Annotated in this window: 54 protein-coding genes and 1 tRNA gene (1 of these 55 running past the window's edge); 44 read left to right on the top strand and 11 right to left on the bottom strand. The window is 46.8% G+C overall.

Features of this window, described 5'->3' with window-relative positions; translation table 11 throughout:
* On the bottom strand, positions 1 to 217 hold a 217-nt coding region (locus T408_RS0104215), incomplete at its 3' end, for a helix-turn-helix domain-containing protein (protein ID WP_028118575.1).
* 99 nt (positions 218 to 316) lie between these two features.
* Between T408_RS0104215 and T408_RS0104220 the strand changes: the two genes are divergently transcribed.
* The 5 genes from T408_RS0104220 (at position 317) to smpB (ending at position 6,365) form a co-directional block, all read left to right on the top strand.
* Positions 317 to 1,819 (top strand): hypothetical protein, encoded by a 1,503-nt coding sequence (locus T408_RS0104220; RefSeq protein ID WP_157060756.1) that lies wholly within the window; start codon positions 317 to 319, stop codon positions 1,817 to 1,819.
* 553 nt (positions 1,820 to 2,372) lie between these two features.
* Positions 2,373 to 2,594 carry a preprotein translocase subunit SecG gene (gene secG, locus T408_RS0104225; RefSeq protein WP_028118847.1) on the top strand — a complete coding sequence of 74 codons (222 nt, stop codon included), beginning with the start codon at positions 2,373 to 2,375 and terminating at the stop codon, positions 2,592 to 2,594.
* A gap of 121 nt (positions 2,595 to 2,715) precedes the next feature.
* Complete coding sequence (locus T408_RS0104230; protein ID WP_028118848.1) at positions 2,716 to 3,465, top strand: alpha/beta hydrolase; 750 nt, start codon at positions 2,716 to 2,718, stop codon at positions 3,463 to 3,465.
* A 20-nt stretch (positions 3,466 to 3,485) separates the two neighbouring features.
* Positions 3,486 to 5,873 carry a ribonuclease R gene (rnr, locus tag T408_RS10830; protein WP_035420076.1) on the top strand — a complete coding sequence of 796 codons (2,388 nt, stop codon included), beginning with the start codon at positions 3,486 to 3,488 and terminating at the stop codon, positions 5,871 to 5,873.
* 21 nt (positions 5,874 to 5,894) lie between these two features.
* Entirely contained in the window at positions 5,895 to 6,365 is a 471-nt protein-coding gene (gene smpB, locus T408_RS0104240) for an SsrA-binding protein SmpB (RefSeq protein WP_028118849.1), read from the top strand.
* 442 nt (positions 6,366 to 6,807) lie between these two features.
* Here the strand turns inward: smpB and T408_RS0104250 are convergent, their stop codons facing one another.
* The gene (locus T408_RS0104250; RefSeq protein ID WP_084543901.1) at positions 6,808 to 7,800 is read right to left on the bottom strand and encodes a nuclease-related domain-containing protein; all 993 of its coding nucleotides are present in this window, start codon (positions 7,798 to 7,800) and stop codon (positions 6,808 to 6,810) included.
* An 865-nt stretch (positions 7,801 to 8,665) separates the two neighbouring features.
* Between T408_RS0104250 and T408_RS0104260 the strand changes: the two genes are divergently transcribed.
* Both T408_RS0104260 and T408_RS0104275 read left to right on the top strand, forming a co-directional pair.
* Positions 8,666 to 11,794 carry an LPXTG cell wall anchor domain-containing protein gene (locus tag T408_RS0104260; RefSeq protein ID WP_028118853.1) on the top strand — a complete coding sequence of 1,043 codons (3,129 nt, stop codon included), beginning with the start codon at positions 8,666 to 8,668 and terminating at the stop codon, positions 11,792 to 11,794.
* Positions 11,795 to 12,713: 919 nt separating this feature from the next.
* Positions 12,714 to 14,639 carry a fructose-bisphosphatase class III gene (locus tag T408_RS0104275; RefSeq protein ID WP_028118855.1) on the top strand — a complete coding sequence of 642 codons (1,926 nt, stop codon included), beginning with the start codon at positions 12,714 to 12,716 and terminating at the stop codon, positions 14,637 to 14,639.
* Between the two features lie 258 nt (positions 14,640 to 14,897).
* On the opposite strand, the gene T408_RS0104280 is transcribed toward T408_RS0104275, so the two are convergent.
* Positions 14,898 to 15,320 carry a cupin domain-containing protein gene (locus T408_RS0104280; protein ID WP_028118856.1) on the bottom strand — a complete coding sequence of 141 codons (423 nt, stop codon included), beginning with the start codon at positions 15,318 to 15,320 and terminating at the stop codon, positions 14,898 to 14,900.
* A gap of 532 nt (positions 15,321 to 15,852) precedes the next feature.
* Between T408_RS0104280 and T408_RS0104290 the strand changes: the two genes are divergently transcribed.
* A complete protein-coding gene (locus T408_RS0104290) occupies positions 15,853 to 17,691 on the top strand; it encodes a heavy metal translocating P-type ATPase (RefSeq protein ID WP_028118858.1) in 1,839 nt (612 codons plus the stop codon).
* 403 nt (positions 17,692 to 18,094) lie between these two features.
* Here the strand turns inward: T408_RS0104290 and T408_RS12345 are convergent, their stop codons facing one another.
* The gene (locus T408_RS12345; protein WP_328285592.1) at positions 18,095 to 18,382 is read right to left on the bottom strand and encodes a hypothetical protein; all 288 of its coding nucleotides are present in this window, start codon (positions 18,380 to 18,382) and stop codon (positions 18,095 to 18,097) included.
* On the opposite strand from T408_RS12345, the gene T408_RS12350 reads away from it, so the two are divergent.
* Positions 18,377 to 18,901, top strand: a complete 525-nt coding sequence (locus T408_RS12350) for a hypothetical protein (RefSeq protein WP_328285593.1) — start codon at positions 18,377 to 18,379, stop codon at positions 18,899 to 18,901. The genes T408_RS12345 and T408_RS12350 overlap by 6 nt on opposite strands.
* 775 nt (positions 18,902 to 19,676) lie before the next feature.
* Here the strand turns inward: T408_RS12350 and nusB are convergent.
* From nusB to T408_RS0104310, 3 genes are all read right to left on the bottom strand, one after another.
* A complete protein-coding gene (nusB, locus tag T408_RS0104300) occupies positions 19,677 to 20,123 on the bottom strand; it encodes a transcription antitermination factor NusB (RefSeq protein ID WP_028118860.1) in 447 nt (148 codons plus the stop codon).
* A complete protein-coding gene (locus T408_RS0104305; protein ID WP_028118861.1) occupies positions 20,120 to 20,497 on the bottom strand; it encodes an Asp23/Gls24 family envelope stress response protein in 378 nt (125 codons plus the stop codon). The genes nusB and T408_RS0104305 overlap by 4 nt, the downstream gene beginning before the upstream one ends.
* Positions 20,498 to 20,562: 65 nt before the next feature.
* Complete coding sequence (locus T408_RS0104310; RefSeq protein ID WP_028118862.1) at positions 20,563 to 21,624, bottom strand: M24 family metallopeptidase; 1,062 nt, start codon at positions 21,622 to 21,624, stop codon at positions 20,563 to 20,565.
* A 142-nt stretch (positions 21,625 to 21,766) separates the two neighbouring features.
* Between T408_RS0104310 and comGA the strand changes: the two genes are divergently transcribed.
* The 13 genes from comGA to T408_RS10835 all read left to right on the top strand — a co-directional run bounded on the left by comGA (position 21,767) and on the right by T408_RS10835 (position 32,353).
* Positions 21,767 to 22,771, top strand: coding sequence for a competence type IV pilus ATPase ComGA (gene comGA / locus T408_RS0104315; protein ID WP_028118863.1), 1,005 nt, complete (start codon positions 21,767 to 21,769; stop codon positions 22,769 to 22,771).
* A complete protein-coding gene (gene comGB / locus T408_RS0104320; protein ID WP_028118864.1) occupies positions 22,725 to 23,801 on the top strand; it encodes a competence type IV pilus assembly protein ComGB in 1,077 nt (358 codons plus the stop codon). The genes comGA and comGB overlap by 47 nt, the downstream gene beginning before the upstream one ends.
* Before the next feature lie 4 nt (positions 23,802 to 23,805).
* Positions 23,806 to 24,150: a competence type IV pilus major pilin ComGC gene (comGC, locus tag T408_RS0104325; RefSeq protein WP_035420079.1), complete on the top strand. Its 345-nt coding sequence runs from the start codon at positions 23,806 to 23,808 to the stop codon at positions 24,148 to 24,150.
* Positions 24,143 to 24,583: a competence type IV pilus minor pilin ComGD gene (gene comGD, locus T408_RS0104330; RefSeq protein ID WP_268870434.1), complete on the top strand. Its 441-nt coding sequence runs from the start codon at positions 24,143 to 24,145 to the stop codon at positions 24,581 to 24,583. The genes comGC and comGD overlap by 8 nt, the downstream gene beginning before the upstream one ends.
* Before the next feature lie 11 nt (positions 24,584 to 24,594).
* Positions 24,595 to 24,921 (top strand): type II secretion system protein, encoded by a 327-nt coding sequence (locus T408_RS0104335; protein ID WP_028118867.1) that lies wholly within the window; start codon positions 24,595 to 24,597, stop codon positions 24,919 to 24,921.
* Complete coding sequence (locus tag T408_RS0104340; protein ID WP_028118868.1) at positions 24,908 to 25,339, top strand: competence type IV pilus minor pilin ComGF; 432 nt, start codon at positions 24,908 to 24,910, stop codon at positions 25,337 to 25,339. Before T408_RS0104335 ends, T408_RS0104340 begins: the two co-directional genes overlap by 14 nt.
* Positions 25,336 to 26,019: a hypothetical protein gene (locus T408_RS0104345; RefSeq protein ID WP_028118869.1), complete on the top strand. Its 684-nt coding sequence runs from the start codon at positions 25,336 to 25,338 to the stop codon at positions 26,017 to 26,019. Before T408_RS0104340 ends, T408_RS0104345 begins: the two co-directional genes overlap by 4 nt.
* Positions 26,020 to 26,166: 147 nt before the next feature.
* A complete protein-coding gene (locus tag T408_RS0104350; RefSeq protein ID WP_028118870.1) occupies positions 26,167 to 26,382 on the top strand; it encodes a DNA-directed RNA polymerase subunit epsilon in 216 nt (71 codons plus the stop codon).
* 1 nt (position 26,383) lies between these two features.
* On the top strand, positions 26,384 to 28,093 hold the full coding sequence (gene rnjA / locus T408_RS0104355) for a ribonuclease J1 (RefSeq protein WP_028118871.1): 1,710 nt from the start codon (positions 26,384 to 26,386) through the stop codon (positions 28,091 to 28,093).
* Positions 28,094 to 28,925: 832 nt separating this feature from the next.
* Positions 28,926 to 29,903, top strand: a complete 978-nt coding sequence (locus T408_RS0104360; protein ID WP_028118872.1) for a molybdopterin-binding protein — start codon at positions 28,926 to 28,928, stop codon at positions 29,901 to 29,903.
* A 14-nt stretch (positions 29,904 to 29,917) separates the two neighbouring features.
* Positions 29,918 to 30,700 (top strand): molybdate ABC transporter substrate-binding protein, encoded by a 783-nt coding sequence (modA, locus tag T408_RS0104365; RefSeq protein ID WP_028118873.1) that lies wholly within the window; start codon positions 29,918 to 29,920, stop codon positions 30,698 to 30,700.
* Complete coding sequence (gene modB, locus T408_RS0104370; RefSeq protein ID WP_028118874.1) at positions 30,700 to 31,374, top strand: molybdate ABC transporter permease subunit; 675 nt, start codon at positions 30,700 to 30,702, stop codon at positions 31,372 to 31,374. Before modA ends, modB begins: the two co-directional genes overlap by 1 nt.
* Positions 31,361 to 32,353, top strand: a complete 993-nt coding sequence (locus T408_RS10835) for a sulfate/molybdate ABC transporter ATP-binding protein (protein WP_051444783.1) — start codon at positions 31,361 to 31,363, stop codon at positions 32,351 to 32,353. Before modB ends, T408_RS10835 begins: the two co-directional genes overlap by 14 nt.
* A 73-nt stretch (positions 32,354 to 32,426) precedes the next feature.
* On the opposite strand, the gene pcaG is transcribed toward T408_RS10835, so the two are convergent.
* On the bottom strand, positions 32,427 to 33,113 hold the full coding sequence (gene pcaG, locus T408_RS10840; RefSeq protein ID WP_051444784.1) for a protocatechuate 3,4-dioxygenase subunit alpha: 687 nt from the start codon (positions 33,111 to 33,113) through the stop codon (positions 32,427 to 32,429).
* 9 nt (positions 33,114 to 33,122) lie between these two features.
* The gene (locus T408_RS10845; RefSeq protein ID WP_157060758.1) at positions 33,123 to 33,851 is read right to left on the bottom strand and encodes a dioxygenase family protein; all 729 of its coding nucleotides are present in this window, start codon (positions 33,849 to 33,851) and stop codon (positions 33,123 to 33,125) included.
* Positions 33,852 to 34,242: 391 nt separating this feature from the next.
* Between T408_RS10845 and T408_RS0104390 the strand changes: the two genes are divergently transcribed.
* From T408_RS0104390 to T408_RS0104450, 13 genes are all read left to right on the top strand, one after another.
* Positions 34,243 to 35,187, top strand: coding sequence for a 2-keto-3-deoxygluconate permease (locus T408_RS0104390; RefSeq protein WP_028118875.1), 945 nt, complete (start codon positions 34,243 to 34,245; stop codon positions 35,185 to 35,187).
* Positions 35,188 to 35,856: 669 nt separating this feature from the next.
* Positions 35,857 to 37,233 carry an exodeoxyribonuclease VII large subunit gene (xseA, locus tag T408_RS10850; RefSeq protein WP_051444789.1) on the top strand — a complete coding sequence of 459 codons (1,377 nt, stop codon included), beginning with the start codon at positions 35,857 to 35,859 and terminating at the stop codon, positions 37,231 to 37,233.
* The gene (locus T408_RS0104400; protein ID WP_028118876.1) at positions 37,230 to 37,454 is read left to right on the top strand and encodes an exodeoxyribonuclease VII small subunit; all 225 of its coding nucleotides are present in this window, start codon (positions 37,230 to 37,232) and stop codon (positions 37,452 to 37,454) included. Before xseA ends, T408_RS0104400 begins: the two co-directional genes overlap by 4 nt.
* Positions 37,451 to 38,356: a polyprenyl synthetase family protein gene (locus T408_RS0104405; RefSeq protein WP_028118877.1), complete on the top strand. Its 906-nt coding sequence runs from the start codon at positions 37,451 to 37,453 to the stop codon at positions 38,354 to 38,356. Before T408_RS0104400 ends, T408_RS0104405 begins: the two co-directional genes overlap by 4 nt.
* 2 nt (positions 38,357 to 38,358) lie before the next feature.
* Positions 38,359 to 39,165 carry a TlyA family RNA methyltransferase gene (locus tag T408_RS0104410; RefSeq protein ID WP_028118878.1) on the top strand — a complete coding sequence of 269 codons (807 nt, stop codon included), beginning with the start codon at positions 38,359 to 38,361 and terminating at the stop codon, positions 39,163 to 39,165.
* A gap of 18 nt (positions 39,166 to 39,183) precedes the next feature.
* On the top strand, positions 39,184 to 40,938 hold the full coding sequence (gene recN / locus T408_RS0104415) for a DNA repair protein RecN (RefSeq protein ID WP_028118879.1): 1,755 nt from the start codon (positions 39,184 to 39,186) through the stop codon (positions 40,936 to 40,938).
* Entirely contained in the window at positions 40,931 to 41,881 is a 951-nt protein-coding gene (gene miaA / locus T408_RS0104420; RefSeq protein WP_028118880.1) for a tRNA (adenosine(37)-N6)-dimethylallyltransferase MiaA, read from the top strand. The genes recN and miaA overlap by 8 nt, the downstream gene beginning before the upstream one ends.
* Before the next feature lie 3 nt (positions 41,882 to 41,884).
* Positions 41,885 to 43,126, top strand: a complete 1,242-nt coding sequence (gene hflX, locus T408_RS0104425; protein WP_084543903.1) for a GTPase HflX — start codon at positions 41,885 to 41,887, stop codon at positions 43,124 to 43,126.
* A gap of 12 nt (positions 43,127 to 43,138) precedes the next feature.
* Complete coding sequence (gene def, locus T408_RS0104430; protein WP_028118882.1) at positions 43,139 to 43,705, top strand: peptide deformylase; 567 nt, start codon at positions 43,139 to 43,141, stop codon at positions 43,703 to 43,705.
* Positions 43,706 to 43,971: 266 nt separating this feature from the next.
* Complete coding sequence (locus tag T408_RS0104435; protein WP_028118883.1) at positions 43,972 to 44,940, top strand: ring-cleaving dioxygenase; 969 nt, start codon at positions 43,972 to 43,974, stop codon at positions 44,938 to 44,940.
* On the top strand, positions 44,933 to 45,571 hold the full coding sequence (locus T408_RS0104440; RefSeq protein WP_028118884.1) for an alpha/beta hydrolase: 639 nt from the start codon (positions 44,933 to 44,935) through the stop codon (positions 45,569 to 45,571). The genes T408_RS0104435 and T408_RS0104440 overlap by 8 nt, the downstream gene beginning before the upstream one ends.
* Positions 45,571 to 46,194, top strand: coding sequence for a flavin reductase family protein (locus T408_RS0104445; protein WP_035420081.1), 624 nt, complete (start codon positions 45,571 to 45,573; stop codon positions 46,192 to 46,194). Before T408_RS0104440 ends, T408_RS0104445 begins: the two co-directional genes overlap by 1 nt.
* A 72-nt stretch (positions 46,195 to 46,266) precedes the next feature.
* Positions 46,267 to 46,340, top strand: a tRNA-Arg gene (locus T408_RS0104450).
* A 390-nt stretch (positions 46,341 to 46,730) separates the two neighbouring features.
* Here the strand turns inward: T408_RS0104450 and T408_RS12375 are convergent.
* Both T408_RS12375 and T408_RS11705 read right to left on the bottom strand, forming a co-directional pair.
* Positions 46,731 to 47,159: a hypothetical protein gene (locus tag T408_RS12375; protein WP_051444785.1), complete on the bottom strand. Its 429-nt coding sequence runs from the start codon at positions 47,157 to 47,159 to the stop codon at positions 46,731 to 46,733.
* A 26-nt stretch (positions 47,160 to 47,185) separates the two neighbouring features.
* A complete protein-coding gene (locus T408_RS11705; RefSeq protein ID WP_051444786.1) occupies positions 47,186 to 47,647 on the bottom strand; it encodes an Abi family protein in 462 nt (153 codons plus the stop codon).
* A gap of 507 nt (positions 47,648 to 48,154) precedes the next feature.
* Here T408_RS11705 and T408_RS0104465 point away from each other — a divergent pair.
* From T408_RS0104465 to T408_RS0104505, 9 genes are all read left to right on the top strand, one after another.
* Positions 48,155 to 49,189, top strand: a complete 1,035-nt coding sequence (locus tag T408_RS0104465) for a BMP family lipoprotein (RefSeq protein ID WP_028118886.1) — start codon at positions 48,155 to 48,157, stop codon at positions 49,187 to 49,189.
* The gene (locus tag T408_RS0104470) at positions 49,174 to 50,016 is read left to right on the top strand and encodes a metallophosphoesterase family protein (protein ID WP_028118887.1); all 843 of its coding nucleotides are present in this window, start codon (positions 49,174 to 49,176) and stop codon (positions 50,014 to 50,016) included. Before T408_RS0104465 ends, T408_RS0104470 begins: the two co-directional genes overlap by 16 nt.
* On the top strand, positions 50,013 to 50,894 hold the full coding sequence (locus tag T408_RS0104475; protein ID WP_028118888.1) for a carbohydrate ABC transporter permease: 882 nt from the start codon (positions 50,013 to 50,015) through the stop codon (positions 50,892 to 50,894). Before T408_RS0104470 ends, T408_RS0104475 begins: the two co-directional genes overlap by 4 nt.
* Complete coding sequence (locus tag T408_RS0104480; RefSeq protein ID WP_028118889.1) at positions 50,884 to 51,711, top strand: carbohydrate ABC transporter permease; 828 nt, start codon at positions 50,884 to 50,886, stop codon at positions 51,709 to 51,711. The genes T408_RS0104475 and T408_RS0104480 overlap by 11 nt, the downstream gene beginning before the upstream one ends.
* A gap of 10 nt (positions 51,712 to 51,721) precedes the next feature.
* The gene (locus T408_RS0104485) at positions 51,722 to 52,849 is read left to right on the top strand and encodes an ABC transporter ATP-binding protein (RefSeq protein ID WP_028118890.1); all 1,128 of its coding nucleotides are present in this window, start codon (positions 51,722 to 51,724) and stop codon (positions 52,847 to 52,849) included.
* Positions 52,850 to 52,873: 24 nt separating this feature from the next.
* Entirely contained in the window at positions 52,874 to 53,671 is a 798-nt protein-coding gene (locus T408_RS0104490; protein ID WP_035420084.1) for a sugar phosphate isomerase/epimerase family protein, read from the top strand.
* A 77-nt stretch (positions 53,672 to 53,748) separates the two neighbouring features.
* The gene (locus T408_RS0104495; protein WP_035420086.1) at positions 53,749 to 55,020 is read left to right on the top strand and encodes an ABC transporter substrate-binding protein; all 1,272 of its coding nucleotides are present in this window, start codon (positions 53,749 to 53,751) and stop codon (positions 55,018 to 55,020) included.
* 18 nt (positions 55,021 to 55,038) lie between these two features.
* Complete coding sequence (locus T408_RS0104500; protein WP_028118893.1) at positions 55,039 to 56,316, top strand: extracellular solute-binding protein; 1,278 nt, start codon at positions 55,039 to 55,041, stop codon at positions 56,314 to 56,316.
* A 416-nt stretch (positions 56,317 to 56,732) separates the two neighbouring features.
* A protein-coding gene (locus T408_RS0104505; RefSeq protein WP_028118894.1) for an ABC transporter substrate-binding protein crosses the window boundary here: on the top strand, positions 56,733 to 57,671 show its 5' portion. The gene runs 24 nt beyond the window's last position; the window shows 939 of its 963 coding nt (coding positions 1-939); the start codon lies at positions 56,733 to 56,735; the stop codon falls past the right edge of the window.

Genomic DNA, 57,671 nt, shown 5'->3' on the forward strand with positions numbered 1-57,671 from the left:
GGTGCTTAGGACGACGACCTTTTGAAGCCTTCTTTTTATTCGCATGTTTTTGCGCTGATCTAGCTTGATAGGCTTCTGAGTGACAACGATTCAGCTCTCGATAAATCGTTGAGCGATGGCAGCCAATAATATCAGCTATTCGGCTAACTTTATAGCCTTCTTTATGCAGGACTTCTATTTTTAATCGTTCTTCTATGGTAAGATGTTTGTAGCTCATAACAGGCCTCCGTGTTCATGTTGGTGTGGTAACTTACATTTTACACGAACCTGTTATGGGTTTTTATTATTTGTCGCAATTAATTTTACAATCTATCATATGAAAAAGCATGAACCTATAAAATTGTTTGTTGATAAATATAATGAAGATGCTTCTCGTCATCAAACAGATAATTATTCTTCCCGCTTATATTTTCAGGGAAATAATATTTATTTAAGGTTCAAACCGAATGAATTGAATGAAGAAGAACACGAGATATTAATTAATGGATCAGCAACTGAGATTAACCATTATTTAGGATTTGGTCGCGATTTTTCAGATTCAAACTTTAGTGCCTTATCACAATCAATTGGGCAAGAAGCAGCTTCAAAAACTCCTTTAACAGTTCAATTAGTGGGTGACTTCGACGACGAGGAAGCTAAACCTCATGATTTATACACTTATGTCGATGGTGAAAAAATATCTGACTATACGCTTGATTACCAGAGAGACTATGCTAATGAATTTGTGACGAAGAAATTATCAGAGGAATTCCCAGAAATGAATGTTTGTGTTGATAGCAGTGGGGAAGATTACTTAGTTTCATTGATTAATTCAGAAATAAAAGAGCTTAATGAATCGAGTTTGGATACTTTAAGTCAGTTGGACCTAGCTAGCCATGAATTGAACTTAAAATCAATTTGTAGGCAAATATCAGAGGAGATACCGATTGAGGGACTGAATCCTCGCTTAAAATTTGCATTTCAATTTGAAAATATAGGTAAGCAATATTTGTTTGCAGTTTCAAATTCACATTTTGATGGAGATGTTCTTGATAGAATTAATCAACGAAACAAAATGGTTCGGGAATTAATGGATTATAGTAACCAGTTAAGTGAAGAAAACCTATCGCTTAAGATTAAAAACATTGATAAGGTACTCGTTGATAACTTTATTCCCCAAATCAGTGTAAGGTTGGAACAATTAAACAATTTGGACTACAATAGTAATCCCAAAAATAAATTTATCAAAGAAGATTACATTTATAGTGCAAACGCATTATTTAAGGGAAAATTTGATGAGGCGTATTTAGCGATCACTGAGTTAATTGGAGTATCACCTAGCTCTATTGAAGTTCTTTATAATAATAGCTATATGCCTATTTATCAGATCAATGATAGAGGAGAAATGACTCAGACTGAATCTCTACAGAATGTTAATTCACTACAAGATCCTGAGTATCGAGCAAATAAACTTGTTGAATTGATGAATGGTGCACAGCAACAAGAAGACGTTTCGAATCAATTATTTACTGGCGAAATTGGTGCTGTCTTAGAAAGAATCTTTAATATCCCCGTAAACATTTATTTTGATAGACACGATAAGGAAATACTCCTGTCTGCTGAAGTAGGAGACTCCAGCTTACAACGTTCAGCGAATCGATATTTACCTAAACTATTTTCTGATGGCGATGTGAAATTTGAAGAAGATATTAGTCAGATTCTTGATGAATCCAGCTATTATCGCCTCCAAAACAAAATCAATAAAGCATTTAATGAGCCTAGTCAAATTATAAATGATACGCTAGGCTCAGACTATAGTTTGACTTTCCAAAGTTATTAATAATCATTGTATCCATTTGATTTTTATAGGAATAGATTTAGCCAGTAAAGAAGAACTTGAGTAAAGGTTAGTCTGGTCATTGATATTCAAATGGCATGTCCCAACATCACCTCAGCAAATCTTCTAAATCAAAAGCGATGAGACCTCGTATCTCATCGCTTTTTTGTGGTCAGCAGGGGGAGAAGCGTATGATGAGGGGAGTAATTTCGATACACATTCACCCGCTAAATGAATTTCAAGTGAGATAAGGTGTGCCAATTACCTTCCAAATAAATTACAAGTGTGATAGAGACTGCCCATCGCCCCCCAAATAATTTTCAAGTGTGATAGAGCTTGCCCATCGCCCCCCAAATAAATTTCAAGTGTAATAGAGCGTGTCCATCGCCCCCAAATAAATTTCAAGTGAGATAGAGCTTGCCCATCACCCTCCAAATAAATTTCAAGGTCGATAGGGCCTGCCGATCATCTCCCTTTCCCCCGCGAATTAGGATGGTCTTCTGGCGAAAGGTATGTTAAAATACTTAGGTGGACTTTAACTAAAGGAGGATTCAGCTTGTATAATATATTACTAACCGCCCTGATTGTGGTTGCGGTGATTTTGATTATCTTGGTTATTATGCAGCCTTCCAAGAGTAATGCAGCTAGTATGTTAACCGGTGCCGATGATGGTCAGTCTAAGGCCAAGGCTCGTGGATTTGAAGCGTTCTTGATTCGGGCAACGAGTGTGTTCGGTGTGTTATTCTTTGTCTTGGCGATTGCTCTGGCCATGATCTAACCCATAGATAGGTCAAATTCTCTGGTGCTCGCATCAGGGAATTTTTTTGTGGGTCCAGAGGAGTGAAATCCTTTATGACTGGGGCAAAGTAGGTTATGATAGTCAAAAGAGGAGGGATGTCGTGGAGTCACAATTACCATCAGGAAGTAAGTTCTACCCCCAGGAGGAGCCCAAGGGTGGGGTGATCCTCTTCCATGCTTATACGGGGACGCCCGCGGATGTCAATCTTGTGGGTCGCTTGTTGAACCGTCATGGTTATGAGGTGGCCTTGCCCCAGTTTGCTGGTCACGGAACGGGTCAGTTGGACGATTTGTTTCAAGCGGGGACTCAAGATTGGTTGCAGGATGCCCAGGCGAGTCTGGCCTTTATGAAGGAGCGGTCTTATGACAAGCTCTTTGTCTTTGGTCTGTCCTTGGGTGGACTCTTTGCCACTTGGTGCTTGATCCATGAACCGGCAGTCTATGCTGGCGGTGTCTTCAATTCGCCGGTCGTAACCGAGAAGCCGGTGGATGTCATCGGGAACTTCTTGCCTTATGCCCAATATCTCTACAAGCAGGCTGGTAAGACTCAGGCCGACTTCCTCCAGGATGAAGCAGCCTTGATGCGGGGTTACTACCAGCAGATGCAGGCGATCAACAAGTTCCAGATGAGCCTGCAGGCGGGCTTGGAGATGATTGACAAGCCCTTTTTTATTGCGCAATCAGGAGCGGATGAGATGATTGAAGCTGAAGATGCCAAGCGCTTGCAGCATAGTCTGCCTCAAGCGGATGTTGATTTCAACTGGTATCCGGATAATACCCACGTCATCACGGTTAACCGCGAGCGCGACCAATTCGAACGTGACCTACTGCAATTTATTGATTATTCTTAAGACCTCAAAAGGAGGAAACAATGGCTTTATCTAAATTCGAAGAATCCCTACTGGATTTCTTCCAAGACCACGCGGGAGAAGCCTTCCGCACCAAGGAATTAGCCAACCGCTTTAATTATCGCGGTTCCAAAAACTACAAAAAACTCGTCAAGGCCCTAGCCTACTTAGAGCGCACAGGCCAAATCCAGCTCTTAGCTGGGGGCAAGTTCACCTTCAAGGAGCCTTTGGGCTTAGTGGAGGGAACCTACCGGGCCAATGACCGGGGCTTTGGCTTTATTACTTATGATCCCGACCAACCGGACCTTTTTGTCCCGGCTCGTTATCGGGGCAACGCCATGGATGGCGACTTGGTGGAAGCCAAGGTGATCAAGGAAGTAGACCCTGCCACAGGTAAGGGGTCTGAAGCTGAAATTATTCGGATTGTGGAACGTTCTGCCAGTCAATTGGTGGGAGTCTTCCATGCTTATAACCGTCAAGTAAGAGAAGAGACCGGCTACTTGGGCGAGGTGGAGCCTCAAGGGCAATTTTCTGCTAACCGGATCAAGATTCTAGAAGAAGGGATCCATCCGGCCCATGACTCGATTGTGGTGGTTAAGATCAAGGATTATCCGACCAAGGAAGAACCCAACCTCTTAACCGGTCTGGTGGCCAAGGAGATTGGTCACAAGGATGCACCAGGTGCCGATATTCTGGCGATTCTCTTCCAGTTCGGAATTCCTCATGAATTCCCACAAGAAGTCTTAGACCAAGCAGCTGCCATTGATCAAGAAGTAGGCCCAGAAGACTTGGAAGGTCGGGTCGACTGCCGGTCGGACTTGGTGGTGACCATTGATGGGGCCGACGCCAAGGACTTAGATGATGCGATTGCGATCAGCCGCTATGACAATGGCGACTTCGACGTGTCGATTCATATTGCGGATGTGTCTTATTATGTACCGGCCGGGACCCCGATGGATGCGGAAGCTTTGGACCGGGGGAATTCGGTCTACTTGACGGACCGGGTGGTCCCGATGTTGCCACAACGTTTGTCCAACGGGATCTGTTCGCTTCTACCGGATGAGGACCGCTTGACCTTGAATTGTCAGATGCGGATCAATCACCAAGGCCGGGTCACTAGCTACAAGATCTATCCGGCCGTGATCCGGTCCAGTTACCGGCTGACTTATGATGAAGTCAATGCCATGATTGAAGGCGATGAGGCCGTTCAAGCGCAATACCCTCATATTCAAGACATGGTTCGAGACATGGTGGAACTCCATGAGATTCTTGAAGCCATGCGCGAACGCCGGGGGGCCTTGAACTTTGATGCGCCGGAAGCACAAATTATTGTCGACGAAGAAGGCCATCCCTTGGATATCGTGGTCCGCGAGCGCCACACCGCCGAGCGCCTGATCGAATCCTTCATGCTGGTGGCCAACGAGACCGTAGCCGCTGCCTATACCGATAAGGACCTGCCATTGATCTACCGCATCCACGAACAACCCGACAGCGAAAAAATGGACCGTTTTGCGGAATTCATTACCAGCTTCGGTGTCATCTTACGGGGGTCCACCGATGACATCCGGCCTAAGCAACTGCAGGAAGCCCTCAAGCAAGTTCAAGGCGAGCCTTATGAGCAGGCCGTCTCGACCATGATGCTGCGGTCCATGCAGCAAGCCAAGTATAGCGAGGAACCTAGTGGCCACTACGGTCTAGCGGCCCAAGACTATACCCACTTTACCGCGCCAATCCGGCGTTATTCGGACTTGATGGTCCACCGCTTGATCCACCAATACTTAACGGGTCGGCCTAAAGATAGCCAACTTCATAAGATCGAAAGTCGCCTCCCAGAAATTGCCGACAAGGTCTCCAAAACCGAACGCCGGGCCGTTGAAGCCGAACGCGAGACCGAAGCCTTGAAGAAGGCCGAGTACATGGTCGACAAGGTGGACCAGGAATTTGCTGGGGTTATCTCTTCGATCACCAGCTTTGGTATGTTTATCCAACTGCCTAACACGGTTGAAGGTTTGATCCGCCTAGACCAACTGGACGACTTCTACCAGTTCAACCCAGCCCACCTGATGCTGATTGGCGAGCGGACCGGCAAGGTCTTCCGCATTGGCCAATCCGTCACGGTCAAGGTGACCCGGGTCGACGTAGCCGAGCGCGAGATCGACTTCGAGCTCCTAGACGCCGAGCCCCTTGACGACGTCACCGTCCTCGGTGGCACCGACGTCCCGTCTAAGAAGAAGTCCTCTAAGTCTCGAGGCAAAAAAGGCGGTAAGCGCCGGACCAACTCCAGCAAGCAGAAGTCTGGCAAGTCTTCTAGATCCGGAAAAGCAGACCGGTCCCAAAGCCAATCCAAGCCCAAGCATAAAGGCAAGGGCAAGAAGGGCAAGCACCCTTTTAAAATCAAGAAAAGAAAGTAACACGAGAAAGGAGGGCTTGACATGGCCAAGAAAAAACAAGTCAAAGACAAACCCTTAGCCCAGAACCGGAAAGCCCGCCACGACTACGAAATCCTAGAAACCGTCGAGGCCGGCTTGGCCCTCAAGGGAACAGAAATCAAATCCGTCCGCCAAGGCAAGATGAACATCGCTGACGGCTTCGTCTCCTTTAGAGACGGCGAGGCTTGGTTGAAGAATGTCCACATTAGCCACTACGAACAAGGCAATATCTTCAACCACGACCCCCTCAGAGACCGTAAACTCCTCTTACACAAAAAGGAGATCCGCGACCTCTATAACGAAGTCCGCCAGAACCGCTACACCGTCATCCCCTTGAAGGTCTACTTGAAACGTGGCCGGGCCAAAGTCTTAATCGGCCTAGCCCGCGGTAAAAACAAGATCGACAAGCGCCACGACCTCAAGGCCAAACAAGCCAAACGCGACATCGACCGCGCCATGAAAGAAAGATACTAAAACCAAGCCCCGGTTAGCCAAGCTAGCCGGGGCCTTTACATGGAGCGAGAGGCGGGGTCAAGGTTTAGGCTCCATCGCCCTTGAAAGTTATTTTGGGATGTGATGGGTGTGCCCCATCGCCCATGAAAATAAATTTGGCGTGTGATGGGAGGGCTCCATCACCCATAAAACTTATTTTAGTGTGCGATAGGTGAGTTCCATCGCCCATGAAAATAATTTGGGATGTGATGGGATTGTTCCATCACCCTTGAAATAAATTTGAAGTGTGATTGGAGATTTCAATCGCCCTTGAAATAAATTTGGTGTGCGATGGGTGATTTCCATCACCCTTGAAATAAATTTGGCGTGCGATAGCCCAACCCAATAACCCTTGAACTCCATTTTGTATACGATAGCCACCCTCCCATATTCCCACATGAAGCGGCCCAGAAGCCAGATTGCTTTACCTCCAATATTTTCGGATCAAGTCCAGGTCTTCAACTGAGAAAGAGTGTACCGGACTGGTTCCGGGGGGAAAGCTGTAGTAGCGGTAGCGATTGCAGCCGTGCGCTTGATAGTGACTCGTGAGGTGCTGGTAAATATAGTTGTCGCTAACCCCCGGCCCGACGAGCGCCTTGACTCTTGACCGTGTCAGAATTTTTGGGTCGTCATAAGCGAGCAGGGCCAAGTCAGTGCAAGCCATATCCAAAAGCACCCCCTTGTGGTGGCGTTGGCCACAGCGAGGGCAATGAGTATATATTTTACCAATATTTTCCAACAGAAGGCGACAATGCGGACAAAACAGGCCGACTTGAATTGAATCAAAGGGCAGATCCCTAATGGATTTAGGCAAATAGGAGGCCGAATCTTGAAAATGATCGATGAGAGCCACGATTTTTTCGTAATCATTGCCGGAAACTCTTCGGTGGCCTGCTTGCTGTAGCTCTTGAATCCAGGTCGGAATTTGGCAGCGGGCGAGAATTTCTAGAGCACCCTGGGCATCTGGCATCTCGCCAAGTTGGCAGTAGGGATTGATAAAAATCAGAACTGGTACGACTTTGAACCGGTCCAGTTTTCCCTCCTGAAGAAGCTGGCCCAACTTGTAAGCGCGTCTGCTTACGCCGCTGATGATGTCTTCATCCAGCGCTTGACCGCGCAGCTGGCACTCACCACCGGGCAAATAATCAAAGCGACCAAAGTAATTCTTAACTTCAAGAAGATAAATCACCGAGTCAAAAATTAACAAGAAATCAATCTGAAACTTTCCCCGGTAATCCAAGGCCAAGTCGTGAATCAGCTGGTATTGCCCCAAACGAAATTCCTCCAACAAGCTAACCAACTCCAACTCGCCCTCAAATCCCTGCTTCAGCCACTGATATCTCCTCTGCTTGGCCTCATCCAACAAGTTGCGCCGCGCTAAAATCTCCAAAAACTGCAACGTCAAATTTTCCATCATTGCACCTCCTATCTATTAAATACACGAAAAATCGACAAATCCATTTATTTTGTAGAGATTTGTTTAAATTGACTCATCAAGGAGGGAACTTAAGCATCGACTTTTGATGTGATAGGAGAGTCCTATCGCCCTTGAAATAACTTTTGCGTTTGATGGGCATTCCCAATCATCCCTGAAAATAATTTGACGTGTGATAGGCGTGCTCCATCGCCCATGAAAACAATTTGGGGTGTGATGGGCAGTTCCCATCGCCCATGAAAATAATTTTAGGTGTGATGGGAGTGTTCCATCGCCCTTGAAATAAATTTGGTGTGCGATGGGCGAGTCCCATCGCCCATGAAAATAATTTTGGGTGTGATAGATGAGTTCCATCGCCCTTGAAAATAATTTGGTGTGTGATGGGAGAGCTCCATCACCCATGAAAAAATTTGGGGTGTGATGGGGTCACTTCATCACCCATGAAAAAAATTTGGGATGCGATAGGCTCGTCCAATCGCCCTTGAAAAATATTTGGGATGTGATAGGCAGTCCCCATCGCCCATGAAATAAATTTGAAGTGCGATAGACGTGCCCAATTACCCTTGAAAAATCTTTGGAGTACGATGGGCGGTTTCAATCCCCCTTGAAAATTATTTTGCATGTGATAATGGATCTCAATTCCTCTCCAAATAAATTTGGTATCCAAAAGCACCTTCATAGCCGACCACTTCCACTTTTCACAAGTATAAATCCATATTTTGGCTGAATATTACAAATTAATGTCAAAATAACCACAAAATGGATATATTGCTCACTAAAGTGTTTACAAATTAATTAAATATATTAAAATTAAGATAATAAACTTTTAATTTTGGAGGTAAATTAAGTGGAATCGACTAATCGTTATGCCATTCGTAAAATTGGTAAAGTTGTCACTTCCTTAGCGGTGGCCAGTTCGGTCGCTGTGATTGTTGGAACTGAAGCTCAAGCGCAAGAAGGTCATCCGGTTGACTTAACCCCACAACCGTCTGATAGCCAAGTGGAAGCTGCTACTATTGTCTCACCGGAACAAGCAGCTCTTGATGCCAGTCAAGCGGCAGTGGATACGGAAGTAGCGCATCTAAATGCTGAAGCACAGGCTCAGGTGGACCAGGCGCAAGCAGAGGTTAGCCAGACGGAACGTCAGCTTGAAACGGCTCAAGCGGATCAAGCCTCTGCGGAAACTCGTTTAGGTCAAGCTCAAGACCGTCAAGCGCAAGCTGAAGCGGAACTCAAGGAAACTCAGACTACACCTGCTATCTCTGAGGCCAACCAAGCCGTCCAACAAGCTCAAGCCAATCAAGACCAGGCCCAAGCGGACTTAAAGGAATCACAAAGTCAAGCGCAAACAGCCGACCAAGCGGTGACGGACGCTCAGACCAGAGAAGCGGCCCAAGACCGTCAAGTCAAAGAGGCACAAGCTCAGGTGAGTCAGGCCCAAGCAAACTTAGCTCAAGCTCAACAAGCCGTTCAAGCAGCTGAAGCGCATTTAGCTTCACTTTCCCAAGATTCGCCGGAATACCAGGCAGCCAAAGCTAACCTTGATCAAGCGCAAGCAGATTTAGACCAAGCCAGTCAAGCCCTAGCCCAAGCCAAAGCTGATCAGCAAGCCAAGCAAGCAAAGCTGAATCAAGCACAAGATAAATTAGCGGACCTCAGTGCGCAAAACAAGCAATACCTAGAGGAAAAATCACGCCTAGAATCGAATATTCAGAGCGATCAGGGCCAATTGAATCGCCAAGAATCAGCTGTTCAAGCGATTCAAGACCAAATCAATCAAAACCAAGGCCAACAAGAAACATTAAACCAAGATCTTCTAACTGCTCAAGGTCAAGTTAACCGAGACCAAGCATCTGTTCAAGCAGCCCAAGAGCAAGTCAACCGCGCTCAAGAAACCAAGCGTCTGGCCGACAACAAGGTCCAACAAGCACGTTCGGCTTACAATCAAGCGCAAGCAGCTATCAACAGCGGAGTCAGCGAAGCGGACCGTCGCCGCGCTCAAGAGCAGTGGAACAAGGGATCTATCGGCTTCTTTGAAGAGATGGGGGCGACGGAGGCGTTGAACCAATTCAAGACCAATGCTAGGGGTGCCAACGGTCAGCCTATGCTAAGCTATACAAAGATTGGTGACCCTAAAGATACCACCTCGCTTGATAATATGAAAGCTGCCTTGGAATTTATTAAAATTGGTAATAATTTACGTGTCCGAGGAGACAACAATTTCTCACCGATGGCTGGTCTAAAGGTAACTGATTCATTAATGGCCATAGCTCAAATTAATGGGAATTACTCAGCTATTTTCGCTAATCGTCATTCAAAGAACTGGGGAGCAAAAGGAGAAGCTAACGGAGAAAACTTGTCTTGGGGACACTCTAATCCTTATGATGGATGGTATGATAAAGAAAAACTATTGTATGATCAAGCACCTGTTGGGCCTAAATCTACTCCTGATGGAGCGACGACAGGTCATTATACCAACCATATGAATAATTCTTTTATTTCTACAGGTTTTTCTGTTGGTCAGAAAAATGCTGATTACGGTATTATTCATACTCAAGTCTACGGATCAGCTTTTAATGCAAACCCTAATGAAAAAGCCTATTCTTATAAAGAATATCTGACTCGCTTCAACAATTACTACAATAACCTAAAAAATATCCTTAATGGTCATGCAAGCCCTAGCGCTCAAGACCAGCAAGCCTTAGCCCAAGCGCAAGCAGATTTACAAGCAGCGGAGGCGGAAGCTAGCCAAGCGCACAATCAATTGCAAGCGGCTCAAGCGGACTTATCCGCCAAGAACCAAGCTTTAACCACTAGCCGTCAGGTCCTCGCTGGTAAACAAGCGCAACAACAGGCTAATCAAGCGTCATTGACAACGCTACAAGCTGATTTGGCGTCCAGCCAAGCCAATGTTGCTCAGCTTAATGCAAGTATCAGCAAAAACCAAGCGGACCTAGAACAATTAAAGGCCAACAATCAAAACTTGGAAGCCACTTTGGGTCAAGCCCAAGCGGATCGCGATGCGGCTCAAGCAGCGGTCAATCAAGTGGCGCAAGTTTACGCTCAAGCTCAAAGTAATTATGAAGCGAAACTATCAGCCCGTGACCAAGCTCAAGCCAACTTGGCTACATTTGGTAGTGAAATTGCGGCCGCTAGCCAAGCAGTAACAGAGGCCCAAGCGCAAGCATCCCAAGCTCAAGGTCAAGTAAGCGATGCTCAAACTAGACTGGAACAAGCGCAAGCTGACCTTCAGACTGCTCAAGCTGCAACGATTGCTAGTCAAGAGGCTCAAGCCAATGCTCAGCAACAAGTCCAAGGCCGTCAACAAGCCCTAACCCAAGCCCAACAAGCTTTAGCTACTGCTCTAGACCACCAAAAACAAGTCTACGCTGACCATCCAGAGTATGCTCAAGCTCAAGAAAAAGTAGCAGCGGCGCAAGCAGAAGTTCAAGCGCGTCAAGCTGATTTGAATACGGCCAAGCAAGCAGTCTTAGATGCCCAAGCAGCTTTAGCCCAGGCTCAAGCCAAGTTAGACCAAGCCCGTCACTATCTAGCTCAAGTGCAGGCGATTAATCTATCCCAGCCAAGTAGCTATGAAGCTTTCCCTCGTTTGAAGGAGTTAGTGGCTGCTAGAAACCTTGCCCAAGTCCGCCTAGATGCTACCCAACAGGTTCATGATCTATCTCAACAACCAAGCGGAAGCACTTCTTCAAGCAAGACCTTAGCTTCAGACCCTGTACAAGCGAAGCCTCAAGCCAAACGTCAGGCAGCCGATCCGGCCAATACAAACAGACAGCAATCAGCTCCAGCAGCAAGTGCTGTCGATCCAGCCAGATCGAACGTCCTACCGGCTACCGGTATGACCGATTCCAGCCTGATCTTCACCACTGCCGTCATGTCCATCCTAGCAGGACTTGGCCTCGCGCAAGTTAAACGAAGAAAAGACGAAGCTCTCCCCAACGATCTAATCTTCTAGACCAAACAAACACCAAGGATAAATTCCTTGGTGTTTTTTCAAACCATCTATTAGTTGCGAAGTGAATTTGACCTGCGATGGGCGGGGGCTATCGCCTTGAAAAATATTTGGGGTGTGATAGGTACGCCCAACCACCCATGAAATAACTTTGGAGTGTGATAGTCAGGCTCCATCACCCTTGAAATAACTTTTGCGTGTGATGGGCGGTTCCAATCACCCTTGAAAATAATTTAGAGTGTGATAGGCCCGCCCCATCACCCTTGAAAATAATTTGGAATGTGATAGGCTCGTCCCATCACCCATGAAATAATTTTGGAGTGTGATAGGCCCGCCCCATCACCCTTGAAAATAATTTGGAGTGTGATGGGCTCCTCCCATCGCCCATGAAATAACTTTGGAGTGTGATAGCCAGTCTCCATCGCCCATGAAAATAATTTGGAGTGTGATGGCCAGTCTCCATCACCCTTGAAAAATATTTGGTGTGTGATGGGCATTCCCAATCACCCCTTGAAAATAATTTTACGTGTGATAGGCTCCTCCCATCGCCCATGAAAATAATTTTGGGTGTGATAGGAGAGTTCCATCGCCCATGAAATAAAATTGGAGTGTGATGGGCGGCTCTAATCACCCTTGAAAATAATTTGGAGTGTGATAGGCTCGCCCCATCACCCATGAAATAAATTTGGTGTGTGATGGGGTAGCCCCATCACCCTTGAAATAAATTTGGAGTGTGATAGTCAGGCTCCATCACTCTTGAAATAACTTTGGGATGCGATAGACTCACCCCATCACCCCTGAAATCCATTTTGAGTGTGATAGCCATCCCCCCCTCCAGGGTCTAAAAGCTCAAAACATCATAATGAAACCGATTCCAAACTCGCCTCAAATAAGCTACAATAGAAGAAAGGAGGGCGCGGCCATGAATGATAAGTATTATGCCTTGTTGAAGGAGAAGTTTCCGACCAAGGAGAGTGTTTTAACGGAGATTATTAATTTGGAGGCAATTATGCAGTTGCCTAAGGGGACGGAGCATTTTGTCAGTGACTTGCATGGGGAATTCCTGCCTTTTAATCACGTCTTGCGGAATGGGTCGGGTTCCATCAAGCAGAAGGTGATGGACTGCTTTGAGGGCAGATTGGATGAGATCGATGTAGAGGATCTGTGCGTCTTGATCTATTATCCAACAGATAAGTTGCGGTTGGAAGCGCGTGACCAGAAGCCGGAGGACTTAGAAGCTTGGTATCGCCAGCGCATTCAGTGGTTATTGGAAGTGACTAATTTTGCTGGGACCAAGTATACTCGCTCTAAGGTCCGCAAGAGTTTGCCTCAGCAGTACATGTATATAATAGAAGAACTCTTATCGGAGATTAATCCGACGGTCAATAAGCAGGGTTATTTTCAATCGATTATGGACAAAATTATTGAATACAAACAGGCACCCACCTTGATTCGCTACTTGGCCATCACCATTCAAAAGTTGACTGTTGACCACCTGCATGTAGTGGGGGATATTTATGATCGGGGGCCGGCTCCGGACTTGATTATGGACCGGCTGATGGCGGTGGATTCGGTGGATATTCAATGGGGCAATCATGATATTACTTGGATGGCTTGCTTGGCGGGGTCTAAGGTATCCATGATGAATGTAATCCGGATCTCGGCTCGCTATGCTAACTTGGATACGATTGAGGATGCTTATGGCATCAATATCCGCCCTCTGATTCAGTATGCGCTCAAGTATTATGAGCCGCTAGAGACTTTCCAGCCTCGTTATGATGCCAGCTGTCAGATGTCCCAGCACGAGATTGATATTCTTAACCGAGTGCAACAAGCAACGATGATTCTCCAACTCAAGCTAGAAGGTCAGATCTACCAGCGGCGGCCGGAATTTCGGATGAAGGACCGCGATCTATTAAGTCAGGTTAACTATCAGGACTGGACCATCGAACTCGCTGGCAAGGTTCACCCCTTGGTTGACTTCCAGGCGCCGACTGTGGATCCGGCTGATCCTCTGGCCTTAACCGAGGAAGAAGTGGACCTCTTGGACAAGTTGATGCGAGCCTTTCAAGCCAGTGAGAAGCTGACTCGCCATGTCAACTTTCTCTTGGATAATGGGGCCATGTACTTGGTCTACAACAACAACCTCTTGATCCACGGCTGTATTCCTATGCATGACAATGGGGATTTCAAGTCCTTGCGGATAAATATGGTCTCCTATGCAGGCAAAGACTTGTTAGACTTTTACCAGGATCATATCTTCAAGAGCTTCCAAGACCGAGGTCAGGGCGAGGACTTCTCGACAGACCTCTTGTGGTACTTGTGGTGCGGCGAGACTTCATCCTTGTACGGTAAGGCCGGGATGAAGACCTTTGAACGCTATTATATCGAGGATCTCGCCACCCACCAAGAACCCAAAAACGCCTACTATCACTTACGCAACAATGAGAGCAATTGCTTGGATATTCTCAACGAATTTGGCCTGGATGAAACGGCCCATATCATCAATGGCCATACGCCCGTTAAGGCCAAGGACGGCGAGAGCCCGGTCAAGGCTGGTGGCCGCTTGATTGTTATTGATGGTGGCTTTTCTAAGGCTTATCAATCAACCACTGGAATCGCCGGTTATACCTTGGTCTCCAATAGTCACGGCATGCAGTTGGTGGCCCACCATGATTTCTCGAGCCAGGAAGATGCCGTCGCCAACAAGAAAGACGTGGTCTCCTTGCGCCGTCTGGTGGACCGGGTTGACAACCGGACCTTGGTCAAAGAAACCACTATCGGTGACCGTCTGGCCAAGGAGATTGAAGACTTAAACTTCTTATATATGAATTATGAGAAATATTAATCTAGCGCCCAGCTCTGCCTGGCCTTGAAGAAGAGCGCCAGCAAAGCCAGCTAGCCGAAGCGGACCTAGTCAAGGTCGAAGCCGACTTGAAGGCAGCCCTACTGGGAGCGATTGCTAGGAGAGAGCAAGAAGACCAGGCAAAATAACTCATAAATGACCATGAAAATTTCAGATCCCCTCACTGGTAGAAGGCTGACTAGAATTCTCAAGACAAAATAAACCTCCCGGTCTCAAACCGGGAGGTTTTTACGCATCTACTTAATGTTCATTCGGGTCGTTTTCTGCGTCTTGGTGAGTTTCGTGGATGGTTCCTGGGACATGGTCAGGGCCAGCGTAGATGGTGTAAAGCTTCAAGGGTTCGTCGCCCTTGTTGGTGACATTGTGCCACTTGTCAGCTGGTACAAAGATAGCATCGTCGCCTCTTACTTCTTGTTCAAAGCTGAGATCATCTTCAGCGTCTCCCATCTGGCAGAGGCCGACACCGGATTCAATCCGTAGGAATTGGTCAATGCCGTGGTGGACTTCCAAGCCGATATCATCGCCCGGTTGGATGGACATCACGGTTACTTGTAACTTATCGCCCGTCCAGATGGTCGTGCGGTAGTTGTCGTTGTCTAGCGTATAGTCTTCAATATTTACTACATAAGGTTCCTTGCCATGATCTTTATAGTCAAAAGCCATTGAAATCGCTCCTTCTATTATTTGATATATTAATTATAATGGTTCTAAAAAACACAGGCAAGTTATATGCTCAAAATAAGAATACCTCTAAAGAACCTATCCTATTGGCTATGAAAATAATTTTATCATGCAATAGGCAGCTCCAATTAGGTGTGAAAAATCTTTTCGTATGCAATAGCCCGCTCCAATTAGGTGTGAAAAAATCTTTCGCATATAATAGGACGCTCCAATTAGGTGTGAAAAATCTTTTCGTATGCAATAGGCCGCTCCAATTAGGTGTGAAAAAATCTTTCGCATATAATAGGACGCTCCAATTGGCTGTGAAAAACCTTTCGCATGTAATAGCCCGCTCCAATTAAGTGTGAAAATAATTTTCGTATCCGATAGACTGCTCCTATTAGGTGTGAAACTCCTTTCGTATCCCAAGAGCCCCGCCTAGTAGGCATTCAGATCAGATTAAATGTTTGCTTTTTCGCCTGAATTACTTTATAATTATTATAAATAAAGAATCGATATAAAGAAGGTGAACCATATGTTTAAATTTTTACTACAAAGACGTCAGGGTCGCTTCTTGCTGCTAGGGGTTATTACCTTGGTGATTGCCTTTATGCTGCAGTGGAACGGGAGTCCTTACGCCAATTATTTCTTTTACCTAGCCATGTTTTTCCTTGGATATTATGCGACCAAAAATGCGATTCTGGAGACCATCCAGAACCACCAGCTCAATGTGGACCTCTTGATGGTTCTAGCGGCCGTGGGAGCTTGTCTGATCGATTATGCTTCTGAAGGAGCGATCTTGCTCTTGATTTTCGCTGGGGCGGAGTTGCTGGAAGATTATGCGTCCGGTCGGTCCAGTCGGGCCATTGAAGAGTTGATGGCTCAAGTGCCTGAGACAGCCGACTTAATCCTGGCCAACGGGGAGACCCAAGAGGTGGCCGTTGAAGACTTGAAACCAGGGGACCAAGTCTTGGTAGCCAAGGGGGCACAAGTTCCTATCGACGGTTATACTGACCGCTTGGCTGTGATCAACGAGGCGGCTCTTACAGGTGAATCGGTGCCGGTTAACAAAGAAGCGGGGCAAGAAGTCTTTGCCGGGACCATCAACCAGGGTAATGCCATTCAAGTTAAGGTTTCCAAGGCCAGTTCGGAGACTATTTTCTCCAACATTATCCGCATGGTTGAACAAGCCCAAGGGCGTCCGTCTCGCATTTCCCGCTTTATTGACCGAATTGAGAACCGTTATGTCATGGCGGTCTTGGTCGTTGTTCCGATCTTCATCGCTATCTTGTATTACGGTCAAGGCTTGGACTTCCAAGAAGCCTTCTACCGAGGCATGGTCTTCCTAACCGTAGCCAGTCCCTGTGCCTTAGTGGCTTCTTCCACGCCATCCACCTTGTCAGCTATTTCCAACGGTGCCCGTAATGGGGTTCTCTTTAAGGGCGGGGCGGCCATGGAGGCCTTATCTACCATGGATGTCCTCTACTCAGATAAGACCGGAACCTTAACTGAAGGCGTCTTCGAAGTGGTCCACTATCAAGCCGACCAACGGATCATCGAAGAAGTGGTCTATATGGAACAACAATCCAGCCACCCGATTGCCGAAGCTATCGTTGATCACTTCAAGGGCATCAGTCTAGCTGATATTGACACCAGCCAAGAAGTCCAAGAAATTGCCGGATCCGGCCTGCAAAAAGGAGCCATCCGTCTCGGTAAACCGGCTGACTTTGAAACAGGCTACCAAGACCCACAAGGCTTCTTAAATCAATTGGAAGCCGGTCTCACCACGGTAGTAGTGGCTGAAGGCGACACGCTTGTTGGCTTTTTCCAATTGGCGGACCAAATCAGAACCCAAGCCAAAGCAGCGGTGCAAGACTTTATAGCTGATCAAGTGGACGTCGTCTTAATCACCGGCGACCACCCAAGTGTGGCTGCCAAGGTCGCTTCGCAAGTGGGAATCGACCACTACCAAGCCAGTATGAAGCCAGCCGATAAGATCCAAGTGGTCCAAGAAGGGCAAGGTCAGGGCCACGTGGTAGGAATGATCGGGGACGGGATCAACGATGCGCCTGCCCTAGCGCAAGCCGATATTGGGATTGCCATGGGTAGTGGTTCATCGGTAGCCATGGAATCAGCAGACCTCGTCATCGTCCAAAACGATCTATCTAAGCTGTTCCATAGTTTTGAATTAAGTAAGCATTTGAACACCATCATCAAGCAAAATGTGATCTTCGCAGTGGGCGTGATCATTGCCTTGATAATTATGAACCTCTTTGGCCTTCTACCCCTACCACTTGCCGTGGTTTGCCATGAAGGCTCAACCATCTTAGTCATCTTGAATGGTTTGCGTCTCTTGGCCTACGGGGACCGCTAATCAACTTTTACCTCCTTTCAGTGGAAAGGGGGCTTTTTTGTGGGGAGAATTTTTCGCTAGAAGAAATTATAGCGATCGCTCTTTGCATCCTAGGCGAACATTGGTAAAATAAATAGGACTTAAAGGAGGGATTTATTTGGAAATAATTCAAGATTTTATTGCAGCGGTGGGAGCTTTATTTAATGGTATCCCCCAGGCCTTAATGGCCTTGTCCTTGGGATTTGCCATGGCGCCCACTGCTTTTGGTTTTGTTGTCACGTCAGGGGTCAACTGGCTGACCGGGTCCGTGGCGCCAATCTCTTTTCAGGCGGAATCGGTCTCAATGCTGGGTCGCTTAGGGGATAACCGGTTGGAACGAGTTTCAGTGATGTTCTGGGGATCGATAATTATGCTGGCCATCGCCTTAACTGGGACGGTCAACTTGATTGTCGACTTGCTGGGTCAACAGGTCTTGGCCGGGATGATGGCCGGTGTAGGGATCATGTTGGCTAATATCGCGATTTCCATGGTCAAAGGCGATCCACGTAACGGAGCGCTCTCCATGGTCATCGCTGGCCTGGTCTACTTGTTGACCCATGACCTGGTCTGGACGGTCAGCCTGTCGGTCATCGCGGTCAGTCTGATCGCGCGCTTCTACTTCAAGGAAGAAGGGGCACCAGCCCAAGAAGAATCCAAGCATCTGCAGGTGCATAAACCCCTCCTATCAGGCAAAATCATCCGTGGCGCCTTGAGCCTAGCAGCCTTGAACTTGGCTTCTAATATTTCTTACGGCTTGGTAACCGGCCAACTCACCGGCCAAGCTGTCAACCCCACCAACTTGAAGGCACTAACCCTGGCCCAAGCCGCTTCGGACTTTGGCGCGAGCTTGATGGGAGGTGCGCCCTTGTCAGCTATTATCTCCACCACCGGAAGTGCCCCACACCCAATGCGGTCTGGCGTGATCATGATGATCTTGATGGCCTTGATCTTAGTCAGCGGCTTGCTACCTAAGATCGGCCGCTTTGTCCCAAGCTCTGCCATCGCCGGCTTCCTCTTTGTCCTAGGCGTGGTCATCGTCTTCCCATCCAATGCCATGCTGGCCCTACAAGGACCCGAAGCCCTGATCGCCGCCATCACCATCGCCATCACCGCCTGCAGCGACCCCTTCACCGGTCTGCTATCCGGCGCCGCCCTCAAATACCTACTCCCACTCATCGGACTCAGCTTATAAAAAAATAGCCACCAGGTTGAACCTGGTGGTTTTTGCGTCTTGGGATCAGTGCTATTAGATGTGAAAAGAATTTGGCGTATAAAAGGTGTGCTCAATTAGGTGCGAAAACAATTTGGCATATAAAAGGTGTGCTCAATTAGGTATAAAAATAATTTGGTGTATAAAAGGGTAACTCTTTTAGGTATGAAAATAATTTGGTGTATAAAAGAGTCGCTCAATTAGGTGCGAAAAGCATTTGGCATATAAAAGTCACCCTCAATTAGCTACGAAAAAATTTGGCGTATAAAAGAGATGCTCAATTAGGTGCGAAAAGCATTTGGCATATAAAAGTCACCCTCAATTAGCTACGAAAAAATTTGGCGTATAAAAGAGATGCTCAATTAGGCGCGAAAAAAATTTGGCGTATAAAAGAGATGCTCGATTAGGTGCGAAAAGCATTTGGCATATAAAAGAGCCGCTAAATTAGGTGCGAAAAAATTTGGCGTATAAAAGGTGTGCTCAATTAGCTACGAAAACTATTTGGCATATAAAAGTCGCGCTCAATTAGGTGCGAAAAGAATTTGGCGTATAAAAGTCTTTATCATTTAGGTACGAAAAAAATTTGGCATATAAAAGAGCCGCTCAATTAGCTACGAAAAAAATTTGGCATATAATAGTCTCCCTCCATTAACTACCAAATCCATTTCGTATATAATAGCCAGCCACCACCCCCCTCCATCCCTATCAAAGCAAGCAAAAAACCAGGCCTCACCACTCGATGGGACCTGGTTTTTGCTTATTCTTCAGATTCATTGAGGATCTTGAGTAGGATGCCGGAGACGAACTTGCGTGACTTGTCATCGCTGAAGCTTCGAGCCAAGATGGTTGCTTCGTCGACGGCGACAGTCTTAGGGACGGTCTCGTCGTCAAGGTAGAGCATCTCGTAGATGGCGAGGCGAAGGATGGATAAGTCGATGCGTTGTAGGCGTTCGATGGACCAGTTGGTCAAGTGCTTGCTGATGATCGTGTCGATCTCTTCTAAGTGAGCCACTACGCCTTCAACTAGCTGGTAGAGGTATAAGTCTTCAACATCTTCGTAACCTTCATCTGGGTCCTTGCCCACTTCCAGGGCGTAGCGGATAGCTAGGTCTGGGGTCAAGTAATCTGGGGCATTAATCAATTGAAACAGGGCTTGCAGGGCCACGATACGGGCTTGGCGACGGGTAGTTAAGCTCTGGCTCACTGGTTGTCACCTTCAAGGCTTGCTTCCGGTTCAATGGATTCGACATGGACGTTGACTTGGTTGATCACCAAATCGGTCATGAATAAGATTTGTTCCTTGACGGCATCTTGAACGGCTAGGGCCACTTCGGGTACAGAATAGCCATACTTGACTCGGATATGGATATCCACCGATAGGATACCATTCTCGCGAGAGACAGTAGTAGCTAGCGAACCTTGGTTGCGGCCTAGGAAGTTGGTGGCTTGACTGGAAACGCCAGCTACTTCACTGGCAGCCTTGGAGGCAATGGTTTCAAGGACTCCGGTTGTAATATTGATTTCGCCAAGATTAGTCTTGTTGTTCGGTTGGTAAGGGACTTCTTGCTTGTTCGGCATAATCATGCTCCTTTCCTGGGTGTGTTTATAATCTCTTCTATTGTAGCGAACTTTAATGTCTTTTACTAGATAATTATTAAATTTTTAGGGCTACGGTTCAAAATCTCGACTCCTTCTTGAGTCACCAAGAGATCATCTTCAATCCGGACGCCTCCTAGACCGTCAATATAAATACCTGGTTCGTCCGTAATCACCATACCCACTTCTAACGGTTCCTGGTTACGCTGGGCGATGGCCGGTTCTTCGTGAATATCCAAGCCAACCCCGTGACCGGTTGAATGGCCAAAGTTATCGCCGTAACCATAAGATTTAATAATGTCGCGGGCTAGGTCATCGACTTCACGCCCCGTCATCCCAGCCTTGGTGCCATCAATAACCGCTTGATGGGCCTCCAGTACAATCTGATAGATAGATTCTAGTTTAGGGTCCACTGAACCCAAGGCCACAGTCCGAGTCATATCAGAAGCATAGCCCTTGTAGTAGCAACCAAAGTCCATGGTAATCATATCGCCAGCTTCAATGCGCTTATCAGAAGCCACACCGTGGGGCATAGCTGACCGGTAACCGGAAGCGATAATTGTGTCAAAGGACATACCAGAAGCGCCCTTGGACTTACAGAAGCGTTCTAATTCATTGGCTACCTCTAGCTCACTGACACCAGGTTTGATAAAGGTCAGGATATGGCTAAAGGCTTGGTCAGTAATCTCGCAGGCTTGCTTGATGATGGCAATCTCTTCAGCGTCCTTGATCTGGCGGACCGATTCTATCAGACCGGCAGTTGCCACCAAGGAACAATCCAAGTCTTCATCCAAGCGAATATAAGCTGAGACTACCATTTGGTCGGCTTCATAGCCTAAGTTTTGGATTTGGTGCTTGGCTACCAGGTCTGCTAGAACTTGGTTTTGGTTACCGGAATGGATAATTACCTCAAAGCCTTGGGCCTGTTGGCTGGCTTGCTCCTTGTAGCGGAAGTCGGTGATGAAGTATTGGTAGTCCGGCCCAATTAAGGCCACACCGGCTGTTCCAGTGAAGTTGGCTAAGTAATACAAGTTCTTGAGTTCTGTGACAAGAAGCGCATCTATCCCTTCCCCGGCAAAGTGGCTTCTAACTTTGGTTAATCTTGACATGTTTTCCCTTCTTTCTAAGGCTATTATAGCAAACTCTGAGACGGGGCCAAATACTTTCATAATTTCTCCAGTAAAAAAATGTAAAAAGCAAAAAAATGTGTATTTATATAATGAGGACCTAAAAGGAGGCATAGGAGACAAAATGGAAGTCATAGCCAAACAATTAATTCAATCTGGCGTCGACCAAGGAGCCAGTGATATCCACTTGATCCCGCATCCAGATTCCTATCAAGTCTTCTGGCGGACGGGTGGTCGTCTGATCTTTGGGCACGTATTGGAGGTGGACCAGGCCAAGAAGTTGATTGCCTATTTCAAGTATCAAGCAGATATGGATGTCGGCGAACGGCGGAGGCCCCAATCGGGTTCCTGTTCTTATCAGCTGGACCAGGAAGAAGTGGAGCTGCGCTTTTCGACGATTACTAATTATCAACTCCTGGAATCCTTGGTGATCCGGATACTCCGGCAGGCGGTAGGCCAGGAAGAAGCCTTACAAGTCATCTTTCCCCAGACGGTTCAGGCCTTGGCTAGCTTGGTCCGTAGGCGGTCGGGCTTGGTCTTGTTCTCAGGACCTGTGGGTTCGGGGAAGACGACCTTGATCTACCACCTCTTGAGGCAGCGGATCCAAGGCGAGCCCCTCCAGGTGATTACGATGGAAGATCCGGTTGAGATCAGTGAAGCAGCTTTTCTACAAACCGAGGTCAATGACCGGGCGGGGATCACTTATGACCTCTTGATTAAGTCCAGCTTGCGCCACCACCCAGATATTCTAATGATTGGTGAGATTCGAGATGAAGAGACGGCCCGCATGGTGGTCCGGGGCGCTCTGACCGGGCACTTGATGATTGCGACTATCCATGCCAAGAATGCCCGAGGTGTCTTAGCCCGGCTCCAGGAACTGGGAGTCAGCCAGGAGCAACTCAAGCAGACCTTGATCGGGATCATCTCCCAGCGCCTGCTTCCCATTCAAGGGGCGCCTGGCCAGCGGGGACTGATCCTAGAGACCCTGGCTGGCCCCGGATTAGCAACCACATTGAAAGGAGGTGATCCCGTTTCTTCAGACTTTCAGACGCTAAATGATTATTTAAGAAAGGCGTGGGCTTATGGCTTTATCAGCAAGGAAGACTATCAACTTTACGAGATTCTTTAAGAGCCGGTCTAACAGTCAGATTCCAAGTAAAATTCGTCCCTACTTCTTGATGACGCTGGCTGAACTGCTTGAGCAAGGTTTTTCCTTGCAGCAAAGCTTGGCCTTTATGCAGTTGATCCTACCCAAGCAGGCCAGTCTGATCCAAGACATCCAAGACCAAGTGGCCCAAGGACAAGGCTTGGAGACAGTGCTGAGGCATTATGGCTACAGTATTGGCAGTATTTCCAACTTGTTCTATGCCAAGAGACAAGGGCGGTTCAATGCAGCCTTGATGGAGACGGGCCAGCACCTGGCAGAGATTCGCTCTTACCAGGCCAAATTTATCAAGGTCTTGATCTACCCAGTCTTGATGTCTTTATTCCTACTGGGGCTCTTATTTGGGATGCGGGTCTTTCTCTTACCTCATATAACAAGTTTCATTAGTCCACAAGTCTATCAAAGCCAGTGGATGGTTCGACTCCTGCTCGGTTTTTTCACCTTTTTGCCTCATTTAGCGGTCTTAGGTCTAACAATTCTTGTCTTCTTATTTATCGGTGTAGAGTATTACTTGATGCGGCTGTCGCCTTTGGAACGGATCTTAAAGCTGGTCCGTTGGCGGGGCTTAGGAAGATGGGTGCGGCAGTATTGTTCCTATAAGTTTGCCCGGGAGATTGGCTACTTCTTCCAAGGGGGCTTTTCCATGCAGCAGGCCTTAGAGGTCTTGGTGACCTATCCTATTGACCCCTTGATGTCTGATATTGCCAAGGCGCTCCACCAGGGTTATCTGGCTGGTGGTCATCTGCCGGACTTGATCGAGGAACTCGGGATCTTTACCCGGGAACTGCCACTCATTATCCACCAAGGAGAACTCCTGGCCCAGACAGCCTCCAAGTGTCATTTATATAGTCAAAAAATTTTTGAGGATTTACTTGCCGACATTGAACGGGTGATACAGTGGGTCCAGCCCGTTCTCTTTGTCGGTATTGCGATCTTAATTATGGCCTTATATTTATTGATAATGTTACCTATGTTTACAATGGAAGGATTGTGATTAATTGAATTATCTACTCGAAATAATTAAGCGAAAAGGCTTGAATCGGCGCGGGTTTACGCTTTTAGAAATGCTTATTGTCTTGTTAATAGTTGCACTATTGATGGCCATCATTATCCCCAACGTCTCCGGGCAAAGAGACCGGATCAACACCCAGGCTAAGACTAATATTGCTGAGATCATTGAAACTCAAGCCAACACCTACAAGATGGTTGAAGCGGACCAGGCGCCAACCTTGAATACCCTGCATGATCAAGGCTATATCACTAGCAAGCAAAGAGACCAAGCCCATGACCTCCTAGGTCTCGACCTAGTAACGCCAATTCCAGATCCGATTCTTGTTGATTAAGCTTTCTTCCAGGGGCTTTACCTTGATCGAGTCGCTCTTGGTCCTGGCCTTAATTAGCCTGGCCTTGGTTTTCTTCAGCTGGCGGCCTTGGCCAGGCTTGGAAGCGTCCTTGGACCAGCGTCTCTTCTTTGACCAGTTACAAAGTCAGCTTCAATTGGCCCAAGAAGAGGCTATTCTGCAAGAGACGGCGGTCACAGTTGGCTTCTGGCCACAAGCGCAAGAGATTCGCATCCAAAGCCAAAAGCAAGGACAAGGCCTGCAAAGGCTGGCTGTTCCAGATAGCTTACAGCTGGTGACTAGCCACCAATTGGTCTACCGAGCCACGGGGCGGGCAAGTGGGGCCCTGACGGTCTATTTTCAAGATTTAATTCAAGACCGACCGTTGCGGTTGAAGATTCAATTGGCCAATGGTCAGTTTGATATTACTTATTAGGAGGGACTCTCATGAACAAAAAGGGCTTTAGTCTAGTGGAATCGCTCTTGGGGCTCTTTGTCTTCTCATTCATCGTCTCCTTCTACCTGCCGGCCTTCTACCAGCAGATGCACCGGCTTAGTCAAATTAAGTTAGCCACCGACCAATGGCGGCTCTTCCAGCAGTTGACCAGTCTAGGGGCTGAGGGGCCAGCGAGTGAGATTGGGGCTTTGATGCGGCAGTCTTTTGAAGACCGGACCGGTCAAGAGGTGGTTTATTACGACTATCAAGCGGGTGGGGCAGTGATTGCCTTCTCGGATGGGCAAGTCTTGGAGGTGGTCCTAAGTGAAGTTGAATAAGCGAGGCTTCACCTTGATGGAGCTTTTGATCGCCTTACTGGTCTTGGCCTTGGTGATGCAGAGTCTCTTGATGTGCCTGAGGTCTTACCAGCTGATTGACCAGTCCCACCGCCAGGACCAGTCCCACCAATGGCAGCTCTTCTTGAACTTGATGGAAAAGGAGTTGACTTATTTTGAGGACTTCAACTGGCGTGGCGGGGTCCTATGGGCTTCAAGGCGGGAAGGTAACCGACTGCAACAAGTGCGCTTTTTTGTCCGGAATGGCCGGATTGATCGGGCGCCGGGAACGGTCATCTATCTCTATGATGTTCGTTCTTGGTGGGGCCAACGGGTGGGAGACTTCTTATATATCGAGGTCGAGATGACCAATGGGCAAGTCTTTGACGGCTGGTTGCCCTTGAAGGAGGGATCCTCATGACGCTTAACCGGTCAGGTCTAGTGATGCCGGTAGTCCTAATCTTCTTCTTGATCAGTCAGTTGATCTATTGGAGCTTCTTGAAGCTCAATCAATATTACACCTACCGGCAGATTCACTTTCAAGACTATTACCAGGCCCGGATTCAAGTCGACTTAGCTCAAGCCTACCTGGAACCAAACTACCCGGACCAAGCCCATGATTACTATCAACTTCAAATGGCGCAAGTAGGACAAAACTTGATGGACCGGCAATTTCCAGCCAAGCACTTTGACTGTCTTCTGGCTTTGGAGGACTTGTGGGTATACCGTGAACGGGAAGGGGTCCGAGTCTTTCTGATCCTACAAGAGCGCCAGCTGGATGGTCAAGCAGTCGATCAAACGGCCAGTCGGGACTTGTTGGACCAATGTCTGGCTGATTATTTAGTTGCTGGTTACCAGGAGACTGACCACAGCTTCCGGCTACCCGCTTACCGACAGCGACCGCAAGCATTCCTGCCTAGTCCCAGTCGTTTTCACTTCCAAGGCGGGCAAGTTTGGATTCAGGGCCGGGGCAGTCAGTGGGTGTGGCGGTCACAGTTAGAGTCAGGCTTTGATACCCAGCAAGTTTTTCGACCGATTGATTGGGGATTTGAACTCACTTACCAGCTCATCAGCCTGGAGCCTATTGATTTGACCGACTAGCTGGTGGCTTTAATTCTATACTTGACTTGTAAATTATGGTAAACTAGGGGTAACTGACTGCAAGAACACGTTAGCGGCCAATAATTTGGCGCTTTTACTCGCTGAATGTTACTAGGCGTAATGATAATTTATAAAGGAAGTGAAAGAATGATTTTCAAGGTTTTATACCAAGAATCTAAAGAAGAAGCCCCACGTCGGGAGACAACTAAGACGATGTTTGTTGAAGCAGATTCACTCAGACAAGTTCGTCAAGACTTAGACACCCATACAGACTACAGTGTCGAATTTATTCAAGAATTAACAGGAGATTTCCTAGAATACGAACAAGAGAATAATCCTGATTATAAGGTTGTGACCTTCTAAAATGTCTGTTAATTTGAAGAACAACGAAGTCGGCATTTTTGCCCTGGGAGGATTAGAAGAGATTGGAAAGAATATGTATGGTGTTCAGTTCCAAGACGAAATTATCCTCATGGACTGCGGCGTGCTCTTCCCGGAAGATGAACTGCTAGGAATTGACTACGTGATTAACGACTTCTCCTATGTATTAGAAAACCGGTCCAAGGTCAAGGCCTTGGTAATCAGTCACGGTCACGAAGACCATATTGGAGGCATTCCCTTCTTCTTGCAGCAGATGAATGTCCCCATTTATGCCGATCCATTAGCCAGCGCCTTGATCCGCAACAAGTTAAAAGAACGTGGCTTGTTACGCGACGCGCAGATTACTGAATATAATGAAGATACCGTGATCAAGTTCCGCAAGATGAGCGTTAGCTTCTACCGGACGACTCACAGTATCCCTGAAGCTTATGGAATTGTGGTTAACACTCCGCCCGGTAATATTGTCTTTACGGGAGACTATAAGTTCGACTTTACCCCAGTGGGTGAACCCGCTAACTTGCACCGCATGGCCAAGCTTGGCGATGAGGGTGTCTTGGTGATGATGGGGGATTCGACCAATTCGGAAGTCCCTAACTTTACCATGTCTGAACGGGTGGTTGGTGAATCGATTAATGACATCATCCAAAGCGTGGATGGCCGGGTTATTTTTGCGACCTTTGCCTCTAACGTTTCCCGCTTGCAGCAAGTGGTGGAAACGGCTATCAAGACGGACCGCAAGATAGCAGTCTTTGGCCGCTCAATGGAAAATGCCATCGAAACCGGTCGAGAGCTGGGTTATATTGACGACCATGGTCAAGATGTCTTTATCAACAACCGGGAACTCAACCGCTATCCAGCCGGCGAGATGATTATCCTCTGTACTGGTTCTCAGGGAGAGCCGATGGCGGCCTTGAGCCGGATTGCTAATGGGACTCACCGGCAAATTGCTATCCAACCTGAAGATACTGTTATCTTCTCTAGTTCACCGATTCCAGGTAACACCTCCAGTGTCAACCGTGTGATCAACCAGTTGACCGATACCGGCGCTCGGGTGGTCCATGGTCGCTTGAATAACATCCACACCTCCGGACACGGTAGTCAACAAGAGCAGCTCCTCATGATGCGTCTGTTGAAGCCGAAGTTCTTCGTCCCTGTCCACGGTGAATACCGCATGCTTCGCATCCAAGCCAAGATGGCCCAAGAGACCGGCATCCCTGAAGACCACACCTTCGTCATGCAAAATGGCGACATGTTAGCGGTCACCAAAGACTATGCCCGTCTGGCTGGTCACTTCAAGGCTGGCGACGTTTATGTGGACGGAAGTGGGATTGGCGACGTGGGTAACGTGGTTCTCCGCGACCGCAAGATCTTATCAGAAGATGGACTTGTGATCGTTACGGCTACCATTGACTATGAGAACAAGCAACTGGTCTCTGGACCTGATATCATGTCCCGTGGCTTCATCTATATGCGTGAATCCGGTGACTTGATCAACGACATGCAAGCCGCCCTGAAGGCTGCCATCAACCGTGGCCTCAATGAATCCGGCAACAATGTCAACGAACGTCTGATTCGCGATGTGGTCTTTGACACCATCAAACCTTTCTTGTACGAACGGACCGAACGCAAGCCAATGATCTTGCCCGTCCTATTAGATATCAACAAGGGTGTCCGCGACCGCAAAAGCAAATAAGGCTGATAGCTCCCTTAGGGGAGCTTTTTTGTTTGGGGAAAGAGGTTTATCAGCTTGACGAGCGTCTTCTATTGGGTGTGAAATAAATTTTGCGTGTGATGGCGGGGTTCAATTGGGTGTGAAATAAAATTGGTGTGTGATAGGGGAGTTCAATTAGCTGTGAAATAAAATTGGTGTGTGATAGAGTATTTTAATTGCCTATGAAATAAATTTGGCGTGCGATAGGGGAGTTCAATTATCCACGAAATAAATTTGGCGTGTGATGGCGGATTTCAATTCCCCATGAAATAAAATTCGAGTGTGATAGAGGACTCCTATTACCCACGAAATAAATTTGGTATGTGATAGGGAGATTCAATTCCCCATGAAATAAATTTTGGGTGTGATAGAGGATTCCAATCACCCATGAAATAAATTTGGCGTGCGATAGGGGAGTTCAATTATCCACGAAATAAATTTGGTGTGTGATGGAGGATTCCAATCACCCATGAAATAAATTTAGCGTGTGATAGAGGATTCCAATCACTCATGAAATAAAATTCGAGTGTGATGGAGAAGTCCTATTACCCATGAAATAAATTTGGTGTGTGATAGGGGAGTTCAATTACCCATGAAATAAATTTGGTGTGTGATGGAGGCCTCCTATTACCCACGAAATAATTTTCACATCCAATAGGGCGCCTCAATCACCCACGAAATAAATTTCACATCCAATAGGATCAACCCCCCCTCCCAATACACATACAAAAACCACCATAAAAGCGCTTTAACGATCGTTATTCCGGCAAAGCTATGCTACAATCAAGTTATTAGCCAGTGAGGAGATGAACAAATGCTCAAGAAAATACGAGTTGAAGAGGCGGTTGGAAAGCGTCTGCTTCACGATATTACAGCGATCAAGCCAGATGGCTTCAAGGGACGGGAGTTCAAACGGGGGCACTTGATTCAAGAAGCGGACATTCCAAGGCTCAAGGATATCGGTAAGGACCATGTCTTTGTAGGCGAACTAGAGCCTGGTCAAGTGCATGAAGAGGATGCGGCCAAGGCCTTGGCCGAATGGGTTACAGGCCCCAATATCGAAGCCGGACCACCTTCAGAAGGAAAAATTGCTCTTAAAAGTCAGGTGGATGGTCTTTTTGTCTTGGACAGAGAAAGTCTAGACGCCATTAATTCAGTCGGGGATTATACCCTGGCCACCCGGTGGAACCTAAGTCCCGTCCAAGCTGGTGACACGCTAGTCGGGCTACGGATTGTGCCTCTCTTAACCGAGCAAGACCAGGTGGACCGGGCGGTGGCGATTGCCCAAGCGGGTCAGCCGGTCTTTCAAGTGGTCTCTTATCAGACTCTGAAGATTGGGGTCATTATTACCGGCAGCGAGGTCTACCATGGCCGGATTCAGGACCGCTTTGAGCCGGTGCTGCGTGATAAATTTAGTGATTTTCCAACGGAGATTCTTGGCTTCACCAAGTGTCCGGACGATTTGGACCATATCAGCCAAGCGCTCGAGGCCTATCTCAGCCAAGACGCTGACCTGGTCATTCTGACTGGAGGCATGAGTGTGGATCCGGATGATTTGACGCCGACGGCGATTCGCCAGTCGGGCGCCCAGGTGATCAGCCAAGGCGTTCCAGTGCAACCGGGTAATATGCTGATGCTGGCCCAGCTGGGATCCAGTTACTTGCTGGGACTGCCGGGTGCTTCTATCCATGCACCGGTGACCAGTTTCGATACACTCTTGCCCCGTTTCTACGCCAAGTACCCAATCACCAAGGCCGACCTGATCGCTCTAGGCGAAGGTGGCCTCTATTAGAAAGGACTTAACCAATGAAAAAACTAGCCAAAACCCTATTAGCCTTATCTCTCGCTCTGGCTCCGTCGCTTTTAATAGCTCCGGGCCAAAGCCAAGCTCAAGAAGAGCAAGAATTAATTATTTTTGCAGCGGCTTCCATGACAGAGACTCTTGAAGAAATTCAACCGCTATTCGAAGAAGCAAACCCGGGCGTCAAGTTGACCTTCAACTTCGACTCTTCCGGCACCTTGCAAGATCAGATTGAAGCGGGGGCTCCGAGCGATGTCTTCATCTCTGCTGCGCAAAAGCAAATGAATGAACTAGAAGAAGCGGACTTGATCCAAGCCGACAGCCGGGTAGACCTATTAGAAAACAAGGTCGTCCTTGCTGTGGCAGAAGGTAACCCAGCTGGCATTGACAGCTTTGACGACCTAACTAGCGACAAGGTCCAAACTCTCGCTCTCGGCAACGAAGACGTTCCGGTGGGCCAATATTCACAGGAACTTTTGACTAACTTAGGGATCTTTGAAGTGATTCAAGAAAAAGTCACCTATGGTTCCAACGTCAAGGAAGTAACCACTTGGGTGGATGAAGGCGTGGCTGAATGTGGCATCATTTATCAAACAGATGCCAAGGCTGCAGGTTTAGAAGTAGTAGACCAGGCGGGCAATGACCTAATCCAAACGCCGGTTATCTACCCAGCCGCTGCAGTTAAGTCTAGCCAAAATCCAGACTTGGCCCAAGCCTTTATCGACTTCCTACAAGAAGACCCAGCCTTGGAAATCTTTGAAGCAGCTGGCTTTACAGGCGTCAAGTAATGACTGACTTGTTTCCCTTGTGGAACTCCTTGCGTATCTCTTTGATTTCAACGGCCTTGGTGATCATCCTGGGTGTCCTCTTGGCCTATTGGGTGGTCGGATTGCCAGCCAAGGTCAAGGCCCTCGTGGATGTTGTCTTCACCTTGCCCTTGGTCTTACCGCCAACGGTGATTGGTTTCTTTCTACTCAAGCTACTTGGCCCCAAGACAGCGATTGGTGAATTCTTTCAGGCCCAGTGGTCGTTGAACCTAGTCATGCAGTGGTGGTCGGCTATCTTTGCGACCATGGTAGTGACCTTTCCCTTGATCTACCGGTCTAGCCGGGCCTCCTTTGAAGCCTTTGACTGGGAGCTGGAAGCGGCTGCTCAGACCCTAGGCAAGTCACAGACTTGGATTTTCTTGCGGATTATTCTGCCTAACTGCCGGTCGGGGATCATTGCGGGCGCCATCCTAACCTTTGCCCGGGCTTTGGGGGAGTATGGGGCAACCTCCATGATCAGTGGCTATATTCCGGGCAAAACGGCTACCATCTCCACGACCGTCTACCATCTCTGGCGAACGGGCAAGGATAGCCAGGCCTATGCCTGGGTGGGGGTTAATCTGGCCTTGTCCTTCCTGGTATTGGTCCTAATGAATCAAATAGAAAGTCGAGCCCAAGCCAATGCTAAAAGTTAGAATCGAGAAAAACTATCCCAGCTTCCAACTGGACCTTCAACTAGAAAGTCAGTCCAAGCGCCTGGTCCTCCTGGGATCTTCAGGATCCGGCAAGTCCTTGACCCTCAAGATGCTAGCCGGCATTATCAATCCGGACCAGGGCATGATTCAAGTAGACGACCGGGTCTTCTATGACTCAAAGAAACGGATTCAAGTCAAGCCCCAAGAGCGACGGGTAGGCTACTTGTTCCAAGATTATGCCTTATTTCCTAACTTCACCGTCCGAGAAAACATCCAAGTCGGCCTAGGCAAAGGTCCAGCCAGCTTATTGGACCAACAAGTTCAAGCCCTGAAGCTAGAGGAAGTCTTGGACCAGTATCCCAGCCAACTCAGTGGCGGGCAAAAGCAACGGGTGGCTCTGGCCCGAGTCCTAGTTAACCAGCCCGACCTCTTGCTCTTGGACGAACCCTTCTCGGCCTTGGATCCCCACTTGCGGTATGCCGTCGAGACAGACTTGACCCATTATTTAAGGTCCCTGTCTCTGCCCTATATTGTAGTGACCCATGATGCCGGTCAGGCTTATCGTTTGGGTGAGGAGATTTGCCTCTTGGAAGAGGGTCAGTTAGTAGAGCACCAGTCAAAGTCAGACTTTTTCCAGCGGCCCAAGACTCGGGCGGGTGCGCGGATTCTGGGAGTTCACAATATTCTACCAGCCCGTGATTGGGTTCAAATCTTGAATCTGGACCCGGCTCTCTTGGCTGAATGGCCTTGGCTCGGCGTTCCCAATCATGGCATCCAAGTCAGTCAGCCGTCAGACCCCCAAGCTTTAATGGGGCGGATTCAAGTGCTAGAAGACAATTATCAGACAGTGGACTTGACCGTGGTTCCTGCCCAAGAAGTCGCCTTGCACTTGAGTTTGCCTCCTGATATAGGTAGACAAGTAGCGGTCGGTCAAGAGCTAGCCTTTCGCTTGACCGACTACTACTTGCTTAAAGATTAAAAGACAAAATCCATGCAACCTAGCCTTTAGAGATAGGCTTAGGTCTGCATGGATTTTTGCTGATTAATAAGAATTAAACAAAGTGGAAAAAGTAAGTGGCCGGTTTACCTGACCCGTCTGGTAAGTCTTCAACTTCTTCACCACTTAGTTTAGATTCGAGCACTAATTCTTCCGCTTCACCTTGAAGGACCATATCAAATTCATAAATGATTTGATCGTCTTCTTCAACTCTTCGTGCGATTAAACTTTGGTGTTCTGCTTGAGTTAATCGTTGACTGAAATTGTCCTCATGTTCTTCATCTTCGAAGTAGACCCGAGTATAGAGTGGATAGCCGACACCACTGGCATGAACGAATAAGAGGACATGTGGTGCTTGTGAGAATTCAGGGTGATCGGTTTCATGGATTTTACCTGGTTTGAAGGTCTTGAACTGATAGGCACCGCGCTCATCCGTCACGTCACGGCCAAAGCCAACAAAGTCAGGGTCAAAGCCTTCCCGATCTTGATAGGCAGGGTGGTTGAAAACCCCTTGAGAGTTAGCTTGCCAAATTTCAACCATTACGTTGAATAGTGGGGCGCCCTGGCTATCAAAAAGATGGCCTCTAATCGTGATCTCTTGGCCACTGCCACCGTGAGATGTGAGGTTATTGTCTTTGAGTTCGACCTTGTCACCGGAGAGAAGTCCTAGAGTCAAGTAAGGGCCGACAGTTTCTTGAGGTGTACGAGTGAAATCTGCACCTTTTTTGTTTAATTGAACCATTTGGGCCTCCTATTTCTGCTCTAGCTGAGCGATATCTTCGTCTGTCAACTTATGGTTATTTGGAAGGGTCGGAGAGGCACTACTTCCGCGCAATACCATATCAAATTGGTAACCAAGCGCCCAGTCAGGAACGGTGAAGTCATGATTATAAGTACAAATCACACGCTTCCGGTCCTCTTCACTTAAGTCAAGGAAGAGACCTTCATCATAGTCTAAGAGAGGATCCCCTTCAAAGTAAAGTTGCGTTACCAAGCGGTCAGCCAGAGCGGGACCCATTACCGAGAAGTGGATATGGGCTGGACGCCATTGGTTGATCTCAGGCTTCCATGCATAATTACCAGGCTTGATCGTCGTAAATTCATAGCGTCCCTCTTCATCGGTATGGGTCCAACCACTGCCAATAAAGTTTGGATCTAAGGGGGCGTCCCATGAATCAAGTTTATGAATATAGCGTCCAGCAGCATTTGCCTGCCAAATTTCAATAAAGGCATGGGGAACCGGTTCACCATTCTCATCATAGACGGTTCCTTTGACAATGATTCGTTGGCCAATCGCTTCTTCACCGGTACCTGCATTGGTCGTCAAGTCATCATTCTTGCCAAACTTCTTGGCTAAGGCTGGACCTGGACCAGGTTCAAACAGGGGGAAGAGACTCTTGAACTCCGTCTCGTTCATCTGCGTACCATACTCTTTAATGTGCTCCCACGGCTCATAACGGGCAATTTTCTTGTCAGTCATCTAGTCGTGCTCCTTTTTTTAGATTAAAAGTTCAAATTCGAACCTTTCTTTAAGGATAAAGTAATTAACCCGCCAGTGCAAAGAATAACTCTTGTAATCAGAAAAAAATTTACCAGTCATTATCCAAATACTGATGGCTGAGGAAACAGCTACGATCAGGCTTATGATAAAAAATATTAAAATATTGTCGCAATAAATAAATAGTCTGCCAGCATCAGAAACCTTTGGTGATTCTAACTAAATGAAATTTTTGAACGCAAAGATTGGACAAAAGCGCATAAGTAAACGTATTCAGTTGGTCAAGCTTGATTAAAATCCCCTCAAGAATGGGATTCTGTGCTATAATTCTCTTAGTTAATATTAATTTTCTATGAAGAAAGAAGGATGTAAATTGTATAAGTTCATGAAGAAATTTCCAGGCGGGCTCCTCTTGGTTCCCATGCTGGTAGCTGCGGTTGTTAATACCCTTGCGCCTAATTTCTTTGCTAATCTCGGTGGCGTTAGTGAGGCCCTTTTTACCACTAAGGGGATCAACTATGTCGTTGGGGCGACTTGTTTTTGTTCAGGAGCAACCTTGAATGTTAGAAGCTTAGGTAATATCTTGAAGAAGCAAGGAACCATGATCTTAGTCAAGACCTTGATCTGTGTGGTGGCTGGTTTCCTCTACATTAAGTTCTTTGGCCAATCAGGTATTCTAGGCATTAGTGCTATTGCCTTTGTTACGGTCTTGTGTTCAAGTAACCCATCGCTTTACTTGGCCCTTGAACAAGACTATGGAACACCAGAAGACGTCAGTGCCTTCGGCTTGATGGGCTTGATCTGTGTGCCAGCTTACCCCATGCTTGTCTTCTCTGTGGCCCAATCTTCGCCAATTGATTGGACACCCATCATTTCAACTTTGATTCCGATTATCTTCGGGATGGTTGTGGGTAACTTGGACAAGGATATGGCCGAATTCTTCAAGCCAGGTGTGGTGGTCTTAACGCCATTCATGGGCTGGGCCTTCGGTGTGGGTATCAACTTGATTGAAGCCGTTCAAGCTGGTTTCCAAGGAATTGTCATCACAGCCATGTTCTACATCTTCTTACTACCTGCACTCTATCTATTCGAGCGTCGGGTCTTGAAGATGGACGGGATTACGTCGATTGCGATGACTTCCGTTGCCGGTATGTCAGTATCTGTTCCGTCCTTGGTAGCAGCAACCAACAGCGCTGTTGAACCTTATGTATCATCGGCTGTAGCGCAAATTGCCTTTGCCGTTGTTCTAACCAGTATCATTACCCCAATCTTAGAAAAACGTCTTGACTTAAGTAATCACCCTGAACACGCCGCTTAATCAAGACTTTGATACCTAAAGATAAGTTAAAATAAATTGATATAAAGCTTCAAAAATCAATCATTCCCTCAGCTGTAGTGGACCGCCTCCAGAGCGCATGGCTGGATTTCTAAGTCACTAAAATGACAAGAGATCCAGCCATGCGCTCTTCCGGCGCTTTGCGTACTGGGGCTCTAAGTTGCTAAAGCAACAAGAGCCCCAGCATTAATTGACTACTTAGAGCTTCTTTTCGCTTTAGCGTTTAGAAGCTCTTGTGCGTTAGTTGCTCTCCCTAAACGCCATGGGCGTAAGGGAGATCTATGCGTCAATTGTCCTAAAACTACTGCTGAGGGAATGTTTGATTTTCTTCGCAATTATAGCATTTTTACTAAGCATAAAGGTAACAAATCTAGACGATTTGATTAGATTAATAAAAAACTAATTTAACTAATAGCTTTTATTGGAAAATACTGGGAGCTTTTCTTATTAGCTTAGCCCTTGAAGGAGAATCTAGATTTTATTTTCACACTTGAATATTTACCGAGCTCAAGCTTTTACTTCTTGGCTCTGACTCTTGTCTTTTTTGTAGATTTCGGGGCGGGTGTGCTTATTTTTGCTTGAATCTATGATAAACTAGAAGGTGCATTTGAGTGTGTGAGTTGGGGAAAGGAAGTGACCAGCTTGAGTGAGATGGCTCCGGAAAATTATTTAACGATCAGTCAATTATCAACCTATTTGAAGCGGAAGTTTGACCTAGATCCTTATTTACGCAAGGTCTTTGTGGTGGGGGAGGTTTCCAACTTTCGCAAGCGGCCCAATGGCCACCAATACTTTAGTCTCAAGGATGAGCATAGCCGAATTAGTGTGGTGATGTTCAAGTCGGCCTTCAACCGCTTGCCCTTCGACTTGGAAGAGGGGATGAAGGTGCTGGCTACTGGGTCAGTGACCTTGTATGAACCGAGCGGTAATTATCAAATGGTTCTGGAATCACTGGAGCCCGAAGGTCTAGGAGCCCTCTACCAAGCCATGGAACAGCTCAAGGCCAAGCTCAAGGCCGAGGGACTCTTGGACCGGCCCCGCCGACCTCTGCCTGCTTATCCCAAGCGGATAGCAGTAGTGACTAGTCCGACCGGGGCGGTGATTCGCGACATTCTAACCACCATCCGCCGGCGTTATCCAATCGTTCAAGTCACCGTTTTTCCGACCTTGGTTCAAGGCAAGCAAGCAGCCGGTCAGATTGCTTCGGCCTTTAGGCAGATTGAGGAGCGGGCAGCGGATTTTGACCTGGTGATTGTCGCTCGGGGTGGGGGGTCGATTGAAGACTTGTGGCCCTTTAATGAAGAAGAAGTGGCCCGGGCGATTGTGGCCTCTAGCCTGCCGGTGATCTCATCGATTGGTCACGAGACAGATACAACGATCGCGGACTTGGTTGCGGACTTGAGAGCGCCGACACCGACGGCAGCGGCCGAATTGGCGGTTCCCGTGCTTCAAGAAGTGCTCTTGAACCTTTATAAGTATCAAGAGCGCCTAGTCTTGGCGATCCGGTCTCAGGTCAACCAGGCCAAGCAACGCTTTAGCAGGAGCCAGCAGTCTTATGTGCTCCAAGAACCCCAGCGACTCTACCAGGCCTATATTCAACAATTAGACCTGGCCAATCAGCGTCTGGAACAGGCCCAAGACCGTTATTTAACCCAACAGCAACAATCCCTCGCCCAGCTCAAGCACCGACTCACCCTACAAGTTCCAACCCGTCGCATTCAAGCCGGACAAGAAGCCGTCCAACTAGCCCAGCGTCAACTCCACCAGGCCAAGAGCCATTATTTCCAAGCTCAAAGCGACCACTTAGCCAAGCAAGCGGGCCTCTTGGAGGCACTGAGTCCCTTGAAGATTCTCGCTCGAGGCTACGCAGTAGTTCAAGAGGGCGACCAGCTAGTCCGCTCCATCGACCAGCTAAGCGTGGGTCAGACACTAGATATCCAACTCAGAGACGGTCAAGCGACCGCCCAAGTTCAAGCCCTGCAAGCGGGCCAACTTTCAAGCACGAATAGAAATGAGGAAATTGAATGAGCCAGAAACCAGAAAACTTTGAAGCGGCCCTCAAGCAATTAGAGACCCTAGTCAACCAACTAGAAAAAGGGGACCTGCCCTTAGAAGAAGCCTTAACTGCCTTCAAGCAAGGGGTCGAACTCACCCAGTATTGCCAGAAGACTCTCCAAGAAGCTGAAGAAACGGTCACTCAGATGATGACCCAGGAAGGGGAAGTGCCTTTGGATGGTGATCCAGCATGAAGCCGACATTAGACCTAGCCAAGTTGCGGTCAGCTTTTGAGAAGCATTTAGACCATTATATGATGAGCTTGGATGCGCCCTTAGAGATGATTAAGCCCATGCTCTATTCGCTCCAAGGGGGCGGCAAGCGCTTGCGTCCTTTACTCTTGTTAGCCGTGATCCAAATTCAAGACCCTGAACGACTCCAAGCCGGCATGTCTTCTGCCCTTGCCTTGGAATATATTCATACCTATTCCTTGATCCACGACGATCTACCGGCTATGGATGATGATGAATTGCGCCGGGGTCAGCCAACAAGTCATATTCAGTTTGATGAGGCAACAGCCATCCTAGCTGGTGACGCTTTGGTGACCGATGCCTTTGGCTTGATTGCTGAAGATGAATCCAACCCACCGGCCTTGGTAGTCCAGCTCTTGAACCTCTTATCCAAGGCGGCTGGATCTGTAGGCATGGTTGCCGGCCAGTTAAAGGACATGCAGGCGGAAGACCAAGAGATTTCTTATGAAGCCCTCAAGCAGATCCACCAACTCAAGACGGGTTGCCTCTTCACCTTTGCCATTCAAGCGGGAGCTTTGATTGCCGGCATGGAGCCTTCGGATATGAAGGTCTTGCTCAAGTTCGCCTACCACTACGGGGTGGCCTACCAGATTCACAATGACTTGGCTGATGTGCTAGCTGATTCCAGCCAGACCGGTAAAACGCAAAACCATGACCAAGCCATCGGCAAGTCGACCTATCCAGGTATTCTCGGCTTAGAACGGGCCTTGAGGGAACTTGATCAAGAACTAGCCCAAGGAAAAAAGGCCTTGGAACAGCTAAGCCGGTTGACCGGCAAGCCTTTTAGTGACTTGTCGATCTTCTTAGACTTTATTCGAATTGATCAAACAGGAGGGAAGGCTTAGCCATGAAAGAACGCGTCGACAAACTAGTCGTCCAAGCCGGCCTCACTGATACCAGGGAAAAGGCCAAGCGCTTGATCATGGCTGGTCAAGTCTATGATGAGAACAACCAACGTTACGATAAGCCGGGCGAGAAGATTCCTAGAGAACGCCAGCTCCATATCAAGGGCAAGCAGTTGCCATATGTGAGCCGGGGGGGCTTGAAATTAGAAAAAGCCATCCAATTCTTTGACATGGATATGACGGATCAAATCCTTCTAGATATCGGAGCTTCTACCGGTGGCTTTACTGATGCGGCCTTGCAGTTTGGAGCGAGTAAGTCTTATGCCTTGGATGTTGGTTACAATCAACTGGCCTACAAGTTGCGTCAAGACGACCGGGTGATCGTCATGGAAAGACAGAACTTCCGCTACAGCCAACCGGAAGATTTCCAGGAAGGGCAACCTACGATTGCCTCGATTGATGTCTCCTTTATCTCGCTTAGCTTGATTCTAGGCCCCCTACAAGACATACTCATCCAAGGGGGTCCGGTCTTAGCCTTGATTAAGCCTCAATTTGAAGCAGGCCCTGACCGGGTCGGTAAGAAGGGGGTTATAAGAGATCCCCAAGTCCACCAAGAAGTAGTTGAAGAAGTCCTCCAAATGGCTACGTCTAAGGGTTACCGAGTGGAAGGCCTGACCTTTTCGCCAATTACCGGTGGGGAAGGAAACATTGAATTTCTAGCCCTACTAACCAACCAAAAGCAAGCCAATGACTCCCATCAATCAATTGATGTAGCCCAAGTTGTTCAAGCAGCCCACCAAGAATTATAGAAAGGAAGAGGTGACTGGATGTTAGTCAGCTTAACGATTGATAATTTTGCTATCATTGACCATGTCGCCATCGACTTTCGTGAAGGGATGACGGTCCTGTCCGGTGAAACGGGGGCAGGGAAGTCGATTATTATTGATGCTCTAGGAATACTCTGTGGCGGACGGGGCTCGGTGGATTATATCCGGGTGGGTCAAGACAAGTTGAGAGTGGAAGGGCTCTTTATCTTTGAAGATATGCCCCTACCCTTGAGACAGAGTCTGGCCGACTTTGGTATCCAGCATGTACCCAGCGGGGAGTTGATCTTGCGCCGGGAGATTAATAGCCAGGGTAAGAATATTATCCGGGTCAATGGTCACCTAGCCAATGTCTCACTCTTGAAGACGATTGGCTCTTACTTGGTCGATATCCATGGCCAGAATGAACACCAGGCCCTCTTGGATGTCAGCCAGCATTTACGCTTGTTGGACCAATATTCCTCACCTGCTTTTGATCAAATGTATCCTGTTTATCAAGAAGCTTATGATCAGTTCCGAGCCCTGCGCCAGGAATGGTTAGAAGCCAGTCAGACTGAGTCCAGCCAACTCCAGCGCTTAGACTTCTTGAAGTTCCAGAGCCAAGAATTAACGGAGGCCCAATTAGAAGCCGGCGAAGAAGAGCGTCTACAGGTCTTGAGTGACCGCCTGCAGAACCAGGCCCATATCCAAGAGAACCTGCAAGCGATTGCCTACCATCTATCAGAAGGGGAGACCAATGTCATCGGCCAATTGCAGACCGTGACCGACTGGCTCAAGGAGATCCAAGATTATAATGCGGATTATCCAGCCCTCTTGGAAGAGTTGATGGGTATTCAGGCTCAACTTGAAGAGATTGCCCACCAATTAGCAGTTGGAGATGATTGGGCGCAGGAAGAGGTCGGTCAACTAGACCAGATTGAAGCCCGGCTCAGCGAACTCTCCCAACTCAAGCGCAAGTATGGACTTGACATTGAGGAATTAGGTGACTTGCACGAGGAGATTGACGAAGAGATCTACCAAATCGAAAACCGCGACCATTATGTCCAAGAATTAACCCAGAAGCTGAAGGCCAGCTACGATAAAACCTACCAACTAGCCCAAGAACTCCACCAAGAACGCTTAAGGATGGCGGATAACTTGTGTGCTAATGTGGAGGCCCAACTGGCAGACTTGTATATGAAGAACAGTCGCTTTGAAGTTCAATTCAAGCCAACCGAAGAGGATAAGCAATTGCTTGACTTGGGTTCAGAGGAAGCCTATGTTTACTTGAACCGACAGGGGCTGGACCAGGTGGAATTCTTTATTGCCACTAATCCTGGCGAACCTGTCAAGCCTCTGGTTCGGGTGGCCAGTGGTGGCGAGCTGTCCAGGTTTATGTTGGCCTTGAAGACGGTCTTTTCTAACCATGCCATTCCTAAGGTGATGGTTTTTGATGAGATTGATACCGGAGTTTCTGGCCGGGTGGCTCAGGCGATTGCTGAGAAGATGTATGAGATCTCGGCCAACCACCAAGTCTTTGCCATTACCCACCTCCCGCAAGTAGCAGCCATTGCGGACCAACAAGTCTATATCGAGAAGGAAAGCCAGAATGATTCAACCACTAGCCGAATCAGTCAATTAGAACCGGAGCGCCGGATTGAAATCCTGGCTCATATGATGTCCGGTGAAGCAGTGAGTGAGACCTCGCGGCGCCTGGCTGAAGAATTACTGGCGACCAGCCGGGCTAAGTTTGAGGATAAGGGGGCAGACCATGACTAATCACCTGCCCTTGATTGTTATTGCGGGTCCGACCGGGGTCGGCAAGACCGATTTGAGTATCCAGTTAGCCCAGGACTTCCAGGGAGAAGTTATCAATGGGGATAGCTTGCAGGTCTATCGGGGACTAGATATTGGAACCGGCAAGATCACTAAAGAGGAAATGCAAGGCGTTCCCCACCAGCTATTAGACATTCTGGAAGTTGACCAAGACTATGATGCCAGTCGCTTTCAAGAAGGGGCCAGTCAAGCGGTTCAAGCCATTCATGGCCGGGGACACCTACCCTTTCTAGTAGGGGGGACGGGCTTGTACTTGTCAGGTCTGCTCTATGATTTGGAATTTGGCCAAAAAGGCTCCACGGACCCCCAAGTCCGCCAAGCTCTCCAGGAGCGGGCAGACCAGCTGGGAGACCTGGCGCTCTGGCAAGAACTTCAAGCTAGAGACCCTCAAGCGGCAGCCAAGATTCCCTATCAGAATGTACGTCGGACCATCCGGGCCTTGGAAGTGATGGAGACGACGGGCCAGCTCTTTTCTGACCAGGCGCATGCCCAGGAGAAACCCAGCCGATTCGACGAATTATTGTTGGTACTAGATCGCCCCCGTGACCAACTCTATGACCGGATCAATCAGCGGGTAGACGGGATGGACCAGGCCGGTCTGGAAGCCGAAGCCTACCAGCTCTACCTAGCAGATCCCCAGCAGACCTACCAGTCCACCAAGGGGATCGGCTACAAGGAGTGGTGGCCTTATTTTGAAGGGCAGATTGACCGCCAAACAGTATTGGACCAGATCAAGCAGAATTCCCGCCGCTATGCCAAACGCCAATTAACCTGGTTCCGCAATCGGATGAAGGATCCCCATTGGCTAGACGTCAGCGATCCTGACCAGGCCTACCAAGAAGCCAGTCAACTGATTAGAGACCATTTAACAAAGGAGAAGCGATAAGGATTGAAGCCAGACCTAATAGCCACCCAAACTGACCAGGAGAAAGTGATCCTAGTCGGTGTTCAAACAGAAGCCTATAGCGATGAGCGTTTCCAAGACTTGATGGAGGAGTTGGCCTCCCTTACCCGGACTGCCCAAGGAGACCCTCTTGCAAGCTTTACCCAGAAGATGCCCCGTCTCAACCAAAAAACAGCTATCGGTCGAGGTAAGCTAGAAGAAATAGCCCAAGCTGTTGACCGACTTGAAGTGGATCTGGTTGTCTTCTTCAACGACCTGACTCCCAGTATGAACCGGGAATTAGAAGAAGGCTTGGGTTGCCGGGTGATTGACCGGGTCCAACTGATTCTAGATATCTTTGCCATGCGGGCCAAGTCCCGGGCAGGTAAGCTGCAAGTGGAACTGGCCCAGCACCAATACCTCTTGCCCCGGATTATGGGGAAGGGCTTGCAGCTTTCTCGTCTAGGTGGGGGAATTGGGACTAGAGGTCCCGGAGAGACCCAATTAGAAACCGACCGTCGTCATATTCGCCGGCGGATCCACAAGCTGGAAGAAGAATTGGCTAAGCTAGCCTCCCACCGCCAACGAACTCGGGACCGCCGTCAGGCCTCGGATAGCTTCCAGATCGGCTTGGTCGGTTACACCAATGCCGGCAAATCGACCTTGATCCAGCGTTTAACCGACAGCCAGACCTATGTTCAAGACCAACTCTTTGCCACCTTGGATCCCTTGACCCGGCAAATGACCATCAAGGGACATGAGGCCTTTACGATTACGGATACGGTAGGCTTTATTGAAGACTTCCCGACAGACTTGATCCATGCCTTTAAGTCGACCTTGGAAGAGATCGAGGGGGTAGACCTCTTGCTACATGTGATTGATGCCTCCCATCCGGCTCGCACCATGCATGAAGAGACGGTGATGACCTTGCTGAAAGACTTGGACATGGACGATATCCCGATCTTGCATGTTTACAACAAGCGTGACCGGGTTGGCGACCATTTTGAAGGGGTACTCCAGCCCAATATTGTCATCAGCGCCTATGATGACCAGGATCTGGAGGCCTTGAAGGAGCGGATCTGGGACTTATGTCTTGACCAGGCTCAGTTCTATCAAGTTCAAGTTCCATCCAGTGACGGCCAGACCATTGCTTACTACCAGAACCACAGCTTTGTCTTGGATATCCAATACCAAGAAGCCGGTGACTATTATACAATTAAAGGCTACCAGAAAATAACCAGAGATTAGGAAGGTGATTAGATGATAACAATGAAAGATTTTATTCCAGAGCAGGATCCGCTTTTGCGTAAGGAAGTCGAACCTGTGACATTCCCACTTAGCGAGGAATTAAGAGAACGGGCCTTGGAAATGCGTCAGTTCCTCATTGATAGCCAAACGCCAGAACTAGCGGAAAAATACCAGCTTAGACCAGGTGTCGGTGTCGCTGGACCTCAGATTGGTTTGGACCAGCAGATTTTTGCTATTTACTTGGTGGAATACGATGAAGACGGTCAAGTCGTGGATACGATCATCGATCAAATCTTCATCAATCCCAAAATCAAAAGCCACTCCGTTCAAGAAGCGGCCCTTAAAGAAGGTGAAGGCTGTCTATCGGTGCCTCGGGAAGTCCCAGGCCTTGTGCCCCGTGCCAAGCGAGTTACCTTGACCTACCAAGACTTGGACGGTAACAGCCATGAAATCAAACTTCGCAACTACGAAGCCATTGTCGTCCAACACGAATACGACCACCTCAAGGGCATCCTCTTCTATGATCACATCAACCCGGACCAACCATGGAAGGCCGACCCAGACTTGGAGCTGCTATAGCCGTAGGAGCGAAGCGACGTCTAAGGCCGAGCCGGTTTCCAAGGTCCTAGTATATAAAAGAATGAATCAGCGTCTTTGTTGGTAGTTAAGCTACTGCGGAGGCGTTTTTTCTTGCGTTCTTAATAGTGGATCTCTGCTAGGCAAGATGTTTCCAGCTTATAAGTTCTTTTACTTTACAAAGAGTTTCTTAGCGGTTATGATAGATATAGTTCGAATTCGAAATAAATGCAATAATCAAGTAGACAACTTATCTAGGAGGATGTGCCATGAATTTATTAGGACTACACCATTTAACCGCAATTACTGACAGTGCCGAGCGTAATTATCACTTTATGACCCAAGTTTTAGGGATGCGTTTGGTCAAGAAGACTGTCAACCAAGACGATATTCACACTTACCACACTTTTTTTGCTGATGATGTGGCGGCTCCGGGTACGGATGTGACCTTCTTCGACTTTCCCAATGTGCCGGCCGGGCGTTCGGGTAACAATGAGATTAGCCGGATTGGCCTGCGGGTTCCTAACGATGAAGCCATTCACTATTACCGCCAGCGTCTGATAGACCATGAAGTTGAAGTGGGGCAGCTGGAAGACTTTCACGGTGCTTTGAGCCTGACCTTCAAGGAATCTGATGGCCAGAACTACCGCCTCTTGTCAGATGAACAGAATCAAGGCATTCCAGCTGGCACCCCTTGGAAAAATGGCCCGGTTCCTGAAGAATATGCCATTTATGGTCTAGGAACCATGGAGATTACCGTGGCCTATTTCCAACAATTCAAGCGTCTGCTACAGGAAATCTATGACTTCAAAGTGGTTGAAGAGACCGCTGACTGGGCCTTATTGGAAGTCGGGGAGGGCGGTCACGGTGGCCAAATCCACCTGATTCATGACAAGGACTCTGAGATGGGCATCCAAGGCTACGGTGAAGTGCACCATGTGGCCTTCCGTGTGGCTGACCGTCAAGCAATTCTTGACTGGGTGGACCGCTATCAGAAGCTCGGTATTCGCCACTCTGGCCATGTTGACCGCTTCTACTTCGAAGCTGTCTATGCCCGCATTGGTCATATCTTGATTGAACTATCTACGGATGGACCCGGCTTCATGGTCGATGAACCTTATGAGAGTCTGGGTGAAAGCCTGTCCTTGCCACCATTTATCGAAGACCAGCGCGAGCAAATCGAAGCGGCCATCCGCCCCTTTGATACGGTCTGGAAAGGAGATGCCTCAGATGACTAGTGAGCCAGCCTTAGCTAATTACCACTACCTCCACCTTGAAAGTCCTGCTTCTTCGCGCTTATTGGTTCTCCTCCACGGAACCGGCGGCAGTGAAAGGGACTTGATTCCCATAGCCCAGGCCATGGATCCGGAAGCCAGCATCTTAGCCCTTCAGGGGGATGTATTGGAAGGGGGAGCGAGACGCTTCTTTAAACGCCATGGAATGGGCCAGTATGACCTTGAAGACCTGAATAAACGCGGGCAAAGACTGGCCGATTTCTTAAAGGCCTTTAGCGTTCAAGAGCAAGTCCCGCTTGAGAATATGATTCCACTTGGTTTCTCGAATGGGGCCAACATGGGCTTGCACCTGGTCTTGCAAGGTCTCTTACCTTTGAAAAAAGGGATCTTCCTAGCTCCTCTCTATCCTCTGGAAGCTAAGCCAGAGCTTGACTTGAGCGGTTTTGAAGCCTTGGTATCCTCAGGAGAGGCTGATCCTATTGTCTCCCTTGAAGAAAGCCAGCACGTGGTCGACTTGATCCAAGCGGCCGGTGGCCAGGTGACCCGCTACTGGGTGCCCGGGCATGAGATTACGTCGGGCCTAGTAGCCGCTGGTCGTCAATGGCTAAGTCCAGTCAACAAGGAGGGTGCCTGATGCCTTTTTTCCCAGCGGATGCTATCGATAGTCATTTGCAGAAGAAATTATTGATTGGCGGGATCATTCCTCGGCCCATCGGTCTCATCTTGACACAGAATCAAGCGGGATTGGTCAATTTAGCTCCTTTTTCGTACTTTAATATTGTTTCTTTTGATCCGCCGGTCCTAGGCGTGTCCATCCAGCGCCAAGAGGACGGATCATATAAGGATACTGCTCGGAACTTACTGGACCTGGAAGTGGCTAATGTTCATATGGTGGACCGGGACTTATTGGAAGCTGCCAACCAGGCGGCCGCCCCCTTGGGACCCAATGAGAGTGAACTAGCAAGAACCAACCTCGTCTTACAAGCGGGTCAACTATCGACTCTACCTGTCATTCAAGCGGCCAAGGTCACCTACGAGTGCCGACTCTTGCAACAAGTCCCTGTCACAAAAGACGGTGACCGGGTAGCCTGCGACCTCTTTCTCCTGGAGGTCCTGGGAACCCAGGTTTTGGATTTGGTCTACGATGCTGACCGCGACTATATAATTGCTAGCAAATTCGACCCCATCAGTCGCTTGGCCGGCAATGATTACGCGGACCTGGGCAGGGAGTGGACCCTAGAGCGACCGCAAAGTTAATCAATAATATTTGCTTAGAAGCCTTGACAAAATGCCTAGACTGGCATACAATATAATAGTTGTTATCAACGAGGTCCAGTAGCTCAGCTGGATAGAGCATTCGCCTTCTAAGCGAACGGTCGCAGGTTCGAATCCTGCCTGGATCGTTGGAACACTTTATTAAATAACCAGTTAGCTCTTGGAGCTGACTGGTTATTTTTTCTTTACAGCCACCTAGCCCATATTTACTGGGTGCTTTAATTAGGTCGTGAAGTGTTTTTTTCATGTTGTTACTCGTCAATCACTAGGAGAATAAGAGTAAAAGTTATAGTAAATTAGCGAAACTTTAAGCAATAAGATGCTAGCTCATGCTCTCAAGTAATGAAGCTGAAGCCATAAAGAAGAAGCCCTTGGTAAACTTGACTACCAAGGGTAATTTTTTGATCTTTTTATAGTCAATAATTATTATAGTTTCAAAAAAGGCGTGCCCGTAAGCACGCCTTAACTCACCACTATTAAGAGAGTGAGCCGACTTTCGTCGTTTCCTCATAATAATATTAGCTATCTTGTTCCAAAAAGTCAATACTCTGATTCAAGAAAAGAAAAAAATGCTGAAGGTCTTGACTTGAGTCATAATAATTTCTGTGCCTATTTATTCTGTCGATGACTTGTTTTCCCTCTAGGAATCGGCGTTTATTTAAAGCGGTTGAACATATCTCTTGATGAAGTCTAAATAATATCAACAGATCATGTGTTTTTTGAAAATCCTTATTTATCCGTTTAGTATTCATTTTTTGGCAGGCTATAGCTGCATATTGAGTCGGATTTTTAACTCGATTGCTGCGTTTATTGTATAAATTTAATAGGAACACATTATTGTGGGCACAGGCATTACGGATGTTTTTGACATATCTAAGATTATCGCTTAATTGTTTTATTATTCCTTTCTTTAACTTATATTTGCTTTTGTATAACTCTAGGATCATAGATAATGAGCCAAAGTCACATATTTCTAAAAATACCCATATAGGAAGTGGTCTTCCATTCTTCTATTTGACATATCTTTCAGATATTGGTTGTTCCTGAAATATTTAATGGTTTGATTGAACTTCTGTATATATTTATCCTTAAAATCTTGTACTATGCTATAGCCATCTTCATTATGATTGTAGGAAATCTCTGTTAAAAGTTTAGTCTTGGCTGTATGCTCTATGTCTAGTGCTAAATTAAGTAAATAAGATCTTAAATAAGAATCAATTGATGCAAGGTCATTTAGAACAGCAAAATCTAATTGATCATACATGTTGTCTTTATTCTTTGGAAAATTCTTTCTATAACTAGTAATCCGGTAGTAATAATTCCTGTTTTCAATAATCTCTTTAGCCTTATCCTCTGAAATAATTTTAAAAGTAATTCCCTTGGCTTTCATTTTTTCAATGAGTTCTAAAATTGTTAATTTTGGCTTACGCGTCATATTTCCTCCTCAAATAAGAAAATTTTAAAAACCGTCGGGTGAAATCTAATTACTACTCCCAAATTTCTTTCTATTAATGATAGTATCATAGTTTAATTAAAAAAAGCTTTAAAGCTGAATTTATTGAACAAATAAACTATTTTAGTGACTGCAAGCTTTATTCAGATTGAAAGTTGATAATTGTTAAAAAACATTTATTGAGTAGAAAGAGTTACACTACAGTTAAAAGAAGTTTATTTTCGCTCTTTACAGCCACCTAGTCGGTGGCTTTTTTTATATTTACAATTCTTAACTTGACAAAATGGCCCTAATGTGATGTCAACTAATTGATAGTATTCATTCATCCCTTTATCCTGTTTAAATAGAAGCCTCTAAGCCAGAAAATGCTTTTGTACCGCCTTTCGTAACGTTTACATAAAATTTACGTGAAATTTACTTTAAATTTACATTGCTTTTGTATAATAATGTTGCAATTAAGTGTGCATAGAAAATATGGAGGAAAACGTTATGAGGATGAAGTATCTGAGTACGGGGGCCCTGGCTCTGTTAGCCTTGTCACCCCTAGTTTTGGCCACATCTGATTTTAGCCTAGCGCTTGTTGCTGAACCCAAAGAGACCAATGGCTATGTCTCGAACGCCTTGGAAGGATTGGAGCGATTCGCTCAAGACCAAGGACTTGGGGAGGATAATTACCAATATTTATCCACCACCAATGAGGCGGGGGCGGTTGGTAACTTGCAGGAGCTAGCTTCATCGGGTCAAGAAGACTTAATCGTGACCCTAGGTGAAGTCTCTGAATCAGCGACCGCTGAATTCGCAACAACCTATCCAGACCAACACTTCTTGATTATTGATGGTGTTGTCGAAGGGGATAACGTCACGTCAATCAAGTATGACCATAGCGAGGCAGCCTTCCTGGCAGGGCTAGCTGCTGGTTCTGAGACCCAGACAGGCAAGATTGGCTTTGTCGGAAGTTGGGACGAAGACTTGGCCGAGGAATATGAACTCGCCTTTAAGGCCGGCATCAGCTTAGTGAACAGCCAGGCGCAAGTCTTGAGCCACCGGGTCCAAAGTGTTGATGATGAGAATGGTGCTCGTGAAGCAGCTCATGAGATGATAGACCAAGATGTTGATGTGATCTATACCGCAGCCAGTCGGGCAGATAATGGCGTCTTTAACGCGGGTCAAGATTTGAAGCGTGAAGATCCGAGTCGCCCTTTGTGGGTCATTGGTTCAGAAGTAGACCGGACTGACCAAGGGATGTATATGAATGCTGACAACGAGGAAAAGAGCTTCACACTTACTTCAACAATCAAGCGTTACGACCGTACACTCGAACAAGCAGCTGCCAAGGCTAGTGCAGGTGAGTTAGAGCCAGGTGTTCAAGTCTTGGGCATTGAAGAAGAACAAATCGATATCTTGAAAGGTCAGCTATCTGGCGGAACTTATGACGTTGTGAACCGTCACCGCGATGAGATTATGAAAGGTTCTTATGACGTGGCCCAAATTATTGAGGAGTATCTCAGATGGAACTCTCATTAATTGGTGACTTACACTTCTCTGATAACTACTTACAAGTAGCAGAATATGAAGAGACGCGCGATGCTTATATCCAACATGTATTAGACGAGTGGTTCAAGATTCCAGCTGATTACCACATCTCAATTGGTGACTTGACTAATATGGGGACAGTGGCTGAATTTCAAGAGATCTTTGACCGCATCGCGCAAAGAGATAAGCAGAATGACTTCGCCTTAACTATTGGCAACCACGATGCTTATTCACTACCCAAGGATCGGATCCAAGAACTGGTCGGCCAGCCCTTGAACCGAGTTCTCTATGAAGATGATCAAATGCTGATGATCATTCTTGATACCAACCGGGTCATGGATGAGGTGGATTACAGTGGGATCTTAAGTCCAGACCAATTGGATTGGTTAAGAGACATGGTAGCATCAGCTAAGAACAAGGTGCTTGTTGTCTTAGCCCACCATCCAGTCTATGGAACGACTTATTGGTCAGATGTGCCTCTCTATTCCATCGATCCTGACTTACCCGTCAAGGAGATTCTAGAAGGCCACCAAGGCCCCGGTCTATATATTAATGGCCATACCCATTGTGACAGCATTGTCCGCCAAGGGAATTGGCACTATATTCAGTTTGCCAACTTCTATGACCAGCCTTATTTTCGTAATTTGACGATCAACGAGAAGGGATTCTCCTTAAGTGTGTCGCCAATCGAAGAGTACTACAAGCAATATGGGATCTGGCTTGGAGCTAATTCTCATACCTTCAAGCTCAATAAGCGAGGCTATCAAGGGTTAGAGAACCGCGAAGTATCAACATTTTTTAATAGGAGGTCAATATGAAAGGGAGTAACCAATCTAAATCATTATTCCTACTCTTACCAGCTATTATCGTATTTGCCGTTTTTGTTTTTTATCCAATTATTTATACGATATATTTGAGTTTCTTTGATTGGAATATGATTAGTCCAAATCGTGACTTTGTCGGCTTTGAAAATTATATCAATTTATTTACCGATCCGGAGACGGTGAAAGTTCTAACGAATACCCTGGTTTACATCTTAATTCTAGTGGTGATGAACTTTTTAGTTCCTTATATTTTAGCTTTCACGCTTCACTTTGTCGTACCGAAGTTTAAGGACTTCTTTAAGTCGGCCTTCTTCTTACCATCCTTTATTTCTATGGTGGTTGGTTCCATCGTCTATAACTGGATCCTGAACCCGACCTCTGGGCCAGTGGCTCGCTTGTTATCCTTTGTGGGGATGGACCTGCCTAACTGGAGTGTGTCTGAGAACTTAGTTATTCTAGTTATTTGTTATATTACGGCTTGGAAGGTTTTTGGTTATAACTTTATTACCCTCTACGCTGAAATTTCTGGGGTCGATAATGAAGTTATCGAGAGTGCTCGCTTGGATAATGTACCAACTTGGCGCATCTTCAAGGATATTGTCGGACCAATGACCTCATCAACTGGTCTCTATGTATTGATTATGGCGATTGTAACGGGCTTACAATATGTCTACACGCCAATTTCCAACTTGACCCAAGGGGGGCCAGCTGGAGCTTCAACCAACTTGATCTATGAATCTTACCACAATGCCTTCGTGCTCTTTGATACTGGGCATTCAGCTGCCTTGTCAGTGGTAACTTTACTGATATTTGTCGTATTACTATTTATCCAAATGCGGGTAACCGAAAGAGGTGTCTACTATGCGAACTAAACTATCAGCAAGTAATTGGATTTGGTTGATTATCTTTATCTGCTTCACCATTTTGTGGTTGTTCCCAGTTGTTTTTGCGGTGGGGACGTCCTTTAGAACCTTGCCAGATATCTATAACAACGTCTTAAATATTATTCCTCTAAACCCGACCATTGAGAACTATCTAACCTTGTTCCAACGTCTACCTATGGGGAAAATCACTCTTAACACAGCCATTGTAGCAACGTCGGTTACGGTCTTGAAGTTGGTGACTTCTTTCTTAGCCGCTTATGCCTTCGTTTATTACGATTTCAAGGGTAAGAATATTGTCTACTTTATCTTTATTGCGACCATCTTCGTGCCATTTACGGTAACCATGTTACCTAACTACTTGTTACTAGCAGACCTTGGTTTAAACAACAGCGTTCTTGGAGTTATCTTCCCTCAGATTGCTGATGCAGCAGGGATCTTGCTCTTAAACCAAGCCATGCGGAACATCCCTTATTCACTTATTGAAGTTGCCAAGCTAGATAATATTAGTGACGGCCGGATTATCAAGGATATCATCATTCCCCTGATCCGCCCACAAATTACTTCAACAGGTATTTGGTTCTTTGTTAACTCTTGGAACGAATTCGTGTGGCCTTCCTTAATCCTACGGACGGAAGAAAACTACACCCTTCCACTGGCCTTGCAAATGTTTATGTCCGCTGAAGGGGGAACTGACTTTGGTGTGGCTATGGCGGTATCCGTTGTCACCATGAGTATTCCATTACTACTTTACATTGTGTTCCAGAGATATATCATCGGTACCTTTACATCGGCCGGTATTAAATAGGAGGATCAGTATGACTACGATTACATTAAATAATCTAAAAAAAGCTTACGGTGAAACAGTCATCATGGACAACATGAACTTCACCATTAATAGTGGCGAACGCTTGGTCTTATTAGGGCCTTCTGGATGCGGGAAGTCTACCATCTTAAGAATGATTGCCGGTTTTGAAGAAATTTCCGGTGGCGAGATGTATTTTGATGATAAGGTCATCAATGACGTCAAACCAGGCGACCGTAATGTGGCTATGGTATTCCAAAACTATGCCCTATACCCACATATGACCGTAGAAGATAACATTACCTACGGCTTGAAAGTCAACAAGGTTCCAGAAGAGCGTATTAGAGAGCGCTTCGAAGAAGTGATTGACGCCTTGGACTTACGCAAGTACTTAGATCGTCGTCCTTCTCAATTATCAGGGGGGCAACGCCAACGGGTGGCCTTAGCTCGTGCAACTGTTAAGGACTCTTCGGTCTTCTTACTAGATGAGCCGCTTTCTAACTTGGATGCCCAGCTAAGAGTATCTGCTCGCGAAACCTTAACAGACATTCACGATCGTTACGGACAAACCATCATCTACGTTACCCACGACCAGACAGAAGCCATGACCTTTGGTCACCGGATTGCCTTGTTGAACTTTGGGGAACTTCAAATGATTGACACACCAGAAAATATTTACCACCGTCCAGCCAACGTCTTTACTGCTCGCTTTATCGGTAACCCACCAATGAACGTTCTCGACAATAGCCATTACGACAAGGGACAAGTTGTGGTCGGCGGTCAGAGCTTTATCGTAGAAGATTACTGGCGCGACCATATTGACAAGCTTCATCCAGGTCGTTCACTCCAGATTGGCATCCGCCCAGAAAATATTGAACTCTTCCAAGAAGCTGAAGAAAATACGCTCCACGGCGTGGTTCGCAATATTGAGAATATGGGATCCGAATATGCTAACTATATTGACATTGAAGGTGAGACCATCTGTGCCATCACTGAGAGTCGAATGGTCAAACAAGGAGACACTGTTTACTTGAAGTTCAGAGGCGACGCTTTGACTTTCTTTGACAGTGCTAGTACGCAATCCATTGGTTATCCAGAGATCGTTGATGCTAGGATTTCTGCTCGTATGGGCTTAGTTTAAGAACGCTTGAAAGGAGTAGATTCTATGATACTTATTAGTACTTTACCCTTTGTAGAGACGAGTTTTACCCAGGTTTTTGATGTGCTGGATCAAGTAGAAGATACTCATCAAGTGGGTATCGAAATCTTTCCAGTCTTTAGGGATGATCCATTCAACCAAGAACTCGAAGCGAATATGGACCGCTTAAAGGATTATCCGATTTCCCTGCATGGGCCTTATTTCGGTATTGAACACAGTGCTGAAAAGGGTACCGACGAATATGAAGTATCGGTCCGTGAGTTCAAGGAGACCTTGAAATTAAGCCAAGCCTTGAATGGCCGACACATCGTCTTCCACTACAATAACAAGGTGATTACACCGGAGAATAAGGAAGCGACCATTCGGGTGGCGCGGGAGAACTTACAGGAATTAAACGAGTTGGCCCAAGCGGCTGGAGTTCCTATCTTATTCGAGAATACAGGAGTCAATGCCCGTCAAAATAACTTGTTTACCCAAGAAGAATTTATTGAAGAAGCCCTCAGTATCGAGAATGGTACCTTATTCGATGTGGGCCATGCTTATGCTAATGGCTGGAACATTGAAGAAGTGATCACCCAATTAAAGGATAAGATCAAGGTTTATCATCTCAATAATAATAGGGGAGCTGACGATGACCATTTAAGAATTCTAGAGGGTAGCTTGGATTACGAGTGGCTAGCTGACTTATACAAGCAGTATACACCGCAAGCTGACTTGGTCTTAGAATACGGAGACAATGTGGCTAGTGATTTAGCAGGAATAGCGGCAGATGTAGCTTATCTGCAGGCGAATTTCCTTAATTAAGACCCATCAAGGAGGTGGTTGGAACCATTTAGTCTGTGTTGCACGTCTATTATCATATATTTGTAAAGGGGATATTCATGAAAAAATTTATCCAAAAAGCCATTGTAACTGGTGTCACAGCGGCTAGCTTGCTACCAACAGCCAGCGTCTTTGCTCAGGATCCAGTTAAGATTCAATACTGGCATCCAAACGCTGACACCCAAGGGGGTCAGACAGTTATTGAACTTGTTGAGAACTTCAACGCTTCACAAGATGAAGTTGAAGTTGAGCAAATTTATAATAGTGGTATGTATCAAGGGATTATGCAGAACCTGCAAACAGCTGCAGCAACCGGACAAGTTCCAGCCCTCGTTCAAATTGGTTGGAGTTACCGCGAATACTTTGAGAATAACTTTGGTTTTGTAGAGCCACAAGAAATTATCGACAACTTCTATGCTGACGATAAAGACTTTATCAAAGGCAAGTTTGCCGACAATATCTACAACCTAGCTACTGCTAACAGCGGTCGCCAAGTCGGTCTTCCTTATTCATTGTCAGTGCCTGTTCTTTACTTGAACATGGATATCTTGAATGAAGCCGGAGTTGATCCAGAGAGCTTAACTACTTGGGAAGCGGTTCGTGAAGCAGCCAAGCAAATCACTGAAAAGACGGACTATGAAGGACTTTACATAGCGGAAGCAGCCGATAACTGGAACGTGCAAGCGCTAGTTGAATCTAACGGCTCTAAAGTAATCACTGACGGTCAAGCTTCTTTTGCGGATGAGCAAGGACAAGCCACTTACCAATTCTACCAAGACATGGTTAAAGAAGGCAGCGCCTTACACGTTCCTAATGATCAAGGACAACAAGCCTTTGTCTCTGGTGAAGTGGGAATGGCTCATATGACCATTGCTCAAAGAACCAACGTTACTAGCAATGGAGACTTTGAAGCCTTAGCAGTTCCTTCGCCAGCCTTTGAAGGACAAGAAGCTAATCTACCTGCTGGTGGATCCATGCTAGTTGTGACGGCCCAAGAACCTGAACAACAAGAAGCCGTTTGGAAGTTTGTTAAGTACTTATACGAACCAGATAACATTGCAGCTTGGACTGCTGGTACGGGTTATGTTCCAGCCACTCAAGACGCCACTGAAAATGCGGATCTTGAAAAACTCTTGAATGAAGACCCAATCTTTAGTGCGGCTAATTCTTCTCTTGAACACATGGTTCCATGGGCACCATTCCCAGGTAAATCAGGTCTAGAAGCCGAACAATTATTAATTGACCTTCGTGACAAAGTCCTTGAAGGAGCTGACGTTGCTAAGGAAGTCCCTGCTGCTCAAGAAGAAATCAACAAACTAATCAAAGAATAAAGAAATAGGAGAATCATCATGATTAAAAAATTTGCTAAGAAATCTGTGATTTTATTAGCTGCACTGACGGCTGGCCTGTCGGGCTTTGCTGGAGTAGCTAATGCACAGACAAAGATTGAATATTGGCATGGAAATGCTGAAACTCAAGGGGGTAAAGCGGTAACTGAACTAGTGGAAAAATTCAACGCTTCTCAAGATGAAGTGGTTGTTGAACCTATCTTCCACGAAGGCTTATACGTTGGTTTAATGCAAAGCTTACAAACTCAAGCGGCTGCAGGTGAATATCCAGCCTTAGTTCAAATCGGTTGGGCTTACCGCGAGTATTTTGCTACCAACTTCCCATTCATGCCACCAGCTGACTTAATCAAAGAAGCCGGTGAAGATGAAGGATACCTTCAAACCAAGTTCCCTGAGCAAATGTTAAACTTTGCCACTGACTTCGAAGGCAACCAACTAGGCTTCCCTTATTCAGTATCGACCGCTGTGGTGTATGTGAACACAGAATTAGCTGAAGAAGCAGGCGTTAACTACGAAGAAATCGAAACTTGGGCTGACTTATACGAAGCAGCAGCTAAGGTTCACGAAGCTACTGGTAAATATGGTCTCTATACAACGGAATCCAATGACAACTGGTCTACACAACAAATCGTAGAAACTTACGGTGCTGAAACTGTTACTTCTGAAGGTACTGCCAACTTCGCTACTGAAGAAGGTATCCAAGGTCTTCAAGACTGGGCTGACTCGATCGAGTCTGGTGCTACGCTTCACGCTTCAACTGACGAAGGACACCAAGCCTTCATCTCAGGTGACGTTGCCTTCTTGAATACGACAATCGCACAGCGTACTAACGTAACAGAGAATGCTCAATTCGAAGCGGTAGCGATTGACCTACCTTCTAAGAATGATGGTAGCGGTGATCGTATTGTACCACCAGGTGGTTCTATGTTAGCAGTTACTGGTCAAGACCCTGAACAACGTAAGGCTGCTTGGCAATTCATCAAGTTCTTATATGAACCAGATAACATTGCCATTTGGACAGCTAACACGGGTTACTTACCACCAACTGCTGACGCCACTGAGAATGCGGACCTGAAAGACCTGATCGAAAACGATCAAATGTTCCAGACAGCTTATTCTCACATGGAAGACTTACGTCCATTCGCTTCATTCCCTGGTAACCAAGGACTTCAAGCCTCAGACGTCTACCGCGATGCCCGTGATAAGATCTTAAACGGTCAACCAGCTAAAGATGTTCTTCCAAAAACACAAGAACAAATCAATGATATGATTAAATAATTAGTTAGCTAGCACAATCAACCACCAGTCAGCTCCAGATAAGGGCTCGCTGGTGGTTTTATTAACATCAAGTTAGAAAATAATTAAAATAACCCTTGACATTGATGAGAAGGAAGGTTATGATAGTCTCAACACTTTTAAGAAAGGAATCAAAGACATGAAAACAATCACTCTTGTCAATCAAATGGTCTTTTTTAGCAGCAACTTTAGATAGTGTTTGTATCTAATAACCGTAGATACAAACACCTTTCAAACCGAAAGTTTGTATCTATGGGAGCTGTTATTTGGACTGGCCCACATAGATGATAGAATCTAGAGTGGGCTGCAAGGGACTCCAATATAGTCTTTGGTTCAGCATCTTTATACACGCTTAGATTCTATGATCTAAGCGTTTTTTGTATAAGGAGAGAAATAAAATGAAAAATCAAATCAATAAATTACTAGCGGTTCTATTACTAGTTGCAAGTCTTATCGGTATCGTGGCTTCACCGGCAGAGGCGGCTGACCCGATTAAGATAGGAATCCTACAACCCATGGATCATCCTTCCTTGAATGATACTTACAAAGGCATTGTGGATGGCTTAGCTGACAAGGGTTATACCGATGGCAAGGAAATCAAGATTTCCTATATGAATGCAGGGGGAACAAATTCGAATATGCAGTCCATGGCTGAGAAGTTGGCCCGGGAGAATGACTATGTGTTCGCCATTGCTACACCGGCCGTCCAAGCCTTAGCTAATGTAACCACCGAAGTGCCGATCTACTTCGCAGCGGTTGCTGATCCCTTGGGAGCGGGTGTTGTTGACTCCATTGAATCTACCGGACGTAATGTGACAGGGGTTAGTAACTTGGGACCCATTGAAGACCAGATTAACCTAATGCTTAATACCATTGACGGCATTAAGAAAGTAGGGCTTATCTACAACTCCGGTGAAGTCAATGCCCAATACCAGATCGACATTGCTACCGGTATCTTGAAGGACAAAGGCCTAGAAACGGAAATTCAAACCATTACCTCAACCAATGATATCAACTCCGCCTTATCAAGTCTCTTACCTAAGGTAGATGTCCTACTCTTGGTGACTGATAATACTGTGGCATCAGCCATGAAGCTGGTGGGCGATATGGCCAAGGAACAAGGACTAGCAACCTTTGGCGGATCCAATGAGATGGCCGAAGAAAATGGTCTAGCTACTTACGGTCTAGACTACTACGGTCACGGCAAGCAAACCGCTGACATGGTGGTTCGTGCCATCGAAGAAGGTGAGAAGCCCCAAGACCAACCGGTTGAATATACCAAGGAATATGAGTTGGTTGTTAATGAAGAGTATGCTAAGGCATTGGGGATGGATCCG

This window comes from Hutsoniella sourekii ATCC 700629, assembly GCF_000518205.1.
Lineage (GTDB): Bacteria > Bacillota > Bacilli > Lactobacillales > Aerococcaceae > Hutsoniella > Hutsoniella sourekii.

Bases quoted from the DNA above. Each gene is read 5' to 3' on its own strand.
- T408_RS0104220 (WP_157060756.1), top strand. From the start codon at position 317: ATGAAAAAGCATGAACCTATAAAATTGTTTGTTGATAAATATAATGAA.
- rnr (WP_035420076.1), top strand. From the start codon at position 3,486: ATGGCTTTATCTAAATTCGAAGAATCCCTACTGGATTTCTTCCAAGAC.
- smpB (WP_028118849.1), top strand. From the start codon at position 5,895: ATGGCCAAGAAAAAACAAGTCAAAGACAAACCCTTAGCCCAGAACCGG.
- T408_RS0104250 (WP_084543901.1), bottom strand. From the start codon at position 7,800: ATGATGGAAAATTTGACGTTGCAGTTTTTGGAGATTTTAGCGCGGCGC.
- T408_RS0104275 (WP_028118855.1), top strand. From the start codon at position 12,714: ATGAATGATAAGTATTATGCCTTGTTGAAGGAGAAGTTTCCGACCAAG.
- T408_RS0104280 (WP_028118856.1), bottom strand. From the start codon at position 15,320: ATGGCTTTTGACTATAAAGATCATGGCAAGGAACCTTATGTAGTAAAT.
- T408_RS0104290 (WP_028118858.1), top strand. From the start codon at position 15,853: ATGTTTAAATTTTTACTACAAAGACGTCAGGGTCGCTTCTTGCTGCTA.
- T408_RS12345 (WP_328285592.1), bottom strand. From the start codon at position 18,382: ATGCACCTGCAGATGCTTGGATTCTTCTTGGGCTGGTGCCCCTTCTTC.
- T408_RS0104305 (WP_028118861.1), bottom strand. From the start codon at position 20,497: ATGCCGAACAAGCAAGAAGTCCCTTACCAACCGAACAACAAGACTAAT.
- T408_RS0104310 (WP_028118862.1), bottom strand. From the start codon at position 21,624: ATGTCAAGATTAACCAAAGTTAGAAGCCACTTTGCCGGGGAAGGGATA.
- comGA (WP_028118863.1), top strand. From the start codon at position 21,767: ATGGAAGTCATAGCCAAACAATTAATTCAATCTGGCGTCGACCAAGGA.
- comGB (WP_028118864.1), top strand. From the start codon at position 22,725: ATGGCTTTATCAGCAAGGAAGACTATCAACTTTACGAGATTCTTTAAG.
- T408_RS0104335 (WP_028118867.1), top strand. From the start codon at position 24,595: ATGAACAAAAAGGGCTTTAGTCTAGTGGAATCGCTCTTGGGGCTCTTT.
- T408_RS0104345 (WP_028118869.1), top strand. From the start codon at position 25,336: ATGACGCTTAACCGGTCAGGTCTAGTGATGCCGGTAGTCCTAATCTTC.
- T408_RS0104350 (WP_028118870.1), top strand. From the start codon at position 26,167: ATGATTTTCAAGGTTTTATACCAAGAATCTAAAGAAGAAGCCCCACGT.
- rnjA (WP_028118871.1), top strand. From the start codon at position 26,384: ATGTCTGTTAATTTGAAGAACAACGAAGTCGGCATTTTTGCCCTGGGA.
- T408_RS0104360 (WP_028118872.1), top strand. From the start codon at position 28,926: ATGCTCAAGAAAATACGAGTTGAAGAGGCGGTTGGAAAGCGTCTGCTT.
- modA (WP_028118873.1), top strand. From the start codon at position 29,918: ATGAAAAAACTAGCCAAAACCCTATTAGCCTTATCTCTCGCTCTGGCT.
- modB (WP_028118874.1), top strand. From the start codon at position 30,700: ATGACTGACTTGTTTCCCTTGTGGAACTCCTTGCGTATCTCTTTGATT.
- T408_RS10835 (WP_051444783.1), top strand. From the start codon at position 31,361: ATGCTAAAAGTTAGAATCGAGAAAAACTATCCCAGCTTCCAACTGGAC.
- pcaG (WP_051444784.1), bottom strand. From the start codon at position 33,113: ATGGTTCAATTAAACAAAAAAGGTGCAGATTTCACTCGTACACCTCAA.
- T408_RS10845 (WP_157060758.1), bottom strand. From the start codon at position 33,851: ATGACTGACAAGAAAATTGCCCGTTATGAGCCGTGGGAGCACATTAAA.
- xseA (WP_051444789.1), top strand. From the start codon at position 35,857: ATGGCTCCGGAAAATTATTTAACGATCAGTCAATTATCAACCTATTTG.
- T408_RS0104400 (WP_028118876.1), top strand. From the start codon at position 37,230: ATGAGCCAGAAACCAGAAAACTTTGAAGCGGCCCTCAAGCAATTAGAG.
- T408_RS0104405 (WP_028118877.1), top strand. From the start codon at position 37,451: ATGAAGCCGACATTAGACCTAGCCAAGTTGCGGTCAGCTTTTGAGAAG.
- T408_RS0104410 (WP_028118878.1), top strand. From the start codon at position 38,359: ATGAAAGAACGCGTCGACAAACTAGTCGTCCAAGCCGGCCTCACTGAT.
- recN (WP_028118879.1), top strand. From the start codon at position 39,184: ATGTTAGTCAGCTTAACGATTGATAATTTTGCTATCATTGACCATGTC.
- miaA (WP_028118880.1), top strand. From the start codon at position 40,931: ATGACTAATCACCTGCCCTTGATTGTTATTGCGGGTCCGACCGGGGTC.
- def (WP_028118882.1), top strand. From the start codon at position 43,139: ATGATAACAATGAAAGATTTTATTCCAGAGCAGGATCCGCTTTTGCGT.
- T408_RS0104435 (WP_028118883.1), top strand. From the start codon at position 43,972: ATGAATTTATTAGGACTACACCATTTAACCGCAATTACTGACAGTGCC.
- T408_RS0104440 (WP_028118884.1), top strand. From the start codon at position 44,933: ATGACTAGTGAGCCAGCCTTAGCTAATTACCACTACCTCCACCTTGAA.
- T408_RS0104445 (WP_035420081.1), top strand. From the start codon at position 45,571: ATGCCTTTTTTCCCAGCGGATGCTATCGATAGTCATTTGCAGAAGAAA.
- T408_RS12375 (WP_051444785.1), bottom strand. From the start codon at position 47,159: ATGATCCTAGAGTTATACAAAAGCAAATATAAGTTAAAGAAAGGAATA.
- T408_RS11705 (WP_051444786.1), bottom strand. From the start codon at position 47,647: ATGACGCGTAAGCCAAAATTAACAATTTTAGAACTCATTGAAAAAATG.
- T408_RS0104465 (WP_028118886.1), top strand. From the start codon at position 48,155: ATGAGGATGAAGTATCTGAGTACGGGGGCCCTGGCTCTGTTAGCCTTG.
- T408_RS0104470 (WP_028118887.1), top strand. From the start codon at position 49,174: ATGGAACTCTCATTAATTGGTGACTTACACTTCTCTGATAACTACTTA.
- T408_RS0104475 (WP_028118888.1), top strand. From the start codon at position 50,013: ATGAAAGGGAGTAACCAATCTAAATCATTATTCCTACTCTTACCAGCT.
- T408_RS0104480 (WP_028118889.1), top strand. From the start codon at position 50,884: ATGCGAACTAAACTATCAGCAAGTAATTGGATTTGGTTGATTATCTTT.
- T408_RS0104485 (WP_028118890.1), top strand. From the start codon at position 51,722: ATGACTACGATTACATTAAATAATCTAAAAAAAGCTTACGGTGAAACA.
- T408_RS0104490 (WP_035420084.1), top strand. From the start codon at position 52,874: ATGATACTTATTAGTACTTTACCCTTTGTAGAGACGAGTTTTACCCAG.
- T408_RS0104495 (WP_035420086.1), top strand. From the start codon at position 53,749: ATGAAAAAATTTATCCAAAAAGCCATTGTAACTGGTGTCACAGCGGCT.
- T408_RS0104500 (WP_028118893.1), top strand. From the start codon at position 55,039: ATGATTAAAAAATTTGCTAAGAAATCTGTGATTTTATTAGCTGCACTG.